General features: G+C 70.5%; 51 protein-coding genes and 1 pseudogene (2 of these 52 cut by a window edge). 31 read left to right on the top strand and 21 right to left on the bottom strand.

Annotated features, from left to right (window positions below; genetic code table 11):
- The 6 genes in view from glgX to ACWD0F_RS32200 are tightly spaced (at most 55 nt apart) and all read left to right on the top strand, a layout consistent with a single transcriptional unit that may run on beyond the window.
- Positions 1-515: the 3' portion of a glycogen debranching protein GlgX gene (gene glgX / locus ACWD0F_RS32175; protein WP_449882110.1), read on the top strand. The gene continues 1,603 nt to the left of window position 1, outside the view; only the last 515 of its 2,118 coding nucleotides appear in the window; its start codon lies beyond the left edge, outside the window; its stop codon occupies positions 513-515.
- A gap of 9 nt (positions 516-524) precedes the next feature.
- Positions 525-836 carry an anti-sigma factor antagonist gene (locus ACWD0F_RS32180; RefSeq protein WP_449882113.1) on the top strand — a complete coding sequence of 104 codons (312 nt, stop codon included), beginning with the start codon at positions 525-527 and terminating at the stop codon, positions 834-836.
- Positions 837-843: 7 nt separating this feature from the next.
- A complete protein-coding gene (locus tag ACWD0F_RS32185; RefSeq protein WP_449882116.1) occupies positions 844-1,260 on the top strand; it encodes an ATP-binding protein in 417 nt (138 codons plus the stop codon).
- Positions 1,257-2,456 carry a PP2C family protein-serine/threonine phosphatase gene (locus ACWD0F_RS32190; RefSeq protein ID WP_449882119.1) on the top strand — a complete coding sequence of 400 codons (1,200 nt, stop codon included), beginning with the start codon at positions 1,257-1,259 and terminating at the stop codon, positions 2,454-2,456. The genes ACWD0F_RS32185 and ACWD0F_RS32190 overlap by 4 nt, the downstream gene beginning before the upstream one ends.
- Entirely contained in the window at positions 2,456-3,190 is a 735-nt protein-coding gene (locus ACWD0F_RS32195) for a MinD/ParA family ATP-binding protein (RefSeq protein WP_449882122.1), read from the top strand. The genes ACWD0F_RS32190 and ACWD0F_RS32195 overlap by 1 nt, the downstream gene beginning before the upstream one ends.
- A gap of 55 nt (positions 3,191-3,245) precedes the next feature.
- Positions 3,246-4,541 (top strand): sugar phosphate nucleotidyltransferase, encoded by a 1,296-nt coding sequence (locus ACWD0F_RS32200; RefSeq protein ID WP_449882125.1) that lies wholly within the window; start codon positions 3,246-3,248, stop codon positions 4,539-4,541.
- Positions 4,542-4,671: 130 nt separating this feature from the next.
- Here ACWD0F_RS32200 and ACWD0F_RS32205 read toward each other — a convergent pair whose 3' ends face one another.
- The 3 genes from ACWD0F_RS32205 to ACWD0F_RS32215 all read right to left on the bottom strand — a co-directional run bounded on the left by ACWD0F_RS32205 (position 4,672) and on the right by ACWD0F_RS32215 (position 7,846).
- On the bottom strand, positions 4,672-5,598 hold the full coding sequence (locus tag ACWD0F_RS32205) for an aldo/keto reductase (protein WP_449882128.1): 927 nt from the start codon (positions 5,596-5,598) through the stop codon (positions 4,672-4,674).
- A gap of 190 nt (positions 5,599-5,788) precedes the next feature.
- A complete protein-coding gene (locus tag ACWD0F_RS32210) occupies positions 5,789-7,507 on the bottom strand; it encodes an FAD-dependent oxidoreductase (RefSeq protein ID WP_449882130.1) in 1,719 nt (572 codons plus the stop codon).
- Positions 7,508-7,585: 78 nt separating this feature from the next.
- Positions 7,586-7,846: a UBP-type zinc finger domain-containing protein gene (locus ACWD0F_RS32215; RefSeq protein WP_449882133.1), complete on the bottom strand. Its 261-nt coding sequence runs from the start codon at positions 7,844-7,846 to the stop codon at positions 7,586-7,588.
- 511 nt (positions 7,847-8,357) lie between these two features.
- On the opposite strand from ACWD0F_RS32215, the gene ACWD0F_RS32220 reads away from it, so the two are divergent.
- The 3 genes from ACWD0F_RS32220 (at position 8,358) to ACWD0F_RS32230 (ending at position 12,012) form a co-directional block, all read left to right on the top strand.
- Positions 8,358-9,503, top strand: a complete 1,146-nt coding sequence (locus ACWD0F_RS32220) for an IS701 family transposase (RefSeq protein WP_449882136.1) — start codon at positions 8,358-8,360, stop codon at positions 9,501-9,503.
- 494 nt (positions 9,504-9,997) lie between these two features.
- Positions 9,998-11,074: an AI-2E family transporter gene (locus tag ACWD0F_RS32225; RefSeq protein WP_449882139.1), complete on the top strand. Its 1,077-nt coding sequence runs from the start codon at positions 9,998-10,000 to the stop codon at positions 11,072-11,074.
- A gap of 326 nt (positions 11,075-11,400) precedes the next feature.
- Positions 11,401-12,012 (top strand): hypothetical protein, encoded by a 612-nt coding sequence (locus ACWD0F_RS32230; protein ID WP_449882142.1) that lies wholly within the window; start codon positions 11,401-11,403, stop codon positions 12,010-12,012.
- Positions 12,013-12,403: 391 nt separating this feature from the next.
- Here ACWD0F_RS32230 and ACWD0F_RS32235 read toward each other — a convergent pair whose 3' ends face one another.
- Together ACWD0F_RS32235 and ACWD0F_RS32240 are read right to left on the bottom strand one after the other, a co-directional pair.
- The gene (locus tag ACWD0F_RS32235) at positions 12,404-12,634 is read right to left on the bottom strand and encodes an MBL fold metallo-hydrolase (RefSeq protein WP_449882367.1); all 231 of its coding nucleotides are present in this window, start codon (positions 12,632-12,634) and stop codon (positions 12,404-12,406) included.
- Between the two features lie 54 nt (positions 12,635-12,688).
- A complete protein-coding gene (locus ACWD0F_RS32240) occupies positions 12,689-13,150 on the bottom strand; it encodes a MarR family winged helix-turn-helix transcriptional regulator (protein ID WP_449882145.1) in 462 nt (153 codons plus the stop codon).
- Between the two features lie 130 nt (positions 13,151-13,280).
- Here ACWD0F_RS32240 and ACWD0F_RS32245 point away from each other — a divergent pair, with 130 nt between their 5' ends.
- The 6 genes from ACWD0F_RS32245 to ACWD0F_RS32270 all read left to right on the top strand — a co-directional run bounded on the left by ACWD0F_RS32245 (position 13,281) and on the right by ACWD0F_RS32270 (position 20,762).
- On the top strand, positions 13,281-14,084 hold the full coding sequence (locus ACWD0F_RS32245) for an ABC transporter permease (RefSeq protein ID WP_449882148.1): 804 nt from the start codon (positions 13,281-13,283) through the stop codon (positions 14,082-14,084).
- On the top strand, positions 14,081-15,679 hold the full coding sequence (locus ACWD0F_RS32250; protein WP_449882151.1) for an ATP-binding cassette domain-containing protein: 1,599 nt from the start codon (positions 14,081-14,083) through the stop codon (positions 15,677-15,679). Before ACWD0F_RS32245 ends, ACWD0F_RS32250 begins: the two co-directional genes overlap by 4 nt.
- A gap of 32 nt (positions 15,680-15,711) precedes the next feature.
- Positions 15,712-17,316, top strand: a complete 1,605-nt coding sequence (locus ACWD0F_RS32255) for an ABC transporter substrate-binding protein (RefSeq protein WP_449882153.1) — start codon at positions 15,712-15,714, stop codon at positions 17,314-17,316.
- A gap of 9 nt (positions 17,317-17,325) precedes the next feature.
- Positions 17,326-18,354, top strand: coding sequence for an LLM class flavin-dependent oxidoreductase (locus ACWD0F_RS32260; RefSeq protein ID WP_449882156.1), 1,029 nt, complete (start codon positions 17,326-17,328; stop codon positions 18,352-18,354).
- The gene (locus ACWD0F_RS32265) at positions 18,348-19,286 is read left to right on the top strand and encodes an ABC transporter permease (protein WP_449882158.1); all 939 of its coding nucleotides are present in this window, start codon (positions 18,348-18,350) and stop codon (positions 19,284-19,286) included. The genes ACWD0F_RS32260 and ACWD0F_RS32265 overlap by 7 nt, the downstream gene beginning before the upstream one ends.
- A 165-nt stretch (positions 19,287-19,451) precedes the next feature.
- Positions 19,452-20,762: a hypothetical protein gene (locus ACWD0F_RS32270; protein ID WP_449882160.1), complete on the top strand. Its 1,311-nt coding sequence runs from the start codon at positions 19,452-19,454 to the stop codon at positions 20,760-20,762.
- Positions 20,763-20,917: 155 nt separating this feature from the next.
- Here the strand turns inward: ACWD0F_RS32270 and ACWD0F_RS32275 are convergent, their stop codons facing one another.
- Positions 20,918-21,379 carry a DoxX family protein gene (locus ACWD0F_RS32275; RefSeq protein WP_449882163.1) on the bottom strand — a complete coding sequence of 154 codons (462 nt, stop codon included), beginning with the start codon at positions 21,377-21,379 and terminating at the stop codon, positions 20,918-20,920.
- 46 nt (positions 21,380-21,425) lie between these two features.
- Here ACWD0F_RS32275 and ACWD0F_RS32280 point away from each other — a divergent pair, with 46 nt between their 5' ends.
- From ACWD0F_RS32280 to ACWD0F_RS32295, 4 genes are all read left to right on the top strand, one after another.
- Entirely contained in the window at positions 21,426-22,088 is a 663-nt protein-coding gene (locus ACWD0F_RS32280) for a TetR/AcrR family transcriptional regulator (RefSeq protein WP_449882166.1), read from the top strand.
- A gap of 171 nt (positions 22,089-22,259) precedes the next feature.
- Complete coding sequence (locus tag ACWD0F_RS32285) at positions 22,260-27,764, top strand: ATP-binding protein (protein WP_449882169.1); 5,505 nt, start codon at positions 22,260-22,262, stop codon at positions 27,762-27,764.
- A 159-nt stretch (positions 27,765-27,923) separates the two neighbouring features.
- Positions 27,924-29,237, top strand: coding sequence for a hypothetical protein (locus ACWD0F_RS32290; protein WP_449882172.1), 1,314 nt, complete (start codon positions 27,924-27,926; stop codon positions 29,235-29,237).
- 226 nt (positions 29,238-29,463) lie between these two features.
- Positions 29,464-32,376 (top strand): DUF11 domain-containing protein, encoded by a 2,913-nt coding sequence (locus ACWD0F_RS32295; protein ID WP_449882175.1) that lies wholly within the window; start codon positions 29,464-29,466, stop codon positions 32,374-32,376.
- Between the two features lie 28 nt (positions 32,377-32,404).
- Here the strand turns inward: ACWD0F_RS32295 and ACWD0F_RS32300 are convergent, their stop codons facing one another.
- Positions 32,405-33,349 (bottom strand): hypothetical protein, encoded by a 945-nt coding sequence (locus tag ACWD0F_RS32300; protein ID WP_449882177.1) that lies wholly within the window; start codon positions 33,347-33,349, stop codon positions 32,405-32,407.
- Positions 33,339-33,689 (bottom strand): PadR family transcriptional regulator, encoded by a 351-nt coding sequence (locus tag ACWD0F_RS32305; RefSeq protein ID WP_449882180.1) that lies wholly within the window; start codon positions 33,687-33,689, stop codon positions 33,339-33,341. Before ACWD0F_RS32305 ends, ACWD0F_RS32300 begins: the two co-directional genes overlap by 11 nt.
- 35 nt (positions 33,690-33,724) lie before the next feature.
- Here ACWD0F_RS32305 and ACWD0F_RS32310 point away from each other — a divergent pair, with 35 nt between their 5' ends.
- Complete coding sequence (locus ACWD0F_RS32310) at positions 33,725-34,921, top strand: aminotransferase class I/II-fold pyridoxal phosphate-dependent enzyme (protein WP_449882183.1); 1,197 nt, start codon at positions 33,725-33,727, stop codon at positions 34,919-34,921.
- Complete coding sequence (locus ACWD0F_RS32315; RefSeq protein ID WP_449882186.1) at positions 34,918-35,730, top strand: phosphatidate cytidylyltransferase; 813 nt, start codon at positions 34,918-34,920, stop codon at positions 35,728-35,730. Before ACWD0F_RS32310 ends, ACWD0F_RS32315 begins: the two co-directional genes overlap by 4 nt.
- A gap of 130 nt (positions 35,731-35,860) precedes the next feature.
- Here ACWD0F_RS32315 and ACWD0F_RS32320 read toward each other — a convergent pair whose 3' ends face one another.
- Positions 35,861-36,859, bottom strand: coding sequence for a terpene synthase family protein (locus tag ACWD0F_RS32320; protein ID WP_449882188.1), 999 nt, complete (start codon positions 36,857-36,859; stop codon positions 35,861-35,863).
- A 325-nt stretch (positions 36,860-37,184) separates the two neighbouring features.
- Here ACWD0F_RS32320 and ACWD0F_RS32325 point away from each other — a divergent pair, with 325 nt between their 5' ends.
- On the top strand, positions 37,185-37,835 hold the full coding sequence (locus tag ACWD0F_RS32325; protein ID WP_449882190.1) for a TetR/AcrR family transcriptional regulator: 651 nt from the start codon (positions 37,185-37,187) through the stop codon (positions 37,833-37,835).
- Between the two features lie 262 nt (positions 37,836-38,097).
- Here the strand turns inward: ACWD0F_RS32325 and ACWD0F_RS32330 are convergent.
- The 6 genes and pseudogenes from ACWD0F_RS32330 to ACWD0F_RS32355 form a co-directional block, all read right to left on the bottom strand.
- Positions 38,098-38,289, bottom strand: a pseudogene (locus ACWD0F_RS32330) (IS110 family transposase); the annotation flags it as partial.
- A gap of 411 nt (positions 38,290-38,700) precedes the next feature.
- Entirely contained in the window at positions 38,701-39,606 is a 906-nt protein-coding gene (locus ACWD0F_RS32335; RefSeq protein ID WP_449882193.1) for an NADP-dependent oxidoreductase, read from the bottom strand.
- Positions 39,607-39,721: 115 nt separating this feature from the next.
- Complete coding sequence (locus ACWD0F_RS32340) at positions 39,722-40,558, bottom strand: transposase (protein WP_449882194.1); 837 nt, start codon at positions 40,556-40,558, stop codon at positions 39,722-39,724.
- Positions 40,559-40,828: 270 nt separating this feature from the next.
- Positions 40,829-41,503, bottom strand: coding sequence for a hypothetical protein (locus tag ACWD0F_RS32345; protein ID WP_449882197.1), 675 nt, complete (start codon positions 41,501-41,503; stop codon positions 40,829-40,831).
- 12 nt (positions 41,504-41,515) lie between these two features.
- Entirely contained in the window at positions 41,516-42,424 is a 909-nt protein-coding gene (locus tag ACWD0F_RS32350; protein ID WP_449882200.1) for a PhzF family phenazine biosynthesis protein, read from the bottom strand.
- A gap of 29 nt (positions 42,425-42,453) precedes the next feature.
- The gene (locus ACWD0F_RS32355) at positions 42,454-43,392 is read right to left on the bottom strand and encodes an ornithine cyclodeaminase family protein (protein WP_449882203.1); all 939 of its coding nucleotides are present in this window, start codon (positions 43,390-43,392) and stop codon (positions 42,454-42,456) included.
- Between the two features lie 90 nt (positions 43,393-43,482).
- On the opposite strand from ACWD0F_RS32355, the gene ACWD0F_RS32360 reads away from it, so the two are divergent.
- Both ACWD0F_RS32360 and ACWD0F_RS32365 read left to right on the top strand, forming a co-directional pair.
- Positions 43,483-44,907 (top strand): aminotransferase-like domain-containing protein, encoded by a 1,425-nt coding sequence (locus ACWD0F_RS32360; protein ID WP_449882205.1) that lies wholly within the window; start codon positions 43,483-43,485, stop codon positions 44,905-44,907.
- Positions 44,908-45,198: 291 nt separating this feature from the next.
- A complete protein-coding gene (locus ACWD0F_RS32365) occupies positions 45,199-45,660 on the top strand; it encodes a hypothetical protein (protein ID WP_449882208.1) in 462 nt (153 codons plus the stop codon).
- On the opposite strand, the gene ACWD0F_RS32370 is transcribed toward ACWD0F_RS32365, so the two are convergent.
- A complete protein-coding gene (locus ACWD0F_RS32370) occupies positions 45,657-46,298 on the bottom strand; it encodes a gamma carbonic anhydrase family protein (protein WP_449882211.1) in 642 nt (213 codons plus the stop codon). The genes ACWD0F_RS32365 and ACWD0F_RS32370 overlap by 4 nt on opposite strands.
- A 384-nt stretch (positions 46,299-46,682) precedes the next feature.
- On the opposite strand from ACWD0F_RS32370, the gene ACWD0F_RS32375 reads away from it, so the two are divergent.
- From ACWD0F_RS32375 to ACWD0F_RS32390, 4 genes are all read left to right on the top strand, one after another.
- Complete coding sequence (locus tag ACWD0F_RS32375; protein ID WP_449882213.1) at positions 46,683-47,057, top strand: GntR family transcriptional regulator; 375 nt, start codon at positions 46,683-46,685, stop codon at positions 47,055-47,057.
- Entirely contained in the window at positions 47,054-47,959 is a 906-nt protein-coding gene (locus tag ACWD0F_RS32380; RefSeq protein ID WP_449882215.1) for an ABC transporter ATP-binding protein, read from the top strand. The genes ACWD0F_RS32375 and ACWD0F_RS32380 overlap by 4 nt, the downstream gene beginning before the upstream one ends.
- On the top strand, positions 47,956-48,651 hold the full coding sequence (locus ACWD0F_RS32385) for a hypothetical protein (protein WP_449882217.1): 696 nt from the start codon (positions 47,956-47,958) through the stop codon (positions 48,649-48,651). The genes ACWD0F_RS32380 and ACWD0F_RS32385 overlap by 4 nt, the downstream gene beginning before the upstream one ends.
- A gap of 111 nt (positions 48,652-48,762) precedes the next feature.
- Positions 48,763-48,996 (top strand): hypothetical protein, encoded by a 234-nt coding sequence (locus ACWD0F_RS32390; RefSeq protein ID WP_449882220.1) that lies wholly within the window; start codon positions 48,763-48,765, stop codon positions 48,994-48,996.
- A 376-nt stretch (positions 48,997-49,372) separates the two neighbouring features.
- Here ACWD0F_RS32390 and ACWD0F_RS32395 read toward each other — a convergent pair whose 3' ends face one another.
- The 3 genes from ACWD0F_RS32395 to ACWD0F_RS32405 form a co-directional block, all read right to left on the bottom strand.
- Positions 49,373-49,978: a hypothetical protein gene (locus tag ACWD0F_RS32395; protein WP_449882222.1), complete on the bottom strand. Its 606-nt coding sequence runs from the start codon at positions 49,976-49,978 to the stop codon at positions 49,373-49,375.
- An 84-nt stretch (positions 49,979-50,062) separates the two neighbouring features.
- Positions 50,063-50,653: a hypothetical protein gene (locus tag ACWD0F_RS32400; protein WP_449882225.1), complete on the bottom strand. Its 591-nt coding sequence runs from the start codon at positions 50,651-50,653 to the stop codon at positions 50,063-50,065.
- Positions 50,616-51,824, bottom strand: coding sequence for an MFS transporter (locus ACWD0F_RS32405; protein ID WP_449882228.1), 1,209 nt, complete (start codon positions 51,822-51,824; stop codon positions 50,616-50,618). The genes ACWD0F_RS32400 and ACWD0F_RS32405 overlap by 38 nt, the downstream gene beginning before the upstream one ends.
- A gap of 59 nt (positions 51,825-51,883) precedes the next feature.
- Here ACWD0F_RS32405 and ACWD0F_RS32410 point away from each other — a divergent pair, with 59 nt between their 5' ends.
- Entirely contained in the window at positions 51,884-52,846 is a 963-nt protein-coding gene (locus ACWD0F_RS32410) for an ArsR family transcriptional regulator (RefSeq protein ID WP_449882231.1), read from the top strand.
- Between the two features lie 11 nt (positions 52,847-52,857).
- Here the strand turns inward: ACWD0F_RS32410 and ACWD0F_RS32415 are convergent, their stop codons facing one another.
- Positions 52,858-53,679, bottom strand: a complete 822-nt coding sequence (locus ACWD0F_RS32415) for a class I SAM-dependent methyltransferase (RefSeq protein ID WP_449882234.1) — start codon at positions 53,677-53,679, stop codon at positions 52,858-52,860.
- Between the two features lie 61 nt (positions 53,680-53,740).
- On the opposite strand from ACWD0F_RS32415, the gene ACWD0F_RS32420 reads away from it, so the two are divergent.
- On the top strand, positions 53,741-54,340 hold the full coding sequence (locus tag ACWD0F_RS32420) for a TetR/AcrR family transcriptional regulator (protein WP_449882237.1): 600 nt from the start codon (positions 53,741-53,743) through the stop codon (positions 54,338-54,340).
- 200 nt (positions 54,341-54,540) lie between these two features.
- Complete coding sequence (locus ACWD0F_RS32425; protein ID WP_449882240.1) at positions 54,541-56,886, top strand: hypothetical protein; 2,346 nt, start codon at positions 54,541-54,543, stop codon at positions 56,884-56,886.
- A 58-nt stretch (positions 56,887-56,944) separates the two neighbouring features.
- Here ACWD0F_RS32425 and ACWD0F_RS32430 read toward each other — a convergent pair whose 3' ends face one another.
- Positions 56,945-56,969, bottom strand: the 3' end of a protein-coding gene (locus ACWD0F_RS32430) for a phospholipase D-like domain-containing protein (protein WP_449882243.1). Its footprint extends 1,130 nt past the window's final position; only the last 25 of its 1,155 coding nucleotides appear in the window; the start codon falls outside the window, past its right edge — the gene reads right to left on this strand; the stop codon is at positions 56,945-56,947.

A 56,969-nucleotide genomic window follows, 5' to 3' on the forward strand; every position in this document is an offset into this window, starting at 1 on the left:
GCGACGAGGCCGGTCGCACGCAGCGTGGCAACAACAACACCTACTGCCAGGACACCGAGCTGTCCTGGTTCGACTGGTCGCTGGTCGACACCAACGCCGAGCTGCTGCGTTTCGTCAGCGCGATGATCGCCTTCCGGCACGCCCATCCGATGGTGCGCTCGGGGGCGCATCCGCTCGGCGTGGATCCCACCGGACGCGGCGGCCTGCCGGACATCAGCTGGCACGGCGCCCGCGCGTGGGTCCCCGACTGGTCGCCGGAGCGCCGGCTGATCGCCGCCCTGCGCAGCGGGACGGGCCTCGACGGCCAGGCCGAGCTCATCTACGTGGCGGCCAACGCCCACTGGGAGGCCCAGGAGCTCGAACTGCCCGGGTACGGCTGGCGCGTCTTCGCGGACACGGGGAAGGCGCAGCCGTACGACGTCTATGCGCCCGGCACCGGACCGGCCGTGACGGACCGCTACCTCCTGGGACCCCGATCCGTCCTGATCCTCGTGGCCACGACAACTGACGCATAGGAGATCACCATGGCTTTCACCGCGACTCTGACCACCGAGGCGGATACCGCGACCATCAAGCTGAGCGGGGAACTCGACGCCCACACCGCGCCGCAGTTGCTCGCCAAGCTGGACGAGGCGGCCGCCGCCTCGGCGCGAACGCTGATCCTGCGGGCGGAGGAGCTGACCTACATCGCCAGCGCGGGCCTGCGGGTGCTGGTGTTCTCCCGGCAGAAGCTGGGCGAGGACGCGAGCATCGTGATCACCGGAGCGGTCGACACGGTGGCCAGGACCATCAGAATGGCCGGCCTGGATCGCAGCATCGAAATGACGGTCGCGTGAGCGGGACATGCGCTGCGTACCCGCGTCTCTGGCGTCCCTCGACGAGGTGGCCCGCTATGTGCGCACACTCGCGGACCGCGCCGGCCTGCCCGCCCGTGACGCTCATCGGCTGCGATTGGCGGCGGACGAGTTGGTGACCAACATCGTCCTGCACGGCTACGCGAACCGGGAGGGGTCGCTGACCCTCGACGGCGGCGTGGAACGGGAGCGGGTCTGGCTGCGCATTCAGGACGAGGGCCGCCCGTTCGACCCCAGAGCCGGCTTCCGGCCACCCGAGCACGGTGTCCCGCTGACAGAGCGGCGCATCGGCGGCCTCGGGATCTTCCTTGCCCTGTCGTCCCTGGACGACTTCAGTTACGAGCTGGCGGCCGGGCGGAACACGAGCACGCTCGTGATCCGCCACGGCCCGGATGAGACGACATGAACAAGATCAGAGTCCTCGCGCTCAGCGACCGGCGCGAGCTGCCGGCGGAGCTGGCCGGCACGTTGCGGCGGCTGGAGCTGGCCGTGGAGAACCGCACACCCGGGGAGGTCCTCGCGGCGTCGGACGTGCCCGAGGCCGATGTGGTGCTGACCGCCGGCGAGGTGCCGCCCAACATCGTCCGCGCGGTCAGCCGCCGGCTGGCCGAACACGGACACGAGCCCGTCGTCCTGGCCTATACCGAGGACGACTTCGGGGCGCTGGAACGCCACATCCGAGCCGGGTTCGACTACCTCGTGCCACCCTTCCTGCCGGCCCTGGTGCAGGCGCGGATGCGCAGCTGCGCCGAGCGGGCGGAGGTCAACAAGACCATCCGGGAGAGCGCCGAGCAGGCCGACCTGCTGCGCTACGAGCGGGAGCTGGAGATCGGCAGGGAGATCCAGCTCGGGTTCCTGCCCGAGTCGCTGCCGGGGCCGGACGGCTGGCACCTGTCGGTGCGCTACCGTCCGGCGCGCACGGTGGCGGGGGACTTCTACGACGCCTTCGAGCTGGTCAACAGCCGGCGGCTGGCGTTGATCGTGGCCGACGTGTGCGACAAGGGCGTCGGCGCGGCGCTGTTCATGGCGCTGATCCGCAGCCTGCTCCGGCATTCGGCCGAGCAGAGCGGAAAGCAGGGCATGGTGGCCATCGACCGGCTCACCGACGACCTGCGCGGCGCCCCGATGATCGGCGAGACGCCGCTGCTCAACGCGGTGCTGGGGACGAACGACTACCTCACCCGCAACCACCTGCGCCAGGGCTACTTCGCGACGCTCTTCTTCAGCGTGCTGGACCCGGCGACCGGCAGCGTCGTCTACGTCAACGGCGGGCACAACCCGCCGGTGTTGTTGCGCGCCGACGGCGGTGATCCGGTGGTGCTCGACCCCACGGGACCGGCGGTGGGCGTAGTGCGGGACTCGCCGTTCGCGCTCGGTTACGCGCAGCTCGATCCCGGCGATCAGCTCTTCATCTACACCGACGGCGTGACGGAGGCCAGGGCCGAGTCGGGGGAGTTCTTCGGGGAGGAGCGCATGTTCGACGTCCTCGCGTCGGGGGAGGTCGAGATCCTGCGCAAGATGGACGAGGAGCTCGGCGCCTTCGTGGGCGAGGCCGAGCAGTCGGACGACATCACGATGATGGCCATCTACCGGGCGCCCTGATGCCACAGGTCCTGACGGTGCACTCTTACCGCGGCGGTACCGGGAAATCCACCGTGGCGGCCAACCTGTCGATGTTGCTGGCCAGGGACGGATGCCGGGTGGCGGTGCTCGACGCCGACATCCACGCGCCCTCGATCGACCTGATCTTCGGCATCGAGCCGGGCCGGGGGGCCTGCTCGCTCGTCGACTATCTGATCGGCACGTGCGAGATCGAGGACGCGGTGTACCCGCTCGAACCGCCTGGGCTGTTCGTCGTCGTGGCCAGGACCACCTTGGCGTCGATCAACGCGCTCACGACGTCGGGCTACGACGTCGGACTGCTGAGCGAGGGCTATCGGCGGCTGATCGGCGCGTTCGCTCTCGACCTGCTGATCCTGGACACCCATACCGGGCTCTGTCCCGAGACCGTCACGGCCATGGCGAGCTCCGACCGGCTGATCGTGTTGTCCAGGGCGGACCGGGTGGCTCTGTCGGGGGCCTCGGAGACCGCGGCCCTGGCCAAACGGCTCGGCTGCTCCGAGCGCGCCCTCGTGGTGAACATGGCGCCGGACGGTCAGGTCGGCGACGCGTTCCGGCGCCGCCTGGAGGAGCTGCACGGCTGTGCGGTCGAGGTCGTCCTTCCGTACGAGCCGCAGATGGCCGCACACGACGGCGAGGGGCTGTTCGTGAGCGCCCATCCCGACCATCCGCTGGTCTCCGGCTACCGCCGGATCATTTCCGCAGTGATCGATTGAAGCAGTGACCGATTAAGCAGTGACCGAATCCGCAGTGACCGAAGAAGGGGGAACGGTGTTCGCGATCGCTCTGGCCGGTGGAAGGGGAATCCGCGCGCGGCCCCTGACGCTGACGACGCCCGACTATCTGCGCAGCAAGGCGGCGATGCGGCTGGCAGGACGCAGCCTCATCGAGTGGTCGGTGGATCTGCTGTCGGCGCAGGGGGTGCGGGACTTCTACATCGCGGCGAGCGGCAGTGAGAACCGCGGCCAGATCAAGTCCATCCTCGACCACGGCGACCGCATGGGAGTGTCGGTGCGCTATTCGCGGATGCGCTTCGACCAGCACAACACCGGGTCGGGGGAGGCGACGCTGCGGTGTCTGGAACATTGGGACCTCGACGGGACCGGCCTGGTCTTCCCCACCGACTCGATCTTCGAGTTCGATCTGCCGGCGATGGTGGCGGCGCATCGCGCGAGCGGGGCCACGGTCACGGTGGCCGCGGTGCACCGTCCGGCGGCGCAGGCGGCAGGCAAGTACGGCGTGCTCGACTGCGACCAGGACGGGGTCGTGTCGCGCTTCGTGGAGAAGCCGGACGCCCGCGTCGCCGCCGGCCTGGCGGATCGTAGCGGGCAGGTGCGGACGAACGCCGGGATGTACCTGATCGACGGCGCGCGGCTCCGGCTGGCGGCGCGCGATCCGGAGCTGGCCGCGCTGGCTCGCGCGCGGCTCGACTGGGGCGGCGACCTGCTGCCCCATCTGGTGTCGCGCGGGCATCGCGTGGCCTCGCACGTGATCGACAGGTTCGGCGACCTGGGCAGCCCGCCCGACTATCTGGACACCATGCGCGACGTGCTGCAGGACAGGTATCCCCAGCTCAGTCTCCTCATGGGATCGCGCGTGCACGAGAGCAGCCTCTATCTCAAGGACTCCACGTCCGGCCGGACGCTCGCCGAGAAGATCCGCGACGGGTCCGTCCGGCTGGGCGCCAACGTGCGGATCGGCCGGGACGTGGAGATCGGCCCGGGGGCGGTGCTCATCGACTCCGACATCGGCGACGGCGTGGACGTCGGGCCGGACGCGAAGCTGTACCGGGTCGCCTGCGGCGACCACAGCATCATCGGGCCGGGCGCCCGGCTCTCGGACGCCGTCGTCGGCCCGATGGCCGAGATCAGGTCCGAGCGGGACCGGCCGGTCGTGCTCGAACGGTACTGCGCGCTCGGGGATGAGGTCCGGGTGCACGCGGGGGCGCATCTGCGCGGCGTGCACATCTTTCCCCGGCTGGACGTCTGGGGCGACGCACGCATTCCACCCGGCACCTGCTTGATCGGACCCCGGGACATCGTCAGATGGTCACCCCGCTCAGCCTGACCAGCCCCTCAGCCTGACCGGTCCCTCGGCCTGACCGGTCCCTCGGCCTGGCCAGTCGCTCGCCCTCCCAAGCCTCGCCTGAGCAGTCGCTCGCCCTCCCAAGCGCTCGCCTGAGCAGTCGCTCGCTCTCCTAGGCGCTCGCCTTGTCCAGGAGGGCGAGCTCGTCGGCGGTGAGCGACAACGTCAGGAAGGGGAGCAGGTCGGCGAGCTGGGCGGGCGTGCGCGCCCCGGCGAGCGGGGTCGCGACGGTGGGCTGGGCGGCGAGCCAGGCCAGGGCGACCGCGGCCGGCGTGGTGCGGTGTGCCGCGGCGATCTCGTCCAGGGCCGCCAGCACGGCGGGGCCGTTGCCGCCCAGGTGGGCGCGGGCCCGGCCGGCGCGGGGGCTGTCGACGTCGGGGCCGCCTTGACGGTATTTCCCGGTGAGGAAGCCACGGGCCAGGGCGACGAACGGCAGGCAGGACACTCCGGCGGCGGCCACGGCGGGGGCGAGGTCCCTTTCGTAGTGCGCACGCGCGACCAGGTTGTATTCCGTCTGCAGCGCGACGTACGCCGTGAGCCCTTCCCGCGCCGAGGTCTCCAGTGACGCCGAGAGCCGGTCCGCGGTGAAGTTGGACGCCGCGATGTGCCGCACCTTGCCGGCCCGCACCAGCGCGTCGAACGCGGCGAGGGTCTCGGCGAGCGGGGTGCCGTGGTCGTCGACGTGCGCGTAGTAGAGGTCGATGTGGTCGACCCCGAGCCGCCGCAGCGAGTCCTCCGACCCACGCCGGATCGTGTCCGGCGCCAGATTGTCCAGGCCGGCCAGCGCACCCACCTTGGTCGCGATCACCATCCGGTCCCGATTGCCCCGGGCCTTCAGCCAGCGGCCGATGATGATCTCCGACTCGCCGCCGCGGCCACCGGGGCTCCCGTACATGTCCGCCGTGTCGATGAAGTCGCCCCCGGCCTCGGCGTAGGCGTCCAGCACGGCGAACGACGTCTCCTCGTCCGCGGTCCACCCGAAGGGATTGCCACCCAGGCAGAGCGGGGACACATCCAGATCACTCGTGCCGATTCTCATGCCGCCAGCGCTCCGTCCGTACCGTGAGGGATCTTCGGCATCCGGCGGCGGCCTGTCGCCCGCCGCGTTTCCCGGACCCGTTCGCGAGGATCGTCATGCCGCCTGTCGCTGCTCACACGCTAATGCTGTTCGTGCCGCAGCGAAATGAGGCGGATGGGGGAGATTCGCCGGACGGCGCCCTCAAGCCAGGTCAGCTCGTGGAGCGGTAGAGGTGTACGAGAGCGACGGCCATGGCGCCCTCGCCGACGCCGGAGGCGACCCGCTTGATGGAGCGAGCCCGCACGTCGCCGGCGGCGAAGACCCCTGGCACGCTGGTCTCCAGGTAGAACGGCTCACGGTCCGGCGTCCAGGATTCCGGCAGGGTCCCGCCTCGGGTCAGATCGGGGCCGGTGCGAATGAAGCCGTGCTCGTCGCGCTCGACCGCCCCGTCCAGCCACTGGGTACGCGGGCGGGCGCCGATGAAGGTGAACACGAAGCCGGCCGGCTCCTCGGTCTCGGTCTGGGTGGCGTCGTCCGCGATCCGGATGCGTTCCAGGCGTTCGTCGCCGAGGAACGCCAGGACTCTGGTCCGCAGGCGTACCTCGATGTTGGGGGTCCGGCCGATCTCGTCGACGAGATACTGCGACATCCCGCCCTCCAGGGACGCCGAGCGGACCAGCATGGTGACCCGCGTGGCGTACTTGGAGAAATGCATGGCGGCCTGGCCTGCCGAGTTGGCGCCACCGATGATGAAGACATGCTGGGAGACGCAGGACTGGCTCTCGGTGGTGGCCGCGCCGTAGTAGAGCCCGGCGCCGGCGAAACGATCGGCCCCCTCGACGTCCATCCTGTTGTACGCGACACCCATCGCCAGGAGCACGATCTCGGCGCTGATCTCGGAGCCGTCGGCGAGGGTGACGATCTTGGCCGGGTCGGCCCGGCGCAACCCGACGGCCTCGACCGGATACAGCAGCTCCGCCCCGAATCGGCGGACCTGGGACACCGCTCTTCTGGCGAGGTCTCCACCGGACAGGCCCGACGGGAAGCCGAGGTAGTTCTCGATCAGGCTCGAGGTGCCGGCCTGTCCGCCCGGGACGTTGGCGTCGAGCAGCAGGGACGACAAACCCTCGGAGGCGGCGTAGACGCCCGCGGCCAGACCGGCGGGCCCGGCGCCGATGATGACGATCTCGTAGTGGGGCCGGGAGGCCGTGGTCGACAGGCCGAGCCGGTCGGCGAGCTCGGTGTTGGCCGGAGCGGCCAGGCGGTCTCCGTTGGGAAAGACCACCACGGGCAGGGGGAACGCCCCGTCTCCCGCCAGCTTCTGCGCCTCGGGGCCGAGGTTGACGTCCAGGAACTGGAAGGGCTGCTCGTTGCGCGTCAGGAAGTCGCGGACCGCGTGGGTGGCCGGGGAGACGGGGTTACCGATGATCTTGATGCCTTGGTAGCTCTGCCGGTGGGCGGCCTGCCAGTCGCCCAGGAGATCGTCAAGGATCGGGAAGAGCCGCTCTTCGGGGGGATCCCACGGCTTCATGAGGTAGTGGTCGAGCCGGACCCGGTTGATGGCGGTGATCGCCGCGTCGGTGTCGGCGTAGGCCGTCAGCAGCACGCGCTTGGCGTCGGGGAACCGGCTCACCGCGTCGAGCAGGAACTCCACCCCGGTCATGCCGGGCATACGCTGGTCGACCAGGAGCAGGGCGGCGTCGAGTCCGCGCGTCTCGATGGACTCCAGCACCTCCAGCGCCTCCCGCGCCGATGACGCGCCCAGCACCCGGAACCGGTCCGCGTAGGTGTGGCGCAGATCGCGCCGGACGGCGCGGAGCACCTGAGGGTCGTCGTCGACCGCGAGGATCACCGGCTTGGGTGCTTCGTCGCGGGCCGGGTGCGTGCTCACTCCTGCGCGCGGAGCGCCGGAGCCCATGGGCTCGCTCATTCTGCATTCCTCATGACAGTTGACGGAGCTGCCCAGATCGTCGGGCAACCTTCGGACTGGTGGCCACCGGCGTCACGCTCACGCCGTTTCCAGGACCACCTCGTCGACGTAACACCACGCCCAAGCCTCACCCGGTTCGGCGGAGGCGGCGATCGGGTGGCCTGTCGCCTTGTAGTGCTTGGTGGCGTGTCTGTTGCGCGAGCTGTCGCAGCATCCGACGTGGCCACAACTCAGGCATTGACGCAGGTGCACCCATCTACTACCGATCGCCAAACATTCCTCGCAACCTTCCGAGGCCGCGGCCACATCCTTGATCTGGTCGGTATGCGTGCAATTCATACTGAACCCCCATTCCTGGCACAGAGCTTAAGCAGGGAGTGCGGAGCCGCCCGGGGGAGTTGACTTAATTCCGCGAACTGGGTCCTGACCTGACTTAACCGGCTTCGGCGCAGCGCGCGATTCGCGGGTCGATGGCAGAGAGGAGAGGCGATGCGCGCGGTGTGAACGAGCACACGTCGCTTCGCCGTGGAACGCGTTGGAACGCCCCTGGGTGGAGGCGTCAGTCGTTCGACGACGGCGCCCGGGGGACGAGGAGGGCATTCCTTTTCGGTCAACAGCAGAATCCGCCCCATCGGCGTGGCGAATCGGCGGTCGTACGGGGGCCGGCCCGATCACCAGCCACGTCGGCACGGCGACCTCGCTGTCGCGATCACGGAGGAGACGCCGGGAGAGCGCAGCGACCGTCCAGATCGGGATTATTCGGGGCATACGGGGATTTCTGCATGGGGTTACGGGGGTAACGGTGCGAAAAATCGACGAATCGATCATTCAACGACGACTGTCATCAGAGATGTTCACGGAGTTCTGCGACGCGCTCTTCGCCTCGCTGAAGCGGCGCGATCAGCGGCAGCACGCGCAACGATATCTCCGGGGACTGCTCGCCACGGAGGGCCGCAAGACCATAAGAAGAATAGCCGCCGGATCAGGACCGGCCGTGGAACAGAGCCTTCAGCAGTTCATCAGCCACTCCCCATGGGACTGGACGCCGGTACGACGTTCGCTTGCCGCGTATTTGGAGCAGCACACCAGGTTCGCCGCCCTGGTCGTCGAACAGGTGCTCATTTCGAAGGCCGGTGAGCATTCGGTCGGCGTGGAGCGGCGATTCCATCAGAAGATGGGACGGATGATCTCCTCCCAGGAGGTGCTCGGCGTCTGGCTGGCGACCGAGCATGACGCGTACCCGATCGAGTGGCAGATGGTGTTGTCCGGCAACTGGCTGGCCGACGACGAGCGCCGCCGGCGCACGGGGGTTCCCGAGGACGCCACCGTCGCGACCACGGGCGAGCTCAGCGTTCAGGCCGCCATCGGCGTCCTGCGGGGGTGGGGGCTCCGGGCGCGGCCGGTGGTGATGGACGCCAGATCGCTCGACCTCGGCGGCATCATGTCGGAGTTCTCCCGTCATGGCATTCCGTTCGCCATCCGGGTCGACGGATCGATCCCGCTCAGCCCGGCGGACTCCCGAGTCCCCTTCCTGACGGGCCGTCGCGTGCAGGCCGCCCGGCTCATCCACGCGCTGCGGGAGCTGAGCCAGCCGGTGAGCGGCGGCTCGCCCGGCCACCGCCCCACACTCGCGGTGAGCACGCGGGTGAAGCTGCCCTCCCCGGCCGGCCGGCGACCGGCGGGCGAGCCCGACCTGCTGCTCCTGGGCGTCACCAGCGGCGGCGATCAGGCCCCTGAATACTGGCTGACCAGCAGCACCCACGTGACGCCGGCCACGCTCTTCCGGCTCACCCGGACGCTCGACGGTGTCAGGGAGCAACGGCTGGGCGTCTCCAACAAAGCCGGGCTCCGCGATTTCGAGGGCCGGTCCTATCGGGGCTGGCATCACCACGTGACCCTGGTCTCGGCCGCCCATGCCTTCCGCAAGCTGCTGTCGGAGACCATCGGCGAACATCCCGGCTTCGCAAGCGTGGAACTGCTGCGCAAACGGGCATGACGCCGAGGCGGCCGCGTCACCGGCGATCCATCCCGTGCCGGGGGAGGCGATGCGGCGCAAGGTCGCCGAGACGGATGTGTGCGGCGGCTCGCACGTCTTCGGCGTACCGTGTCAAGGCTCGATGCGTTGTGGTCCGGGAGCGACCTCCCGGACGACGGTGCAGGTCGGTCCTCCGCTCATCCGGGCTTCGGCCTTGCCGGACAGGCTCCTGGCCGGGTCGGCACGTCGGCGGAAGGCGGCCGTGATCGTGTCATAGAAGATGACTCACCGCGCCGACGTGAAGAAGTCGGGTAGGGGAGGACACCCCTTCCTATGAAGCAAGTCTTTTACCTCTTTTCACGTTCCTTGGGTCGAAGTCTCAAATCGTGCCTATTCCCGACCGGTGGGGAAGGTTGCCGTACATGGATTCACCTCAGGAGCGCCTGTTTCGGCTGGTGCCTCCAACCTTGGCGAGGATGGCCGCGTGGTGCGCGTGTCTGATCGTTATCGGCATCGTGGCCAACTATGTGTTCGGCTTCGTGGCGACGATGCGCATCGTCGCCCTGCCGCTGGCGGTCGCCCTGCTGCTGACCGCGCTGCTGTTCCCGCTCACCCGGCAACTGCGCGCCTCGGGACTGCGGGCGATCTACGCCACCTGGGTCACCATGCTCGTCGCCCTCGCCGTGCTGGGCGGGACGGGCTGGATCATCGGCGTGCGGGCCAACGAGGAGTTCCCCGGCCTGGTGACACAGGTCAGGCAGACGGCCAAGACGGTGGAGAGCTGGCTCTACACCGGCCCCCTGGGCCTGGAGCCGATCCAGCTCAGCGGCTGGGTGGACGATATCGCCAAGATGATCACCGAGCGGCAGCAGCAGATCACCTCGACGGTTCTCGCGGGCACCGTGGTGGTGGTTGAGGTGCTGGCCTCGATCGTGCTCCTGCTGTTCGTGACGTTCTTCCTGCTCAAGGACGGTGACCGGATCTGGTCCTGGTTCCTCAAGGGGTTCGGCCGGATGGCGCCGCGGGTCGACCGGGCCGGGCGGACCGCCTGGACCACGCTGTCCCACTATGTGCAGGGCACGGTGGCCGTGGCCGCGGTGCACGGCGTGCTCATGGGTCTGGTGCTGGCCATCATGGGCGTTCCGCTCTGGGCGGCGCTCGCTGTACTGATCTTCCTGGCCAGCTTCATCCCGATCGTCGGCATTCTCTTCGCCGGTGCGGTCGCGACGCTGGTCACGCTCGGCGCGAAGGGTCCGGTCTACGCACTGATCTTCATCGGCATCCTGGTCGTCGAGCAGCAACTGGAGAACCACGTGCTCCAGCCGCTGATCGTCGGCCGGGTACTGCACTTCCACCCGCTGGCGATCATCCTCGTGCTGGCCGTCGGCGGCATCCTGGCCGGGATCGCGGGCGCGGTTGTGGCCGTGCCGATCACCGCCGTCCTCTACCGGGCCGTGCCCGAGCTCTTCAAGGATGATCCGATCCCCCTCCTGGCGGGACCGGGTCCAGAACCACCGGCCCAGGAACCACCAGCCCTGGAACCACCGGCGCAGGCCGTTCCTCCTGAGAAGGAACCCGGGCAGAAGGACTGACGGGCTCGTCGGCGGGCGCAGGCGCGCTCGAGACGGGGAGCCGGCTCGTGCAAGGCGCACACCCCCCGCCGACGACCTGATCATCGATCTCACGCCGGCGTCGCTGACGCCCGCAACGCCATGACGCCGCCAGAGCCCCTCAAGCCGCCCCGGCCAGGGCCCGGGTGTGGGCAGCCCGCCGATGGGGGCGTGAGCTGTGATCGGCTCCCGCGATGAGCTTTGCTGGAAACGCCCGTATCCGGCCCCGGGCAGACGGCGTTGACTGACAGTGTCCGGTTACCTGTCTTCGGGCGGGATGCACCGGCGACAGCGGGGCGGAGGCGGTCATGTCCACCGAGACCGTGATGTGGGTGGCCGTCATCGTCGGGGTGATGGTGGTGGTGCCGGCCTCCGGCTTCTTCTTGCTGCGGAGGCGTCGAGCTCACCTGCGCGAGCGATTCGGTCCCAAGTACGAACGCACGGTCGCCGCAGAGGTCACCCGTAGGGCGGCCGAGCGTGAGACGCGAGCCCGTCGGACGCGATCAGGGCCGCTCGACATACGGCCGCTCGATCCCAACACACGCTGCGGCTATGCCGACAGGTGGGCCGCGGTTCAGGAGCGTTTCGTGAACGAGCCGAGTCCCGCGGTCAGCGAGGCCGATCTGCTGGTGCGGGCCGTCATGGCCAAGCGCGGCTATAGCACTGAGGACTTCGCGCAGCAGGCCTCCGACCTGTCGCTGCGACACAGCCGCACCCTGGAGCACTACCGCCAGGCCCACGAGATCAGCGGGCGCGCCGCAGGCAGTTGGGTGTCGATCCAGGAACTGCGGCAGGCCATGGCGCACTATCACGCCCTGTTCGACGACCTCATCGGCGGCGACCAGCGGCCCCTGCGGGCTCGGGCTGCCGCTCGAGCACCCTCGACACGCCCCGACGGAGCCGCGGGTCCCCGCCGATAAGCCGCAGGCGCAGCAGGCCCGCGAGCCCACGGTCGAACAGGCCTTGGCCGTCGCGATGGAGGCGGCCAAGCTCGCCACCTGAAAACATCCGTCCGGCTGGTCTATGCCTGCCGTGTGGGGCGGGGCCGGGGAATCCCGCCGTGAGCAATCACGACGGGGCGCCCGGTCCGACTCAACACGACAGGCCTACGGGGACGAGTCTCAACCGTGCCTGCTGGTCGAGGGGAACTTCGGACGGCACCGCTAGTGAACGCGGTATAGACGGAGTTCAGCCGGTGCAGCTGGGTACTGCGGGTGCACTGCCCACGCAGTTGTTCAGGGTGTTGGCGCTGATCGGTGAGTTGGTGATCGTCATGGTGCCGCGCACCCGGTAGACACCGTGAGGGCTGTCTCAGCCCTTCCTGACCGCCTCTCCCACCGAGGCGGGTGAGGTGCGCCAGGGGGCACCGTGGCCCGGGAGCACCCAGGACGCCGGCAGTCCGGCGATCCGGTCGAGGGAGGAGAGCGCTTCGGCCGGGTCGTCGGTGAAGGGCGCGGGCTGCGGGCCCTCGCGTCCGGTGAGGACGTGCCGCGTGGTCAGGGCGTCCCCGACGAAGACCGGTACGCCGTGTTCGCTGCGCAGGCGTTCGGCGAAGCCGAGGTCGCCGAGGCCACCATCGACGACCGGCTCGCGGGCTCAGTGGGCGCGCAGGCGTCTGGTCACGCTGCCCGAGATGTCGGCGAGCGTGTCGAGCTGGTCGCGGTCCAGCGGGTCGATGAGCCAGCGGTGGATGTGCCTCGCCCGTGCGGGTAGCGCCTGGTCGATGGCGGTGCGGCCGGCCGCGGTGAGTGTGATGAGCGTGCCGCGCGCGTTGCCGGGGTCCTGCTCGCGGGCGACCAGGTCGCGCGCGGCCATCCGGGTCAGATGATGGTGCAGCCTGCTCTTCTCGAACTCGGTGACTCCGGCCAGCTGGAAGGCGCGCAGCCGGCCGCCGGGGGCCGCGCGCAGCGCGTTGAGGATCGCGAAGTCGGGCTCCGACAGGCCGGTGTCCTGCTGTAGCTGCTGGCTCATCCGCCGCCAGAACAGGACCTGCATCTCGAAGAACGCCTCCCAGACGCGACTGTCGCGCTCGTCGAGCGCCTCGATCTCGTCGGACATGGTGATCATCCTATCCGCGAGCCCTTTGAGTTGACATGTCAGCTCGCGGCAGTCATCATCGCAGATGACACGTCAACTCATGCCAATTCCCTATTTTCTCTATCTGTTTTATCGAAAACTAGAGGCGCTCGTGCCCATCCGCTCCCTCCCGTTCCTCTCGCTGGCCTGGCTCGCGCTCATCCTCACCGCCGCCATCGCCCCTGGCGTGCTCACCCCGCGTGACCCCCTCGCGGTGGACCCGGTCGCGCGGCTGAGCGCGCCGTCCGCCCTGCACCCGCTCGGCACCGACCAGCTCGGCCGCGACCTGCTCGCCCGCCTGGTGCACGGCACCGCACTGTCACTGGGCGCGGCGCTGACCGCCACCCTGGTCGGGCTGGTCCTCGGCACCCTGTTCGGCGTGCTGGCCGGGTTCCTGCGCTCGTGGCCGGACACGGCGATCATGCGCGGCGCCGACATCCTGCTCTCCATCCCCGGCATGCTGCTGGCCCTGGTGCTGCTGGCGGCCCTCGGTCCCGGGGTCGGCAACGTGGCCCTCGCCGTCGGCGTGGGCAGCGTCGCCACCTGTGCCCGGATCGTCCGGGCGCACGTCCTGCAGGTCCGGGAGAGCCCGTACGTGGAGGCCGCCCGCTCGGGCGGAGCCCGCTGGCCCCGGCTGCTGGCCCGCCATGTGCTGCCCAACTCGATGGGCCCCGTCTGGGCGCTGGCCACGCTGGAGCTGGGGGCGGCGATCCTCGCGGTCTCCGCGCTCAGCTTCCTCGGCTACGGCAGCCGGCCGCCGACGCCCGAATGGGGTTCGCTGGTCGCGGAGGGACGCGACGCCTTGCGTACCGCGTGGTGGCTGACCACCTTCCCCGGGCTCGCCGTGGCCGCCACGGTGGTCGCCTGCGGCGGCCTGTCGCGCGCGTTCGGCGGCGAGGCGGTCGTCGCACGATGAGCAGCACCACCGAACCACTGCTCGACATCTCCGGCCTCACCGTCGGCTACCGGCTCGGGCGGCGGACCGTCAGCGCGACACGGTCGTTCAGCCTGGCCATCGAGCCGGGGGAGATCGTGGCCTTGGCCGGGGCGTCCGGGTCCGGCAAGTCCACGATCGCGCACGCCGTGCTCGGGCTGCTGCCCCCGGCCGCCGAGATCACCGCAGGCCGGATCACGTTCGCGGGACAGGACCTGGTCGGGCTGCCGGAGCGGCGGATGCGGGCACTGCGCGGCAGCCAGATCGCGCTGATCCCGCAGGACCCCGGCGCGGCGCTGAACCCCGTGCAACGCGTCGGCGCCCAGGTCGCCGAGACCCTGATCGTCAACGGCCTGGCCGACCGGCGGGCGGCCCTGCTCGCCGCCGTGGGCCTGCTGGAGGAGGCGGGGGTGCCCGAGCCCGCGCGGCGCGCCGGGCAGTATCCGCACGAGCTCTCCGGCGGCCTGCGGCAGCGGGTCCTCATCGCCATCGCCGTCGCCGCGCGGCCCCGGCTCATCGTGGCCGACGAGCCGACCAGCGCCCTGGACGCCATCGTCCGCCGCCAGGTCCTCGACCTCATCGAATCGCTGGCCAGGGCTTCGGGCACGAGCGTGCTCATGGTCACGCACGACCTGGCCACGGCGGCGGAACGCGCCGACCGGATCGCCGTGATCGAGGACGGGACCGTCCCCCCGCGGAAGTCGTCCGTCACGGCGCCCGCGCCGATCGCGGACAGAGCGGACAGAGCGGAGACGCCCGCGCCCTGGCAGGTCACGGACGGGGGAGCGGCGTCCGCCGAGCCTCATGTGCGTGTGGACGGGCTGGTCAAGGAGTATCGGCAACGGGGGCGGCCGGCCTTCCGCGCGGTGGACGACGTGTCGTTCACCATCGCCGCCGGCCGGACCCTGGCCCTGGTCGGCGAGTCGGGGTCGGGCAAGTCGACCGTGGCCCGCATCCTGCTCGGCCTCGCCGAGCCGACCGCCGGGCGGATCACGCTGGGCGGGCGCCAGGTCACGGGCGCGAGCGGCCAGGCGCTGCGCGCGCTGCGCCGGCAGATGCAGATCGTCTACCAGAACCCGTTCACCTCGCTGAATCCGCGCATGACGGTCCGGCAACTCATCGCCGACCCGCTGGTGTCGTACCGGATCGGGACCCGCGCCGAGCGCGGGGCACGCGCGGCCGAGCTGCTGGACCGGGTCGGGCTCCCCGGCGAGCTGCTGGGCCGCCGCCCCCGCGAGTTGTCGGGCGGGCAGCGCCAGCGGGTCGCCATCGCCAGGGCCCTGGCGCTGAGCCCGGGGCTGCTGGTCTGCGACGAGCCGACCTCGGCGCTGGACCCCGAGGCCCAGGACCACATCCTCGACCTGCTCGCCCGGCTCCAGGACGACCTGGGCCTGACCTACCTGTTCATCTCCCACGACTTCGCGGCCGTACGGCGGCTCGCCCACGACATCGCGGTCGTCCAGCACGGCCGGCTGATCGAGCTGGGCCCCGCCGCGCGGGTGCTCACCTCACCCCGGAACCCCCACACCCAGGACCTCCTGGCCGCGGCACCGCCTCTGCCGGCCCTGCGGCCCTGACCTGCCTACCGACACCCTTCAGGAGCACACCCATGCGCATCAGACCACGGACGGCCACGGCCGCCGTCGCCCTCACCGCCGCCCTCGCGGCCTGCGGCACCGCGTCGCCCGCGAGCACCACCGGGGCGCCGTCGCCCGCCTCCCCCCAGCGGGGCGGCACGCTCACCCTCGCGCTGCAGTCGGCGCCGCAGAGCGTCAACCCCAGGCAGTTCACCGACACCGCGACCGTCTACATCGCCCGCCAGCTCACCGACTCGCTGGTGGCCCAGGACCCGGCCACCGGGGAGATCGTCCCGTGGCTGGCCGAGTCATGGCAGGTCAGCGCCGACGCGACCCGGTTCACCTTCAATCTGCGGGACGGCGTCACCTTCTCCGACGGCACGCCGCTGACCGCCGAGGTCGTCAAGGCCAACGTGGACGACCTGCTCGCCAACAAGGCGAAGCTCAACCCCGGGCTCACCCCGCTGATCTCCGCCGTCAAGGACGCCACCGTGGCGGACGCCGGCACGGTCACCATCGCCTTCACCAAGCCCAGCGCGCCCTTCCTGCAGGCGGCGACCAGCCCGGCATTGTCGATCCTGGCCCCGAAGACCCTCGCCCTGCCCTTCGAGCAGCGCTTCGACAAGATCGTCGGCTCGGGGCCGTTCGTCCTGGACGCGCTGAGCGGCGACAAGGCCACGCTGAGCCGCCGGGCCGGCTACGCCTGGGCGGCCAAGGGCGCCCGGCAGGGGGAGGCGTACCTGGACAAGGTCGTGTTCACCGCCGTCCCCGAATCCGGCGTCCGCTCGGGCAGCCTGGAGTCGGGGCAGGTGCAGGCCATCGGCGACGTGCCGCCCGCGGACGTCCAGGCGCTGCGCGGGGGGAACTTCCAGCTCGTCACGCACCCCAATCCGGGGCTGGTCTGGGGACTGGTCCCCATCTCGGCCCGCGCGCCCCTCGACGACGTACGGGTACGCCGCGCGGTCGCGCTGGCCGTCAACGGGACCGAGGTCCGCGACACCGTGCTCAGCCCCGACTTCGCGCCGGCCACCAGCGTCCTGGCGGCCTCCACCCCCGGCTACGCCGACCTCTCCGCCACGGTCGCGTTCCGGCCGCAGGAGGCGGCCGAGCTGCTCGACGAGGCCGGCTGGCCGGCCGGCGCCGACGGCGTACGCGTCAAGGACGGCAAGCGGCTGTCCCTGGTGGTCGGCTGGTTCCGCAACTACAGCGCCAACCAGCGCATCCTGGAGCTGCTCAAGGCCCAGCTCGGCAAGGTGGGCATCGACCTGCAACTGCTGGAGCAGACCGGCGCCCAGCTGCTCGACGGGCTGGCCAAGGCCCAGTACGACTTCTTCTGGACCAACGGCACCCAGGCCGACGGCGACATCCTGCGCTCCAGCTTCTCCGGCGCCCCGCCGAACTACTACCGGATCAACGACCCCGAGCTGGAGAAGTTGTTGCTCCAGCAGGTCGCCATCGGCGAGCGGAAGGCCCGCGACGCCGTGCTCGGCACGATCCAGAAGCACCTCGTGGACCAGGCCGTGTTCCTCCCGGTCGTCGAGCAGACCACCGTGCTCGCCGCCGCCCCGTCGGTCCACGGCCTCACCCTCGGCGCGGCCTCGGAGCTCACGCAGCTCTCGTCCGCCTGGCTGTCCTAGGAGACACCGATGAAATTCCTGTTGCTGCCCCACCTGCCGAACGCCGGCAAACCGGACTCCGTCCAGGTCCATGAGCTCGTCGAGAACGCCGTCCTGGCCGAGGAATGGGGCTTCGACGGCTACGCCATCGGCGAGCGGCACGACCGCCCGGCCGTCTCCTCCTCCCCGCCGGTGCTGCTGTCCCACATCGCGGCGCGTACGTCAAAGATCAAGCTGTTCACCGCCGTCACCACGCTCGGCCACCTCGACCCGCTGCGGGCCTTCGAGGACTACTCGACGCTGGACATCCTGTCCGGCGGCCGGCTGGAGCTCATCATCGGCAAGGGCGCCTACCCGCGCTCCTCGCAGTTGTTCGGCGTCACCCCCGACAAGCAGTGGGACCTGCTGCGGGAGAACTACGCGCTGTTCCGGCGGTTGTGGAACGACGACAACGTGACCTGGCAGGGCACGCTGGGCCGCTCACTGGAGGAGGCCGAGGCCCTGCCCCGGCCCCAGCGCACCGACCTGCGCGTCTGGCACGGCAGCGCCACCAGCCTGGCCTCGGCCGACTTCGCCGCCCAGCACGGCGACCCGCTGTTCTCCTCCAACGGCACCGGGCCGCCCGGCCCGTTCGCGGCGCTGATCGACCACTACCGCGAGCAGTTCGCCGCCTACGGCCACGACCCCGCCAAGGCGCTGGTGGGCGCCGGCACCGCGGGCTACTTCGGGGCGCGCGACTCCCGCGCGGCCGTGGAGAAGTACCGGCCGGTGTTCGAGGCCCGGCTGCAGGTCAACAAGAGGTACGACCGGGGCTCCATCAGGTACGACACCGTCGAGGACTGGATCGCCGGCAGCTCGGTGCTGGTCGGCAGCCCGCAGCAGATCATCGAGAAGGTCGCCGAGCAGCACCGGCTCTTCGGCCACGAGGTCATGCACATCCACGTGGACGGCGAGGTGCTCGCCCGCGAGGACTACCTGGCGACGCTGGAGTTGTTCTTCACCGAGATCGCGCCGGTGCTGCGCAAGGAGCTGCCCAGCCGGTCCCTGGACGAATGGTGAGCGGCTACCTGCTGAGACGGATCGGGCAGGCGGTCTTCGTGTTGTGGGCCGCGTACACGGTGTCCTTCGTCGTGCTCTTCGCGCTGCCGGCCGACCCGGTGAGCGTGATGATCGGGCCCGGCGCCCGGCTCAGCCCCGCCGAGCTGGCCGCGATCAGGGCCGACCTGGGGCTGGACCGGTCGCTCGCCGCCCAGTACGCGGTCAGGCTCGGCGGCGTCCTGCGCGGTGACCTGGGGGAGTCGATCCAGTTCCGGCAGCCGGTCACCCGGCTGATCGGGCAGGCGCTGCCGAGGACGGCCGAGATCGCGGGGGCGGGGCTGGCGCTCGGCCTGCTGCTCGGCCTGGCCCTCGCGCTGGCCACGGGGCTGGCCCGCGGCCGGTGGCGGGTGCTGTCCGTGCTGCCGCCGCTGGGCGTCGCGGTGCCGTCGTTCTGGGTCGGCCTGCTGCTGTTGCAGCAGTTCTCGTTCCACTGGCGGTGGTTTCCCGCCGTGGGCGGCGAAGGGCCGGCCGGGGTCGTGCTGCCCGCCGTCACCCTGGCCGTCCCGGCGGCGGCCGTGATCGCGCACGTGCTGGGGCAGCGCCTGCGCGAGACCCTGAGCGAGGGCTACATCGACACCGCCAGGGCCAAGGGCGCCTCGGCGCTGCGGGTCGTGGCGGGACACGCCCTGCGCAACGCCGCGCCGCCCGCGCTGGCCATGGCCGGGCTGCTCGTCGGCGGCCTGCTGACCGGCTCGGTCGTGGTGGAGACGGTCTTCTCCCGCCAGGGGCTCGGCCGGCTCTCCGCGCAGGCGGTCACCAGCCAGGACCTGCCGCTGGTCCAGGGGCTGGTGCTGTTCGGGGCGGCCGTCTTCGCCGTCGTCAACCTGCTGGTCGACCTCGTGCATCCGCTGCTCGACCCGAGAGTCTCCGCCCGCGGCACCGTCCACGCGTAACCAGGCCCCTTCGGTCAGGGACGGTTCAGGACGATGGAGTTGAAGGGGGGTCAGATCCCGCCCGTTCAGCCGGACTGCGCGTTCCAAGAGGACGGCAAGCCGGTCACAAGATCACGTAGTTACCTTCGGCCGTTGGAAGTCCAGCATCCGAGGGGGACGAACAACGTGCCGTTAACGTCGAAGATCGCGAGCATCATCCTGGCGGCGGTGACCGTGACCGCCGTGACCGCACCGGCCGTCGCGGCGGAGGGTCCGGCGCCGGGCCAGGCGGCTCCGGCCGCCCGGCCGGGCCCGCCGGAGTACCTGACGCCCGAGCTCCAAGCCACCGTCAAGCGGCAGGTTCCCCTGGTCAAGGCCGCCGACGAGATCAGAAAGGCGGTGGAGAGCGGCGACCCGCCCGCCGGGTACGCGGGCATCGAGCTGACCGGCGACCGGGTGGTCGTCTGGTGGAAGGACAAGGTCCCCGGGCCGGTCAAGGCGGCGATCCGCCGGGCCGGGAAGGGCGCCACCGTGGAGGTGCGCGCCGCCGCTTACTCGCAACGCGAGCTGTCGCAGGCGGCGGACCGGCTCTGGGCCGCCTCGGGCGCCGAGCACGGCGGCCGCGTGCACGCCGTCAAGATGCCCCTCGACGGCAGCGGGCTCACCGCGTCCGTCAAGGAGCAGGACGCCGGCCTCGCCCGGCAGACGCTGCCGGAGGTGGGCGTTCCGGTCGAGGTGATCGCGCGGGAGCCGATGAAGCTGACGACCAGCCGCTGCGACGACGACGCCCCGTGGTACGGCGGGGTGGCGATCCGCAACAACAGCCTCGGCGCAGGCGGCGGCTGCGGCGGGAACGGCAGCCTCGGCTACCACTGCACCGGGGCCTTCGCCGTGCACATCAACCTCGTCCGCTACCTGCTGACCGCCGGCCACTGCGGGGCGCCCGGCGACACGTTCTCCGACGGCGCGGGCCAGACCATCGGCACCGCCGAGGCCGAGCACGTGGGACACGACCTGCTCCTCATCAGGGTGACCGGCGTCGTCTCGGTGACCAACGCCACCGGCTGGATCTGGGACGGCAAGCCAGGGGTGAACGACTTCGTCAAGCCGGTGGCCGGATGGGGCTGGACCCACAAGGGGCAGTCGTTGTGCGTCTCCGGCGCGACCAGCGGCGCGACGTGCGGGCACGTGGTGGACGGCAAGTACACCGACATCTGCGGCATCGACGTCTACGGGAACAGCGAGTGCTACGACGACATGATCTCCGCCAAGCGGCCGAACGGCAGCACGACGGGCGGTGACAGCGGCGCGCCGGTCTTCGAGCTGACCGGCGACTCCAGCATGGTGCGGGCGATGGGCTCGCACACCGGCACCGTCACGACGGACGGGATCTTCTCCGGCAAGACCCAGTGGACGATCTTCCAGGACTTCGGCACGGCCACCAGGGACTTCCCGGGACTGGTGCCGTACCTCGGCTTCGAAGGGGACCCCGCCTAGCCCGCACGAGGCGCGGCGGCGCGGACGGCAGCAGGTCCGCGCCGCGCACGCGGCGGGCATGAGCGTCAGTTCTGTGCGAAGGCGAGCGGCACACCGCAGGCGTCTTCGGAGCTGACGTAGAAGCCGTCGGGGGTGGTACAGGTGGCGATGCCGGTTCAGGCGGCTGCCGCGATGGCGGCGGCGACGAAGAGCACTTGCAGAGCCGTCCGGGCGGGCAGCGGGGTCACCGGCTTTCCGGCCAGGGTGAGGCCGCGGCGGGCTCCCGAGACGTTGGCCGGGAACATGGCGATCATGAGCAGCGCCAGTCCGATCGCGGCGTACGGCGCCACCGGAGGGACCAGCAGTCCGGCGGCGCCCGCCAGTTCGAGGACGCCGGTGAGGGTGACCAGCAGGGCCGGTCGCGGGAACGCCGGCGGGATCATCGCGACGAAGTCACGGCGCCATGAGGGCAGGAAATGCGGTACGCCGGTGAAGACGAACATCAGGGCGAGAGCGCCGCGCAGCGCGGGTTGCCACGCGTCCAGGGTGTCGATGCCGGCCAGGCCGATGAGTCGCAGAACGGCGAAGCCGCCGATGAGGGCGATGAACGGAACCATCCCGTCCTCCAATCTTGTCATCGGCAAGATTGGAGGGTATTCGCCGTCTTGTCAATGTCAAGATAGAGTGAGGCCGCCACACGACAAGCACCGGAACGCGGAGGCGAGGCAGATCAACCAGCCGACCTACCACCACGGGAATCTGCGGCGGGCCATCCTCGACGCCGCCCTTGAGGCCATCAGCGAGTTCGGCGCCACCGGCTGGAGCCTGCGCGAGCTCGCCCGCCGCGCGGGCGTCTCGCACGCCGCCCCGGCCCACCACTTCGGCGACAAGCAGGGCCTGCTGACAGCCGTGGCCGCCGAGGGTTTCGCGATGTTCGCCGACACCCTGGAGCGAGCCTCAGGACAGGTGTGGGAGATCGGCGTGGCCTACGTCCGCTTCGCCATCGACCACCGGCCCTACTTCGAGGTGATGTTCCGGCCCGAGCTGTACCGCGCGGGCGATCCCAGCATCCAGTCCGCGCACGAACGCGCCGCCGACGTGCTCATCACCAGCTCCGGCCGGTTGTCGCCCAGCCCGGAGCAGGACCGGATCACCACGATCGCCGCCTGGTCGCTGGTGCACGGCTTCTCCGCTCTGTGGCTGAGCGGCGCCCTGCCGGAAAGCGCGCACGGCGATCCGGAGAGCCTCGCCCGCTCGATGGTCCGGCTCGTCTTCGGCGCTCTGCCCGCACCTGCCCCGGGCCCGCACGACGGGCTCAGCGCTGAGCCGCGGCCCCGCACTGGGTAAGCTGGACCTGGCCGACCGAACGACCGACGGGGCAGGTTTGTGTGATCCCCACAACTCCGGCCGTGCAGCACGCTTAGTCCCCGCCATTCCGGTATCCGGGGACAGCCGAGAGTATGTACTCCGGTTGGGGCGGGACGGCCGCCGTGTTCCCGGTTTCGAAAGGTCCGCTCAGTGTTCAGTCGTGTCGCCATCGTCAACCGCGGTGAAGCCGCCATGCGGCTCATCCACGCCGTTCGGGACCTAGCCGCGGAGACGGGGACCCGGATCGAGACCGTGGCCCTTTACACCGACTCCGAGCGCACGGCCACGTTCGTCCGGGAGGCGGACCTCGCCTACGACCTGGGGCTCGCCGCCGACCGGCCCTATCTGGATCACGCGGTCCTGCGCAAAGCCCTGGTCGAGACGGGTGCGGACGCGGCCTGGGTCGGTTGGGGCTTCGTGGCCGAGGACCCGGCGTTCGCCGACCTGTGCGCCGAGATCGGCGTGACGTTCGTCGGCCCGAGCGCCGAGGCGATGCGCAAACTGGGCGACAAGATCGGCTCGAAGCTGATCGCCGAAGAGGTCGGCGTGCCCGTCGCACCGTGGAGCCGCGGCCCGGTGGAGACGCTGGCGGAGGCGAAGGCGGCGGCCGGCCGGATCGGCTACCCGTTGATGCTGAAGGCGACCGCGGGCGGCGGTGGCCGTGGCATCCGGATGGTCTCCGACGCCGACGAGCTGAGCCAGGCCTATGAGCTGACGCGCCAGGAGGCCGCGCGCGCGTTCGGCAGCGGCGTGGTGTTCCTGGAGCGGCTGGTGACGGGCGCCCGGCACGTCGAGGTGCAGGTCATCGCGGACGGGCAGGGCACCGCGTGGGCGCTGGGCGTACGCGACTGCTCCGTGCAGCGGCGCAACCAGAAGATCATCGAGGAGTCCGCCTCCCCGGTACTCAACGCCGAGCAGGTCGCCGAGCTGAAGGCGTCGGCCGAGCGGCTCGTGCTCGCGGTGGACTACCAGGGCGCGGGCACCGTGGAGTTCCTCTACCACCCCGGCGAGCGGCTGTTCGCCTTCCTGGAGGTCAACACCCGCCTGCAGGTCGAGCATCCGATCACCGAGATCACCACCGGCGTCGACCTGGTGAAGGCCCAGTTGCACGTCGCGGCGGGCGGCAAGCTCGACGGCGACGCGCCGGGGGAGTGGGGTCACGCCGTCGAGGCGCGCCTCAACGCCGAGGACCCCGACCGCGACTTCGCGCCCGCACCCGGCCGGATCACCCGGCTGGCGCTGCCCAGCGGCCCCGGCATCCGGGTGGACACCGGGTTCAGCGAGGGCGACACGATCCCCGCCGACTTCGACTCGATGATCGCCAAGATCATCGCGCACGGCCGGGACCGCACGGAGGCTCTGGCCCGGCTGCGCCGCGCGATGACGCAGACGACCGTCATCATCGACGGCGGCGTGACGAACAAGGGCTTCGTCCGCATGCTGCTCGACGAGCCCGCGGTGATCGACGGGTCCGCCGACACCCGCTGGATCGACCGCGTACGCGCGCAGGGCGCCCTCGTGTCCCATCGGCACTCCGCGATCGCGTTGATCACCGCCGCCATCGAGGCCTACGAGGACGAGGAGGCCGTCACCCGGCAGCGCTTCCTGTCCACCGCGCACGGCGGCCGTCCGCAGTCGCAACACGAGAGCGGCCGCCCGCTGGAGGTCAAGCTCCGCGACGTCGGTTACCGCGTCCGGGTCGCCCGCACCGGCGGCCACCGGTTCCGCGTCGCCATCTCGTCGGGCGGCCCCGAGCACGCCGCCGACGTCGACATCGAGCGCTTCGACGAGCACAGCGGCCAGATCACGGTCAACGGCGTGCGCTTCAAGGTCGTCACGAGCACGCACGGCCCGATCCACCTGGTCGAGGTCGACGGCATCACGCACCGGATCAGCCGCGACGAGGGCGGCATCGTGCGCTCGCCCGTGCCCGCGCTCGTGGTGGCCACACCGCTGCGGGCCGGCGACGAGGTCGAGGCCGGCGCGCCGCTGCTCGTGGTCGAGAGCATGAAGATGGAGACCGTGCTGCGCGCGCCGTTCCGCGGCCGCGTGCGGGAGCTCGCGGTGTCGGTCGGCAGCCAGGTGGAGGCGGGCGCCCGCCTGCTCCGCCTGGAGCCGGTGGGCGATGGCGACGAGGCGGCCGGTCCCGCCGGCGCGGTGGCCGAAGCCGAGCTGGACCTGCCGTCCGAGCCCGTGGACGTGCCCGCGGCCGAGCGGGCCGCGCGTGGTCTGCAGGACCTGCGCGGCCTCCTGCTGGGCTTCGACATCGACGCGCAGGACGACAAGCGCCTGCTCGCCCGCTACCTGGCCGCCCGCGCCGAGCTCGTCGCGGAGGGCGAGCACGAGCTGGCCGGTGAGGTCGAGCTGCTGCGCCTGTTCGCCGACCTGAGCGAGCTCAGCCGTAACCGGCCCGCGGGCGAGGAGTCGGGGTCCGACACCGCGGTACGCACCCCCCGCGAGTACTTCCACACCTACCTGCAGTACCTCGACCCGGACCGGTCCGGGTTGTCGGAGAGCTTCCAGCAGCGGCTCACGCACGTGTTGTCCCGCTACGGCGTCGAGGGCCTGGACCGCACGCCGGAGCTGGAGGACGCCGTCTTCCGGATCTTCCTGGCCCAGCAGCGCGCGTCCGCCGACGTCGCCGTGGTGACGACCCTGCTGCGTCAGTGGGCGGACGAGGCCCCGCCCGCCGAGACCGAGCGCGTCACCGTCGGCCTGGCGCTGGAGCACCTGGTGGCCGCCACCCAGGTCCGGTTCCCGGCCGTCGCGGACCTGGCGCGCGGTGTCGTGTTCGCCTGGTTCGCCCAGCCGGTGCTGCGCCGCGCCCGCGCCAAGGTCTACACGGCCGTACGCGCGCACCTGCGCCACCTCGACGAGCACCCGGACGCGCCCGACCGCGCCGAGCGGATCTCCGCGATGGTCGCCAGCGCCGAGCCGCTCGTCCGGCTGGTCGGCCGGCGGATCGGCCGCGAAGGCGCGGACCCCGTGCCGCTGCTGGAGGTGCTGAGCCGCCGCTACTACGGCAACCGCGCGCTGAGCGACATCCGGGCGAGCCGGGTGGCGGGCTGCACGTTCGTCGTCGCCGACCACCGCACCGCGACCGCCCACGGCCGCGTCGTGACCACCGCCGTCGACTTCGCGGAGCTGGCCCAGGCGGTCAAGGCGCTCGACGAGTTCGCCCGGGACGGCGAGCTGGTGGCGGACGTCTACCTGGCCTGGTCGGACGCGCCGGGCGACCCCGACGAGATGGCGGCGCGCCTGCGCGAGGTCCTGGTCGCGCAGCAGCCGTCGAGCCGGGTGGCCCGCATCACCACGACCGTCGCGGGCAACAGCGGCGCCGTGATACACCACCACTTCACCTTCCGCCCGTCCGCGTCCGGCGGCCCCGCGGCCGGTTTCGCGGAGGAGCGGCTGCTGCGCGGCCTGCACCCGCGCATCGCCGAGCGCATGCAGCTGGAACGGTTGCGCGACTTCGACCTCACCCGGCTGCCCTCGCCCGACGAGGAGGTCTACCTGTTCCGGGCCACGGCACGGCAGAACCCGTCCGACGAGCGTCTCGTCGCCCTGCGTCAGGTCCGCGACCTGACGCCGCTGCGCGACGACGACGGCAGGCTCGTCGCGCTGCCCGCGGCCGAGGACATCCTGACCACGTGCCTCGACGCGATCCGCCGGGCCAGGAAGCCCGGCGCGAAGACGTCCGCGACGAACCGGATCGTCATCTACGTGTGGCCGCCCACCGACATCTCGCCGGACGAGCTGAACACCGTGGCCAAGCGCGTGTTGCCGGCGACCGCCGGGGCGGGGCTGGAGGAGGTGCTGTTCCTCGGCAGGCGCCGCGACAGCGCCACCGGCGAGCTCGTCGACATCGCCGTCCGGATCGGCTACGACGTGGGCTCCGGCATGCGGCTGTCCGTCATCGCGCCGCCGACCGAGGCGATCGAGCCGCTGGACGACTACCGCCAGGAGGTGCTGCGCGCGCACAGCCGCGGCACGCACTACCCGTACGAGCTGACCGGCATGCTCGCCGGGGAGTTCGGCTCGTTCACCGAATACGACCTGGACGAGCACGCGAAGCTGGTTCCGGTGAACCGGCCCAAGGGCCGCAACACCGCCGCGCTCGTCGCGGGTGTCGTCAGCACGCCCACGGCGCGTCATCCGGAGGGCATGACCCGCGTCGTGTTGCTGGGCGACCCGACGAAGGCGCTCGGCGCGCTGTCCGAGCCCGAGTGCGCGCGGGTGATCGCCGCGCTCGACCTGGCCGAGGAGATGCGGGTGCCGCTGGAGTGGTTCGCGCTCTCCGCGGGCGCCCGGATCTCCATGTCCTCCGGCACCGAGAACATGGACTGGGTGGCGGCCGCGCTCAAGCGCATCGTGACCTTCACCCAGGACGGCGGCGAGATCAACATCGTGGTCGCGGGCATCAACGTCGGCGCCCAGCCCTACTGGAACGCCGAGGCCACGATGCTCATGCACACCAAGGGCATCCTGGTGATGACGCCGGACTCGGCGATGGTGCTGACGGGCAAGCAGTCGCTCGACTTCTCCGGCGGCGTGTCGGCCGAGGACAACCACGGCATCGGCGGATATGACCGCATCATGGGCCCCAACGGCCAGGCGCAATACTGGGCGCCGGACATCCGGGGCGCACGGGACGTGCTGATGTCGCACTACGACCACAGTTACGTCGCGCCGGGGGAGAGCGGGCCGCGCAAGACGGTCACCAGCGACCCGGTGGACCGCGACGTGTCGGCGTTCCCGCACGCCGTGCCGGACAGCGACTTCACGACCGTGGGCCAGATCTTCTCCAGCGCCTCCAACCCGGACCGCAAGAAGCCGTTCGACATCCGCACGGTCATGCGCGCGCTGTCCGATCAGGACCACCCGGTGCTGGAGCGGTGGGCGGGCATGGCCGACGCGGACACCGCCGCGGTCCAGGACGTGCACCTCGGCGGCCGGCCGGTGTGCCTGCTGGGCATCGAGTCCCGGCCGGTGCCGCGGCGCGGCTTCCCGCCCACCGACGGCCCGGACACCTACACCGCCGGCACCCTGTTCCCGCGATCGTCGAAGAAGGCGGCCCGGGCCATCAACGCCGCCAGCGGGAACCGTCCGCTGGTCGTGCTGGCCAACCTGTCGGGGTTCGACGGGTCACCCGAGTCGATGCGCAGGCTGCAGTTGGAGTACGGCGCGGAGATCGGCCGCGCGGTGGTGAACTTCAAGGGCCCCATCGTGTTCTGCGTGATCTCGCGCTACCACGGCGGCGCGTTCGTGGTGTTCTCCAAGGCGCTCAACCCGAACATGACCGTGCTCGCGGTGGAGGGCTCGTTCGCCTCGGTGCTCGGCGGCGCTCCGGCCGCCGCGGTGGTCTTCGCGCGCGACGTCGACAAGCGGACGGGCAACGACCCTCGCGTGCAGGCGCTGGCCGCCCGGGTCGCGGCGGCGCCGGCGGCCACGCGGGCCGCGCTGACCGCCGAGCTGGGCGAGCTGCGGGCGTCCGTACGCGCGGAGAAGCTCACCGAGGTGGCCACCGAGTTCGATCGCGTGCACAGCATCCAGCGGGCGGTCGACGTCGGCTCGGTGGACGCGATCATCCGGTGCGCGGAGTTGCGGCCCCGGATCATCGAAGCCGTCGAGCAGGGCCTCTCCCGGCAGAGCTGACCCGGCCTGAAACCGAAGCCCGGGCACGGTCTGATTTTCTCAGGCCAGAGCCCGGGCCGGTCAGGAGCGCGCCCGTCCGGAGCCGAGCGCATCGAGATGTATCAGGACGCGTCCGGCTCTCTCTGATGGCATCGATGTCTCTTGTCACAAGGAGGTGCCGTGCCCAAGATCGGGTTTGAGTGGCAGTTTCACCGCAGCAACGTGAGGTTCCTGGCGGAGGCCGGGAACACGTGGCAGATCCAGGAGTACGTGCCGTCCAAGGGTCGCCTCTGCTATTGGCCCGACCCTGGGGTGGCGATCGAGTCCGACACCAGCGAGGTCGAGATCATCACCGACGCGGTGACCACGTGGGCGGCCCTGCACCGCCAGCTCGTCTTCATCGGCGATCTGCTGACCCTGCTGACGACTCGTTCGGCCGAGGACGCCAAGCTCCCCAAGGTGTTCCTGCAGGCCGCTGGCGAGCAGCAGGAGGCGACCGGCCCCAGGCGGTCGTCCAGGGTCAAGCCCGCCGGCACGCCGCAGGCCCTGCGGGTGGCCGAGGGGCGCCTGGTGGCGAACGACGACATCCAGGCCACCGACGACGTGGTGCTCGTGCCGGACACCAACGTCGGCAGAATCATCGCCTTCCGGCTGGCAGCCGACATCAAGGTGTGCACCTTCGAAGGCGACCGGCCGGTGATGGTGGTCGCCTACCCCGCGCGTAAGTCCACACTCGCGCTGGGTGCCAGCGGCGACACGGTGCATGGAACGATCCAGGCCACCATGGACGTGCCGCTGGACGAGATCCCCGCGAGACTGCGGCGGTTCGGGTTCGACTCGAGCGCGCGGGTGCAGACCTGGCTGACGGGGCGGCATCAGTCGCCGAAGCTGATCGGGTTCATCACGCTGATCCACTACATCCTGTGGGTCTTCGAGAACCAGCCCCTCAAGGCCGACGACGGGCCGAAGGCGGCCTTCGCGATGTTGCCGCGGACGAACCTGCGGTCGGTCTACATGAACGCGCTGTCGGAGCTGGAGCGGACCGCCTTCGACGCCATGGTCAACGCCCTGCCCCAAGCGGAGCAGGATGGCCTGGTATGCCCCTATCCGTACAGCGTGGGAGGTCACGACACCTGCACCAACAAGCTCACGCTCTTCTGGTGGCTGCGATCGATACAGGCCGGCGACCCGGGGGACGGGAAGGATGAGTCGCTGGCTGAGCACATGAGCGGCCAGGGACCGCGTGGCATCGGCCACGACGCGATGTCCCCGCCTCTCGGCTACCCCGCGCACGAGGCGCACCCTGCCCGGCCGGCCGAATGGTTCACCTACTCCATGGGGCAGAAGTCGACGCCGAACGGAGCCTCGCACGTGGTCGTGGAATACCGGCAGACCGATCTCTTCGGCCTGCGCGGAGGTCTGGGCACCTACGAGCAGTTCGTCACGGCCGCCGTGGCCGCGGCCCGCGACGCGGGCCTGACCCTGCCGAGCTGACGGTCCAGGGACGTCTCGGGCCTGCGCCGTGCGTGCACAGGGCCCGGGCGCGGTACGGGCCGGACTCGCCGTCCGGCCCCGTACCTCCCGCGCTCGTGCCCCAGTCCCCGGCGGCGGTGATCTCCTCGTAGTAGATCTGCGCCGCCTGAGTAGGCCCTACTCAGGCGAGATCTGCCGGGCCGCCGTGACAATGAGCCTCCACATCGAGGCGTCAGGGGAGCGGATCATGAACGTGCCGAGGGGAGCAGGGCGGCTGCTGGCCGCCTTACTCGTGGTGCTGGCCTGGGGGACGGTGGCCGCCGGACCGGCCCAGGCCGCCACCGCGGAGGTCACGGTGCACCTGTATCGGGTGGTGGAGCTGTCGTGTGACGAGGAGTTCGGGGAGGAGTGCGGGAACGACTACTACCCGAAGTTCGAGATCGACCACCAGGGCCTGTACGACGGCAGAGACGACTACTGCTGCGCCCACGGATCAGACATCCGGACCAACTGGGTGCACCGCGTCACGGTGGACACCAGCCACAACCCGGTCGCCATCCACATGCAGCTCTGGGACCAGGACGACCTGAGCCTGGACGACGTCGTCCACTGGGTCAAGGGCAAGGACTACCTGGACCTCAGCTTCGACCTGAACAGTTGTGTCTTCACCAGCCCCGAGCTCACCGCGCGGCAGGGCGCCGGGCTGCCGGCCCTGATGGGGGAGAGCGAGACCACCGGCGCGGACTCCGCCCGCGGGTTCTTCAGCGTCACCACCCCGTCCTGCCTCGACCGGACGATCGGCATCGACAGCGACGGGGACAGCATCACCAACGCCTGGGAGACTCCCGGCCGGGGCATGGACGTCAACGACGACGGCACGATCGACCTGGCTCTGGCGGAGGCGCCCTACCATGCCGTGCCGTACCGCAAGGATCTGTTCGTGGAGGTCGACTCCATGCGGGGGACCGGACCCCAGGCGGGCGTGCTCGACGACGTGAAGAGGGCCTTCACCAACGCGCCCGTCGATCCCTATCCGGACCCCGCCGACGCGTCGAAGTCGAAATACCGGGGGATCGAGCTGCACGCGGCGCAGGACGACGAGACGCCGCAGATACCGGTCGTGAAGTTCAGGACGCGGGGCGGCACCTTCCTGGACGACTTCTACGACCTGAAGAGCGACTACTCGATGGGCAGGCCACCCGGCCAGTGCCCCGGATTCTTCGGCACCGCCGCCGACCGGTCCAGTCCGAACTGCGTGCACATCCTGGAGGCCAAACGCCTGGTCTACCGCTACATGATCTTCGGTCTCGTGCACGCGACCGACATCCACTCCTCCGGCGAAGCGGAATGGGATGAGACCACCGGAAACGGTGGCAACGACTTCATCGTCACCATCCCCGCGTTGAGCGCCGGCGCCCTGACCAACGTGGGCGGCCGGCGGAACGCCGAAACCTCGACCTTCATGCACGAACTCGGGCACACGCTCGGGCTGGGCCACGGCGGCGGCGACTTCGTCAACTGCAAGCCCAACTACCTCAGCGTGATGAACTACACCCTCCAGTTCGTCAACTTCGACCGTAACCGGCCCCTGGACTACTCCAGCGCGGTCAGAGGCACGGCCTTCGCCACCCCGCTGAACGAGAACAGCCTCGACGAGAGCCGCGGCCTGTACACCACCCCCACCCCCAACCGCGACACCGTGTACGGAGTCGGCGGCAGGCACCAGGTGGACCCGGCCGTGAACGGCTCCATCGACTGGAACGGCGTCAACGGCGGGAACGAGACCGGCATCCCCGCCGACATCAACCGCATCGACTCCATCGAGCCGGCGGACAAGTACGGCTGCAAGGGCCCTAGGGCCGGCGAGACGCTGCACGGGTACGACGACTGGGCCAACCTCCAGTACAGCCCACGGCTCGACACCACGTTCTTCGCCGACGGCGCGCACGCGAACCTGCCGGCGGAGCTGACCGACGAGACGATCCTGGCCATGTCCCAGAAGGCCGACCTGAAGGTCACCAAGACGGCAGACCGGGCGGAGGCCACGGGCGGCGACACCATCGCCTACACGGTGAACGTGACCAATGCCGGCCCCGGCCAGGCCAAGGACATCGAGGTCACCGACACCCGGCCGGACGGCTCCGTCCAGCGGCGCACGCTGCCCGAGCTGGACGTGAACGAGGTGGACACGCAGCAGTGGACCCACCAGGTGCCCTGCGACACCGCCGACGGAACGGTGCTGGCCAACAGCGTCGCCATCTCGGGGACCGACGCCGACGGCGTGCCCGACCCGTACACGAGTGACAACACCGCCCGCGTCACCACCACGGTCCGCGCCCCCGCGCTCACGGTGAACACGACCGCGACGGCCACCGTCAACGCGGGTGAGGCGATCACGTACACGCTCACATACGCCAATACCGGCGGAGGCGGCGCGTCCGGCGTCGCCGTCACCGGCACACTTCCGGCGGGCGTCTACTACAGCGCCGCCCTCGACCAGGGAGCGGGGCCCAGACCGGATGCGGTGACGCTGAACGCCGACGGGACCAGGACGCTGGTCTGGAACGCCGGCGACGTGCCCGCCCGCTCCGGTGAGCGCACGATCGTCTTCACCGCGCGGCCGACGTTGCTGGCCACGGCCGGCACGGCGTACGAGGGCGTCTTCTCCGTCGCCTACCGCAACGCCGGCGCGGCGTGCACGTTCGATCCGGTCACCGGCTCGGCGCGCACGTCGGTCACCGAGGTCGCGCCCAGCAGGCAGCCGCTGCTCCCGGCGGTGTGGGCGCTCCGGCACGACCTGCGCCCGGCCGAGGCGCTGGCCCGCGTCCAGGCCACCGACACGCGCTTCGACGATGACGCCGACGGCGCGCTCGCGCCACGCGAGTCCACGGACGTGCTGACCCTGCGCGTGACCCAGCCGCGCGTGTTGCGCGGCGAGGTCCTGGCCACCACGCTCAACCTGGCCACCCGCCGGATCAACGCCGCCACCCGCGTCGACACGCTGCTCACCCGCGCGCTCGGCGTGGCGACGGTGGGGGACGCCGTCCGCCACGCCCAGGCCACGCTGGCCGAGCCGCCGACCCTGGCGAACCTCGTCCGCTACACCAACGCCACGCTGCTGCTCACTCAGATCAACTCCGGCCTGGCGGAACGTTACTGACGAGACGCGACGTCTCAGCGGCGGGCGATCAGGTCGAGGGGAGGTAGGTGGCCCGCCGCCGGGCGCGGCGTAGTTTGAGGCCCGCGTCGAGCAGGGCGCCGGCGAGGATCAGCACGATCACGCCTTTCACGATCTGGTCGGTCGGCTCGGCCGCGTAGATGCGGCCTCCGGTCAGGGACCAGATGAGCAGGGCGCAGATGACGAGGCCCAGGGTGAGGTCGATCCGCCGGGTCAGCGCCTGCCAGCGCCCCCGCACGATCAGGACCGCGTAGAGCACGAGGTGCAGGATCATGATTGCCAGCAGCCAGGGTGCCCGGTAGCGCAGGAAGTCCTCGTCGAGGGCGAACACATGGTAGGCGTTGGCGGCCGCGCGGCCGTCGTAGAAGTAGTCGAGCAGCCTTCCGGCGTTGACGAGCACGAGCAGGCCGCAGACGGCGGCGGCGATGCCGGCGAGGTAGCCGAAGCGGTTGACCGCGTCGCGGTCCGTGCGCCGGGGTTTCCACACCGGCTCCGGGCGGTGCCTGCGGAACCAGGCGCCCGCGGCGAAGCAGAGCACGAGCAGGCCCGGCCACCACAGGGCCGGCAGGCCGGCGCCGAGCCACCAGCGTTGCAGCACGCCGAGCAGGTCGGCAGGTGAGCCGACCGGGTGCGAACGCACGGCCTCCACCAGCCCGAGCAGCCAGATGACGGCCAGGCCGAGCACGGTCAGGCGGAGGAACCTGGGGGAGTCGGCCGGATCGATGAGGGTCGGGAAGGAGTGGTAGCGGGCCGCGACCTCGGCCGGGCGGCCGAAGGCGAGCACCAGCTCACGCGCCATGTCCTCGTCGGCGGGCCGGCCGGTCTCCGCGACCTTGGCCGCGAGCTCCTCCGACAGGAGGGTGCGCAGCTCGGCCGCGACATCGCGGCGCTGCCCGCGCGGCAGGAGGCGGGCCACGTCGTCCACGTAGCTCTGGATGAGATCGTCAGGGCGCATGGCGCTCTCCGTCCTTCAGGAGACGATCCATGGTGTCGTTGAGGCCGCGCCAGGCGACCGTCAGCCGCTGGTACAGCTCGCGGCCCTCGGTGCTGAGCACGTAGTAGCGGCGCGGGGCGCCGCCGTCGGTGCGCCATTCACTGGTCAGCACGCCCTGGGACTCCAGCCGCCGGAGCAGGGGGTAGAGGGTCCCCTCCTCGATGGTCATGCCGCTTTCGGCCAGCGATTGGCGCAGCTCGTAGCCGTAGCGCGCAGTGTGCAACTGGGAGAGGGCGGCGAGGACGACGACGCCACGCCGCAGCTCGAGTTCGAGCTTGTCGTACGCGTCGCCCTTCACCATGCGGCACACAGTACTATGCGGCGCACAGCTCGGCAATGCCTCGGCTCGCCTTCTACCACCCGGCCGCTCCGGCGGGTCCGGGAAACCGGCGCGTGGCGGCGCACGTCGAAGAGATCGTGACCATGCTGGAAATACGCCCGGGGACGGCGGACGACCGCGAGTGGATCTATCGGCTGCGGCACGAGGTCTACGCGCGCGAGCTCGGCCAGCACGCCCCCAACCAGGCCGGACGCCTGACCGACGAACTCGACGGCGACAACGTCTACCTCGTCGCCGCGAGTGGCGCCGAGCCCGTCGGGTTCGTCAGTGTGACGCCGCCCTGGGCGGGCCGCTACTCGATCGACAAGTACCTTCCCCGGGACGGCCACCCGTCGCCGCCCGGCCAGGACGCCCTGTTCGAGATCCGCATCCTGACCGTTGCGCCGCGCTGGCGGGGGAGCACGGCGGCGGTGCTGCTCATGCACGCGGCGCTGCGCTGGGTGGCCGCGCACGGCGGCAGGACCGTCGTGGCGCTGGGGCGGGCCGACGGATGGCGGCTCGACCTCAACCGGCTGCGCGACACCCTGCGCGAGCGCTATGACCTGGTGGTCATCGTCAACCCCAACAACCCGACGGGCGTGTACACCGACGCGGACGAGCTGCGCCGGGTGATCGAGGACGCGCCGGGCGGCACGCGGTTCTGGCTCGACGAGGCGTACGCCGAGTACGTGGCGGGCGCGCGGTCGCTGGAACCGTACGCCGCCGCGTCCGGAAATGTCGTGGTGTGCAAATCGATGTCCAAGATGTACGCCCTGTCGGGGCTACGCGTGGCCTACCTCGCCGGTCCAGCGGAGATCGTGGCCGGGATCCGGCGCTGGGCACCGCCGTGGGGGGTGAGCCTGCCCGCCCAGATCGCCGCCGTGCACGCGCTGCGCGACCCCGGCCACTACGCCGCACGCTGGGCCGAGACGCGTACCCTGCGCGCCGGCGTGGCGAGAGGACTGGCCGCGATCGGCGGCGACCTGCGTGTTGACGAGTCGGTGGCCAACTTCGTGCTGCTCACGCTGCCCCGGGGCGGTCCCGGCGCAGGCCGGCTGGTGGCGGCGTGCCGGCGGCGCGGGGTGTTCCTGCGCGACCTGTCGCCCATGTCGCCCGCCTTCGAAGGCAGGACCGTCCGCGTCTCGGTCCGCGACGCGGCGGCCAACGAACGCGTGGCCGCCACGGTCGCCACCGCGCTCCGGGACCGCGCGTGATCACGCCCGCCACGGCGCTGCCGTACGTGGCCGGGGCGCTCGCCGTCGGCGGGGTGGCCGTCGTCCTGTCGCGCAGGCGTGCGTACATCCTGCGCTGGTGCGCCTGGGCGGTGGCCGTGCCCGTGGTGGTCGCCGCCCTGTACGCCGGTCGCGGCGGGGCCGCCGCCCTGGCGGTGGCGGCGGGAGTCGTGTGCGCCCTGGAGTACGGCGGGTTGCTGAAGTCGCCCGTGCCCGACCGTGTGGCGCTCGTGGCGGTGGTGACCGCGTCGCCCCTGGTGGCCTGGCTGGCGCCGGCGTACCTGGGGCAGGCGCTGATCGCCGGGGTGCTGGCGGTGGTCCTCGTCCCGCTGCTGGCCGGGGACACGGAGGGCGGGCTCGGGCGCGCGTCGCTGGGCGTGTTCGGGGTGTTGTGGTTCCTGCCGCTGACCGGGGTGGTGCTGCTCGGGGACGCCGTGCTGGCGGTGTTCATCGCGGTGTCGGTCGCGGACATCGCGGCCTCGTTCGGCGGGCGACTGCTGGGCGGGCCGGCGTTGTCGCCGTTGTCGCCGGCCAAGCGGTGGAGCGGGGCGCTGGCAGGGGCCGCCGCCGGGCTGGGGGCGCTCACGGCGCTGGGCGCGCTCACGCTCCCGCTGGTGGTGGCCGTCACGGTGGGCGCGCCGCTGGGCGATCTGCTGGAGTCGATGGTCAAGCGAGGGGCGGGCGCCAAGGATTCGGCGTCGTGGCTGGCGGGGGCGGGCGGGCTACTGGACCGGCTGGACTCCCTGCTGCTCACCCTCGCCCTCGCTCTCCTGCTCACCTCCCAGCTCTGAGGCCGGCGCGTACGGGAGGCCACCCGGCGAGTACCGGAGGCACGCCCACGGGGAGGCCGGGTAACCCTCCCGGTGGCGGACCGCCCGCACGGGCGGTCCGCATCCGAGAACGTCCGGCTGGGCGCCGCCCCTACGATGCGCCGCTCCGCACCGGCCGGTAGCGGCCCGCTTCGCCGATCCACTCCAGGTTGGCGTGGGGAAGGGTGAGATAGGCGCAGACGACCTTGCCGGCCGCCCTGGCCGTGCCGTGGGACAGGCCGAGCCGGCGGTAGCAGGCCGGCAGCGCGCGTGCGCTCTCAGCCAGCTCGCTCATCCGGACGGCGATCCGGTCGATCACCCAGGAGACGGCCTCGGCCTCGGGCAGGCCGAGATGTTGCCGGGCGGCCAGCACGTAGTTGGTGAGATCGGCCGCGCGCCGGTCCTTGTCCAGCGTGAGCACATCGTTGCACCAGACGGCCACGTCGTTGGCGGCGTCGGCGACGTCGGCCCAGGCCGGCTCGGTCACCAGGGCCTCGGGCAGTTCGGTGCCGAGGACCGCCTCGCCGGCGTCGAAGATGAACGTGGCGAAGGTCGCGCGGCGGTGGGCCGGATAGTCGGCCATCGCCAGGAGCCGCCCGCTGCGCCGGGTGTGGATCTCCCATCGGGTGGCCTGGTGGTTCGCCGACAGGTGGGCGCCGAACCGCTCACGCCAGGCGGGGCTCATGTCGGAGGCCGTCACCTGCCACAACCGGGCGAAGGCGCCTTCCAGCGGTGTGGCGTCCGCGGGCTCACGGCCGTGCTCGACCACCTGGAGCAGCCGGGTGTAGGTGTGGTCGACCTCTTTGAGCGTGGCGGGGCGGGATCGTTCGTCCCAGTGGTCGTCGAGCAGCGCGACCCAGGTGAGCCAGCGGGCGAACAACACCAGCTTGTCGTCGCCGGCGTCGGCGAGAATCCGTCCGGCCAGGCGGTGACCGCCGATGGCCCGCAGGCGCCGCAGCGCGGCGGGGTCGGTGACCAGCCCGGCCTCCTGGGCCCAGCGCAGCACCTCCTGCCCGGCCTTGAGGGTGCGCGGATGCATGCGGCACCGGCCGGCCAGGGAGGGGATCCGCTGGAGCAGGAGGTACGGCCGAGGGCCGGCCTGGACGGTCATGACGCGGGCAGCCTGCCGGACAACAGGGTGCCGGGGTCGGCGGAGGCGTGGCAGCCGACGCCGATGCAGGACCTGTCTATCGCGAGGACTCGCCGATCAGTGGCCATGTGCCGCCCTTCTCCTGGGACCCGTGAGAGTGCGGGGCCCACGGGTGAGAGCCGGAGAACTCCCTGAAGTCACCGTACGCACACCGGAAACCACTCTCCGTACCCATAGGGTGACAGGCTTGTTGCTAGCGGCGGATGATCACGGCCTCATCGCAACTTCGGGTCGCTATAAGGTGAGCCAGGCAGACAGCGGACCCGTACGGCAACCTGGAGTAGCGATGATGACACCGGTGGGGCGCGGTCCCAAGGTTCGCTCCGCCGTTCTGGCGGCCACGCTCGACGAGCTGGCCGAGACCGGCTACGCCGGCCTCACCGTCGAGAACGTCGCGCGCCGGGCCGGGGTGCACAAGACGACCGTCTACCGGCGCTGGCCGGACCGCGAAGCGCTGGTCACCGAGGCGCTCACCGAGCACGTCGCCGCCGACGTGCCCATCCCGGACACCGCGTCGATCGAGACGGACCTGCGGGAGCTGGCCCGCCTGGTGGCCAGGCTGCTCACCACCGCCACCGACCAGGCCATCACCGCGGCCCTGATCTCCGACGCCGCCCGGCTGCCCGAGGTCGGCCAGGTGAGACGGCGCTTCTTCGTCGACCGCTTCCGCCGTGGCGAACCCGTCATCACCCGCGCCGTCGAACGCGGCCAGCTCCCCGAGGGAACGGACCCCGTCGCCCTGCTCAAATCCCTGATCGCCCCCCTCTACCTGCGCCTGCTGGTCACCGCCGAGCCGATCGACGACACCACGGCCGACCAGGCGGCGGCCATCACCCTGGCCGCCGCCCGCGCCGGACTCTTCGCGGCCCCGCGGCCCGTGCCGGAAGGCCACTCCGATGGCGTTCACCCGGCCCGGTTGGCGGGCGGCGCGCAGTAGACGGGGTGCCGGTAAGAAACGTGTCAGTACTGAGCCCCAAACGGCGTTGATCTTGCTGTGACTTGCCTGGTCAATGCTGGGCGGTCATGAAACACCCCCCGATGCACATCGACGAGTTGGTCGAGCACTGGACGATCCTGGATGAAGAGCGCGACCTGATCGCCGGCAAGCGCGATGCCACGCGACTCGGCTTCGCGATCTTGCTGAAGTTCTCCTTGCGGTACTCGCTGGCCTGCAGTGGGTTAACCGCATACACCCGGTATCCGGCGGCCACAAGGGCCTGCACCCACGGGCCTCGGTCGGTCTCAATCCCGATCAGCACCTGATCGGCCTGCTCCTCCGCGTCCTCGCCGAGCTGCTCGGCGATCATGGCGTGCAGCCGCGCGATGCCCGCCACACCCTCCGGCAGCCGCGCCTTGGCCAGCCTCTTGCCCGTCTGGTCCGTCAACTCCACATCGTGGTGGTCCTCAGCCTAGTTGGCCCCGACGAACAGCAACATCTCTTCCGTCTTCGAGCTCCTCCGGCAGCCGGTCGGGAGAACCATCTGCGACCTAATGAACTCAGTGCTCACGCCACAGACGGCGGGGCACGACATCCCATCAGCGATCAACTCACCCGGTTACCGGCAGGGGCACGGTCTTTCATCAGGACTCAAGTCCAGGAAACCCGAGTGCTCACCTGCCAGTGGCTACCAATCCGAAGTCTGCCCCGATGACGTGGGCAGATCCGTTAACTCTCATCAGGAACACTCAAGCGTGGGCCTGTGGGTCGGTGTCTGCGCCACGCGCTGCTTGAGACTGGTCCGATTCCTCACTGGTGCTGCTGCGTGTGGACGTGCCAGGCCTCGGTTCCTGGCCGGGCGCTTTCAGAGAATGAGGGCGATCTTTCCTGTCAACTGGCCCCGGAGGTAGTGCTCGTGCGCTTCTTGCACGTCTTGCAGGCTGTATTCGGAGTCAACTCGTACCTTGACCTGGCCCGCATCTACAATCTTGGCCAGTTCGGCAAGCCCTGCGCCGTCCTCGCGCACCTGGTTGACCGTGGTGCGGACCGCTCGGTGGGACAGATCCGGCACGGGTCCGGCTTGGGTGGCGATGGAGGCGTAGCGGCCTTCATCGGCCACGGCTTTGGTGACAAAGGCGCCAAAGGTGTCGAAGACGGCGTCATAGGCGGCTACGGGGAGCGTGGCGCGCTCCGTTGTGGCCCATTCGGCCCCCAACTCCTTGGCTACCTCGACCTGGGCTGGTCTGGAAACCAGCGCGTCTACCCGGGCGCCGCGCGCTCGGGCCAGTTGTACGGCCAGGCCTCCTACCGCGCCGACCGCACCTGCCACCAAAAGGCGTTCTCCTGCGCGGATGTCCAGCCAGTCCAGCGTCTGCAAGGCGGTGAGCCCAGGCAACGGCAGTGTCGCCGCCTCCACCAGGCTGATCCTCGAGGGGGCGGCGGCAAGCGAGCCGACCGGCATGGCCACGAGATCGGCCCAGGTTCCTCGTCCGGTTCCAAGCTGGTGAGACATCCCGAAGACCCGTTCACCCACGGGCAGTCCACTGGTCGGGCTGTCGACGACGATGCCCGCCAGTTCCCAGCCCAAGGTCATCGGCAGGGGTGGCGTTCCCTCTCCGATGGCCCCCTGACGGGTCTTGTCATCAACGGGATTGATGGCGGAGGCAACAACGCGTACCAGCACCTCGCCCTCGAACAGGCGAGGTGCTGGCGCCTCAGCAATGGTTAGGACGTCAGGGTCGCCAAAGCGGTCGATCCGCACAGTGCGCATGTTCAACTCCCTTAAATTTCGATCGGCATCTAACAATAGGAGAGACTCTTCAACGCGCTCCTCAGAGGTGGGCTTTCGCGCTCCCTGAAGATCGTTAGGGAATGGATACACCCCCTCAGGCCGCGGGCCGCAGGGCGGCGAAGTGCGATGTTCGGGTCGGGGCCAGTGGCGTTCCGAGCAGCCAAGCATCGAGCCTGGTGACGTTCATCGCGGCGGCGATGAGGAGGTGCTGAAGGTGAGTCTTGGCCGTCCCCCGGTAGCAGGATCGCCGCAGGCCGGAGACCTTGACCCCCTGGGCGATGGTGCCTTCGATGCCCTGTCGGGCCTGGTAGCGGCTCTTCCACTGGTCAGTGTGCTGCTCGGCCCGTGCCCAGGCGAGAACCTCGTGTTCAGCCTGGGGGCGTAACGTGAGCCGTCGACGCCGGCTTCGGGTGCACTCGGCTTTGACGGGCAGCGTCTCGCCGGCCAACTCCAGCCGGTTGAGGTCACGGATAGCCGCCAGCACGTGGGTGGAATCGGTCCGGGCACGCCCTGCGGTCTTGAGCAGTCCGGCCTCAGCCGCCCGCTCCAGCACGGTGTCCAGGATCTGCTGTTCGCAGTTCCCGGCCACCAGCCGGGTCCGGAACTCGCTCAGCACGGAGAAGTCGAAGCCCGGATCGGCCAAGTCGAGGCCGAGAGCGTACTTCCAATCGATGCGCGCCCGTACCGCCTCAGCGGCCTGCCGGTCAGGCAAGCCCTCGCTGAACTGCATAACCAACACCATTGCCAGGCGCCCCGGCGACAGCGCGGGCTGCCCCTGCGATGAGAACAGGTCCTCGAACTGCTCGTCTTCGTAGATGACTCCGAGGGCGTCGCGGATCCGGATGGCCGGACTTCCGCCCGGGAGAGCCGCTCGCGCTACCCGAGCGGTTTCCTCAGGCACCTGACAGTAGGAGCGGGGCCGCAGAGACATGGGAAGACTCCGATCTCGCGGCCCCAGGTAGCACGGTAGGGCCATATCGGTCGCGATCAACTCATAGTGATTGACACGTTACAAGTGAGGATGTTTCAGCCGTGAGTGCGTCTTGATCCTTCTCAGCGCCAACGGTTGTCCGCCGGTTCCTCGACCCCGTTGCCCTTGCGTGCCAGCGCTTGCCCCAGCGGGGTGGGCCGTCCCTCGCGACCGAACATCCGCAGCAGGCCGTCCGCCCTCGTCTGGCCGGTGGCCAGGGAGCCGACCTGATCATTTCCCGCCGTGAGAATCCCGTGGCGCACACTCGCCGGGATGTGGAATCGGCAAGCTCATGCAAACAGCTTCTGCAAAGGCGCGGAACCTGAACGCATCAAACTTGTGCATGTGCGGGCCCTTTTGAGTCGACACTCGGGCGGCGATCCAGCCGTCTGCCTTCGGCCCGAAAACGATCTCGAGCATGATCGGCGCCGGGGCGTCGTGGAGGTCGAAACCGGCCGGGTTCAACCGGAGCGGATTCACATCCACGAGCGGGAGATCGAACTTGATGTGGCCCAGGCTCTGCCAACGATCGAGGACCCCTAATTCTGCGTGATCGGCCTTGACGTGTGCGAAACGTGTCGCAGCGAGCCGGTCGACCATGCTCATGACCCCGCCGGCAGTCCGAGGAACACCCGCTGGTTGAGTGAGAAGAGTTGTCACCAGCTCCTTCGCCTGGCTGCGCTCGGCAGGGCGCAGCCGCAGACCGACAAAGGCGTCGGTGTCGAAACCGACTTCGATCGCGACGTCCTCGCCGGCACGGTCCAGCCGATGCCGCACCGCTTCCACGCCTGACGCGTCTCCGACGTGAAACCTGTCGGCCTTTTCCCACACGCCGTTATCGGCGATCATCAGGGCCACCGCAGTGCCGAAGAACCGATGTAGTGGGTCAGTCGTCTCGCCCCGCATGAATCGAATCTCCTAACGGAGTGCCGGAGGGCCATCCATGGTGCCCGTCCCGGTGAGGCACACATGACCGCTCAGCCTGACTCCATCGATCCTGTCCGCCTCGCCCGCCAGGTCGACACGCATGATGCTGGGCCGGTTCAGGAAACGGCCTTGGGCCAGCTCGATCGTCTTGTTCATGTCGGCCAGCCGGTAACGGGCGATATAGGAGGCCGCAGGTCCGGACGCGCTTCCGGTGGCGATGTCCTCGACGCTCCCGTCATTGACCCAGTTGCGACCCTCCCGGTTTTCCGGATCCAGGACGTAGCAGAGCAGGGCGCCTGCTTCGGCGAGCACTTCACCGAAGATGGCCGTGCCTATTCGCGCCCGCGCCAACGCGTCGGGGCGGACGGGAACGATGAGATACCGCAGGCCCGTACTGACCCATCGCACAGGAAGCTCGGGAACCAGGTCATCCGGCTCCAGACTCAGGGCCTGCGCCACCCGCGATCGATAATGGTCGTCCATCACGGGGCCGAATGCGGGAGTGCCCTGCTCCATGGAGACGTCGTACCCGCCCCTCCCGTCCGGGAGGCTGCGTACGGATACGGCCCGCGTGCCCAGGCGCAACGTCCATTGTTGTTCGTGGGCGGCGGCGCCATGCCGTTCATGAAGGACGGCAGCCGCTCCGAGAACCGGATGGCCGGCGAACTCGAGCTCCCTGTCCACCACGAAGATCCTGGTCTCGAAGGTGGTTGGATCCGGTGTCGGCCACAGGTAGGCCGACTCGAACTGCCGCACCTCGGTGGTGACCCGCATCAGTTGCGACTGCGACAGCCGTGGCGGGTCAACGAAAACCGCGACGCCATTGCCCTCATATCGGCGCTCGGCGAAGACGTCCGCGAGACGGTAGCCGAAGGACTCAGCACTCACCGCAATATCCATCCAATCTGGCAGTGTGACGTGAACAGGTTCTACGGGACGCGCTCGAGTACGACCTCCGCAGCGGCGAGGTCCTGAACTCCGATGCCCGTCAATTTGGCGATCGTGATCTCGTCCGGCTTCCTGCGGACCGGATTCATCCACAACGTGCCGAGCTCGACCAGGCTCGCCGCGTCCAGGGCCCCGGCGCCGACGGCACCGCGAAGCTCCCCGACCTCCAAGTTCTGGGCAATCGAGTCGACGTAGACTCTGTCCGCCCGGGCGAACGCGGTGGCGTCCAGCTCCCGCTTGGCCAGGTCGTCGGCGCCGAGGGCAGTCACATGGTGGCCCGGACGCAGCCATTCACCCCTCAGAAACGGTTCGGTGCTCGCCGTCGCCGTGATCACCGATTGCGCCTCGGCCACGGCCCGCGCCAAGTCGGACACGGCCACGACGTTGACTCGCGGCAGCATCATGCGGAGTTCCGCAGCCATACGGCCGACTCGCTCCGTCCTGCGCCCCCAGATCAGCAATCTCGAGAACTCCTGGACCGAGGCGAACGCCTGCACCTGCAGCCGCGCCTGCTGCCCGGTCCCCGCGACCAGCAAAGTGCGTGTGGGCGGTGCCAGCAGCTGCGCTGAGATGGCCCCGACTGCTGCGGTACGCCAGCCGGTCAGCCTGCCACCGTCGTCCTGAATGAGCACGACAGGCTGTCCGGAGTCCACATCGAACAACGTGACGGTGGCGTGCGCGGCAGGAAGACCGCGAGCGGCGTTGGCAGGGACGTTGGTGACGACTTTGACGGACCAGCGCCTCCCGCCTCGCAGCACGGCGGCCTTGATGTGCGTTTCCCCGCCGGGCACCTCGAACAGCGACATCGGTGCGGCGAGCACGTCTCCCCGGCTGTAGGCGGCCAGGGCACGGCCCATCGGCTCCACGAAGTCCACCAGCTCCAGGGCGGCCTTGACCTGTTCCGACGTGATGACCCGCACCGCTGTCTCCTCTGCTGTCTGTGACGTCCTCACCTTGTCACCGCTCAGCCGCCGCTGGACATGCCACTTGCGAGATAGTGGACTGGTCGGGTGCGAATCTCCTCATCAAACCTCGTCACGCTGCTGGGTTCGTGGCGCTCGCCGGCCGGGCTCGCCGAAGGTTTGGCCGACCGCCTGGCGGGCCTCATCCTCGACGGGCGTCTGCCTACCGGCACCCGGCTGCCCGCCGAGCGGCCGCTGGCGCACGACCTGCAGATCAGCCGCGCAACTGTCGTCTGCGCACTGGCCCATCTGCGAGATCGCGGGTTCCTGACCACACGCCATGGCTCCGGCACCGTCGTGAGGCTCCCTCCGGACGCCGCGCTTGAGTCCATGGCGCCCTGGACGGCTCCCATCACGTCAGAACGATCCCGGCAGGAGATCGATTGGTCCGCGGCGGCTCCCTCAGCGCCCCCGCCAGAAGTGCACGCTGCCTTTCATGCCGCACTCGACCGGCTGGCGTTCACCGGAACGGGCTACAGTGCCGCGGGGTTGGCAGAGCTCCGCGTCGCGATCGCCCATCTCTACTCCAGCCGGGGCCTGGACACGGATGCCGACCAGATATGCGTCACCACAGGCGCACAACAAGCCATGAACCTGGTGATCCGAACGAGTCTCAATGCGCTCGACAGGGTGCTGATCGAGTCTCCGACCTACCCCGGCGCTCTTGATGCGTTCCGTGCCCACAACGCACGGTTCGAGGCGGTCGCGGTCGACGGCGAATGGTCCCTCCCGGCGTTGCTCGCAGGGTTGCGGAACCCCAGGGTGAGCCTCGCCTACCTCATGCCCGGGCTGCACAATCCGACCGGGCTCTCGATGGATGCGACGCAGCGTGAAGCGCTTCGCCAGGCGACCCGGACAACACGGGCGCTGATCTTGGTGGACGACACCCTCACCGATCTCGCGCCGCCCTCGGACGGGGCGATCCTCCGGTTTCACCGGTCCGCCCAGATCGTACGCATCGGCTCCCTCAGCAAGACCGTCTGGGGAGGTCTGCGAGTGGGCTGGGCGCGCACGGACCGGGCAACGGCACATCGACTCGCGTCCGAGAAGAGCAGATCCGACCTGGGAACACCGACGCTCGAGCAGATCGCCGCAACCCTCCTCCTCAAGGACTATCCCGCTCTTCTCAAGGTGCGCCGCCGACACCTCTCCGAGGCCACCGACACGCTCACGGCGTCCCTGGCCGCGGCCGCTCCTTCACTGCAGGTGTCGCCGGACGCCAGCGGTCCCAGTCTGTGGTGCCGCCTGCCCCCGGACGTGACGAGCTCGGATCTCGTCGCGACCGCGAGCCGCCACGGTCTGCGACTCGTCGATGCGGCGCGCTTCAGCCCCGACCGCCTGGTGCACCGCCGTCTGCGCCTCCCGCTGGACATTCCACCCAGTATGCGTCCAGAGGCAGTCCGCAGGCTGAGCCGGGCGCTTGAGGAAGTGACGACCGAGAAGGCACCCCGGAGATCGGCCACTCGCCCCTGAGCTCACGATTCTGAGAGAAGATCACTAATACGCGGGTTGAGCAATGGCGAGATTGCCTGTCTCAGTTTCGAAGGGAGTCGTTTCTCGGTGAACGGGCGGGATGCCTCCGGGAGGGAGGGACCCGGGCCGACCGCCTGGAAGGGAATGGCGAGCAAGGCCACACCTACGGCCGCGGCGGTGCCCTGGCCTGCCTCGCCGCCTACGACGTCCACCGCGCCCGGGCAGCAGATGTGGATCTTACCGGCTGGGCCTACCGCACCGCTGTCGCGGGCGACCAGGCAGGATGGCCCCATGCCCACCGTGCCGAAGTCGACCAAGACCTCCCTCGCCCAGAGGCTGACCGCGCGAGCCCGCACCGCCTGGCCGCAGTTCTCCGGCCTGGACGTCCGATACCGCGGCCAGTTCGCCTACGTCAACGGCGAACTGCCCGACGGTGAGAGCACCAAGCTCATGCGCCTGCGCTACGGCGGATCCGCCAGGCCCCGGTCCGCGCTGGTGAATGTCACCTCGGCGATCTTCGCCACGGGCATGCTCTGCGCGGATAACAGCACCATCTGCGCCCGGCGCCAGGTCACCACCGACCCGGTGCCCCTACGGATGATCCGCAGCAGCCGCCTGCCCTCGTCGTCATCGATCTCACGGACCCGCACGCGCTCTGCCACACCGGCACAGCTTGCCGGACGCGCGCGCCGGAGGGGAATCCGGACGGCGCGTCACCTCACCACAGCACAAGGGTCGCTGATGCGGCGCTAGCCGAGATTCAGAACCTCATCGTCCGCGTGCGTGCCGAACTCGGCGACGCGCACCTCCGCGATGTGCTCGTACCGGCTGATCCGGTCGGTCCACTCCGCGTCGACGCCGAACGCCACCTGCGCGAAGCCCACCCGCCTGACGGCCTCGGCCAGGCCCGGATCGCCAGGGGCCAGCAGCCGCACCGGCGCGTCAAGCGCCACGGTGTGCGGCGGCACGAAGTACTCGTCCGGCAGAACGGTGCGCGCATGGACGAGCGCGCCGACAGCGACAACCGAGCCGGCCCCCAACCGTGCGCACTGCAGGACCGTCGCCGCGGTCGCCACATAGGCGCACCTGCCGACCTCGCAGCCCAGCAGCGTGGCATGCGGCCCCACGAAGACGTGGTCGTCGACAAGCACCGGCTGATCGCCGGCGACCGCAGACCCGCGCAACACTGCGTTCTCGCAGATCACCGCCGCCTCCCCGACCTCGATCCGAGATCCCTCGGCATCGAGCACCGCACCGTACATCACCCGCGCCCTCGGCCCCACGCGGACATCACCGACGAGCGTGGCCGTCGGGGCAACGTAGGCGGTGGGATGGACCTGCGGTTCATGCCCGCGGTGCCGGATGCGGATTCCCTGCGCTTCAGCGATCACGAGCGGATTCTCGCCCGACCGACCGCGAGCATGCTGGCGGATTTCGGACGTCGCGTTAGCCGAGACATGTGCCATCCGCGATCTGAGGCACTACAGGGCGAACGTTGGTTGATACGGCACTAGCGGTCGTTGCTGGTGGGGCTCAGGCGGTGGAGCTCATCGGGCAGGTCGAGTCCTACCTCAGGACGGTCGGTGGGCTCGGACCGCAGCTGCGTCGAGACGACGCCGCCCACGCATCCCCGGCTGCCTTTTCCTGAGCGGGAAACGGGTCCCGGCGCTGCCGCCGGCTGAGGTCGCGGGACGCCCGGGCGGCTTGACAGCCGCGGCGCAAGGTTGCATGGTTAGCTACACATGTAGCTAACCAGTTGGGCGGCTAAGCCGACGATGGACGACGACCGACCGATCTTCCTTCAGATCGCCGAGCTGATCGAGAACTCGATCATCGACGGGTCGCTGGCGGAGGAGGCCCAGGTCCCGTCCACCAACGAGCTTGTCGCCTTTCACCGGATCAACCCGGCCACCGCGGCCAAGGGCGTCAACCAACTCGTGTCGGAGGGAACGCTCTACAAGCGACGCGGCATCGGCATGTTCGTCGCCGGTGGCGCCCGGGCCAGGCTGCGCGAGCGGCGACGGGAACGGTTCACCGAACAGTACGTGGGACCCCTGCTCGCCGAGGCGCGCAAGCTCGGCATCGGCCACGACGAGCTGATGAAGATGATCGATTCATTCGGTGCGGTTGTCGGGAGGGATCTGGGATGACGGCGGTGGTAACCGCACACGGGGTGACCAAGCGCTTTGGTGACGTCACGGCGCTCGATGACGTGAGCTTCGCGCTGGCCGAGCACACGATCTACGGCCTGCTCGGGCGCAACGGGGCGGGCAAGACCACCCTGATGCAGATCCTCACCGGGCAGGCGTTCGCGTCGTCGGGGAACGTGTCGGTCTTCGACGCGCCACCGGTGGAGAACCCGGCCGTCCTGTCGAAGGTCTGTTTCGTCCGGGAGAGCCAGCGCTACCCCCACGTCTACACCGTGCGCCACGTCTTTCGCACCGCACGCCGGCTGTTTGCGAACTGGGACGACACGTTCGCGCACGGCCTCGCCGCGGACTTCCAGTTACCGGCCGGGCGGCTGGTCCGCAGGCTCTCGCGGGGCATGCTGTCGGCCCTCGGCGTGACCGTCGGGCTGGCCGCGCGGGCGCCCCTGACGTTCTTCGACGAGCCGTACCTCGGGCTCGACCCGGCCGCCCGGCAGCTTTTCTACGACCGCCTGCTCGCCGACTACGCCGGGCATCCCCGCACCGTGGTGCTGTCCACCCACCTCATCGACGAGGTGAGCGATCTGGTCGAGCGGGTGCTGCTCATCGACCGTGGCCGGCTGCTGCTCGATGAGGACGCCGACGACCTGCGCGGGCGGGCGGTGGCGGCCACCGGACGGGCGGAGGCCGTGGACGGGTTCGCCGCCGGACGCACCGAGTTGCACCGCGAGCGGATGAGCGGCCTGGTCCGGTCGACCGTCCTCGGTGGGCTCGGACCGCACGCGAAGGCGCTCGCGCAGGCGCTGAACGTCGAGCTGGAGCCGCTGTCGTTGCAGCAACTCGTGGTCCGCCTGACCGTACCGCCGACGACAACGGCGCCGGCGGACCGGGAGGCCGCCCGATGAACCGCATCCGTCAGGTGGCCCGTCTCCAGATGCCGGCCTGGCCGCAGATCCTGGGCTGGACGTGGAGCATGATGGCCGTCACGTTCGGCATCAACCTGTTGACCTTCATGGCGAACTACGACCCGGGCGACGGCGTGACGAACACCGGCGGCCTGGTCAGCCTGTGCGGCGTCGCGATCGGGATGGCCACCGTCTCGGTCACCCAGATCTTCCCGTACGCGCTGGGCATGAGCGTGACCCGCCGGGAGTTCTACCTGGCCTGGTCGCTGCTCGCGGTCGTCCAGTCGGTGGTCTACGCGCTGGTGCTCTGCCTGCTGCGCGCCGTGGAACAGGCCACCGGCTACTGGGGGATGGGGATGCGCTTCTTCGGCCTGCCGTTCATGGATGACGCCAACCCGGTGCTGCTCCTGCTCGGGTACGCGGTACCCATGCTGGTCGTGACCCACCTCGGGATCCTGCTCGGCACGTTGTACCTGCGCTGGGGCACCACCGGCGTCCTCGCCAGCCTCACCCTGGCGTTCACAGCGCTCGGGCTGGCCGCCGCGCTGATCACGTGGACCCGGCAATGGCACGCGATCGGCCGCTGGTTGCTCGACCAGTCCCCCACGGCGCTGCTCGCCGGCTGGCCGGTCCTGGTGGCCGCCGCGTTCGCGGTCGGCGGGTACAGGCTCATCCGCCGTGCCACGGCGTAGGCGCGGCGGGCACTCGGCCGCTCCGGACGCCGGACAACGCGAACGCCAACTCCGCCGTGATGGGCCGCCAGATTGTCAGCCCTGTCCGCCCCCGTCCTTGGGAGAGATGCAATGACGAGCAACAACACGCCCCCGCCCGCCGCAGGTCTCGGAATCTGGGCAAATCTCGGGATCTGGATCGCATTTGGCGCTGCCTTCGGCCTCCTCGTCGGCGTCGTCGTCGGGGGTTTTTTCGACAACGTCACTTACGGTGTCGGGCTAGGTTCGTCCTTCGGTCCGGGCCTGGGTGTGGCCGCCTGGGCCGTCTTCATCGCGCCGCGAAGGAATGCCCGCCGCGACTCCTGAGCGTCGCGCCCGAGTATCGGCTACGGGGTCGTAGGCGCCACCGGGAAGTCCAGGAAGCAACGCAACGGCGCTGGCGATGGTGGTCGCGTCAGATGATCGCGCCCCGGCGGGCCGAGATCTGGTGGCGGTTGAGTTGGATCAGCAGCCGGCGCGGAGCGCGGCACCACCATGGCGATGTGGTATCGGTACAGCTTGGTCGAACCGACGCCAGGCCAAGCGGTGTTCCATACTCGGCTCAGACTCAGCGTCATCGACGCAGCCGGCGGTCCAGGCGCTCCCGGCGTCGCGGCTGCCGTCATAGCACTCGCCGACCGGATCGTCGACTGGGCGGATGGCTACGCTGCCCGTCGTGTTGAGGTGTGACCAGGTCTCGCGGTCATAGGTCTTCGACGTAGTCGGCGGCGATGTCGTCGGGTGGGTTGGTGTACAGGCGCAGGTAGCGGTCGTTGGCGTGGCCGAGGCGGCGCTCGAGTTCGGCGCGGTTGTGGCCGGAGGCCTGCGACAGGCCGAGCGCCTGGCGGGCGTCGCGGCCCAGGAACACGGTGCGGCTGGTGCGGCCCTTGCCGCGCAGGCCGACAAGGCGCGCCTTCTTGGCCTGGCGCAGCCGCTCGGGGGCGGCCGGCTCCAGCTGGTCCAGGTCCAGGCCGACCAGCTCCGCGCGGCGCAGCCCGGTGCCGAACAGCAGGTAGATGATGGCCCGGTCGCGCAGCGGGCGAGCGTGGGCGTGCACCCGGGGCGTGGCGGCGCCGCGGTGACGGCGGCCCTTGAGCTCGTGGAAGGTCTCGATCCGGTCCACGACGTTCTTGACGGTGCGCACCTGGGCGGCGGCCAGCGCTCGCGGCTGCGGGGCAGGCAGTGGTAGCGGGGGGACTTTCTTGGTCGGGTCGCCGTGGCGCAGCAGCCCTTCGGGGGCGTGCGCGGTGATCCAGGTGAACAGCGCTGACAGGTGCGCGAGGTGGTTGTTGACGGTCGCTGGCGCCATCGGCGCGGGCATGTTGTCGCGGCCGCGGTTGCCGGCGGCGGAGCAGCCGGGCGGGCGGAGCAGGGTCGCGCGGGCGATCGGCGGTCAGGCGTCAGACCGGTCGAGGACGATGACGGGTGCGTCCACCACGTCCACCTCGTCGCTCTCGACACCCATCCCGGTGGCCGCCTCGATGAAGGCGAAGGCCGCACTGCGCTTGCCGCGGTAGTCCTCACCGCCGAGGTCGTCGAGCATGGCACGGAACCCGGCCAGGACGCTCGGGTCGCCGTCCTCGATGGCGAAATCGACGAACACGAAGTCGCGCATGCTCGCCCTGATCTCCCCGTCCTCGGCGTACAGGATCGTCCAGCCGCCGTTGAAGTGCCAGGTCGTCATCCACAGGCGGGCGTTCGCGCTGAGCTCGGTGAGGATGTGGCCGGGGGTGGGATACCCGTAACAGAACTCCAGGAAGCCCCAGACGCCTTCGCCTTCGAAGACGAGGAGCACCGGGCGGTCCTCCATCGAGGCCTCCTCCCTGGGGTCCTCCATGACGCGCCGCTCGGGATCACGGCCGCCGTTCAGGCGCCGCAGGAGATCGTCCGTCGTGGGCTCGCCGAGAGGCCGCACGACGATCCAGGACAACGCGGTCTCCAGCCACTCATTCGCCGCGAAGAGGCTGCGGTAATGGTCGATCACGTGACTCCTCCCGCCGAACCCACCGTAACCCGCCCGCCAGCGCCAGGGTGACGGCCGTGGACAGCGCCGCCATCACCGCCATGGCCGTCGCCGCCGAGGTGACCTGCGCGACCGTCCCCGCGAGCGCGGCGCCCACGCCCTGCATGGTGAGCATGCCCGAGGAGTGCAGGCCAAGGGCGTGCCCGCTCATCTCCTCCGGCGTCAGCGCCATCAACCGCTCCTGCAGCAGCAGGCTCGCCGCGTACCCGACCGACGCCAGCGTGACGGCCGCCACCGCGACGGGCAGCGCGGGCTCCAGCGCGAAGATCAGGTACGGTACGGCCAGCAGCAGGCGCAACGGCGCGCCGAGCCGTCCCCGCCACCCGGCCGGGACGATCCGGCCCACCAGCACGTCACCCGCCAGCATGCCGGCCGCCGCCACGGCGAACAGCACCCCCGCGTGCTCCGGCGCGTAGGGGACGAAGAGCGACTCGCAACCCACGATCAGGCCGTTGGGCACCCAGAGCGCGAGGTAGACGTAACGGCGGGGCACCGATGACCACAACCGCGTGTTCGTCCGCCAGGTCGCGGCGATCGACGGCCGGCCCTCGGTCCGCGGTGGCCTGGCGCTGAGCCCGTACCGGGTCAGGACCGCCTCGGCTAGGTAGAGCGCGGCGCTGACGAGCAGCGTGCCGCGCGGGGACAGCGCGGTCACCAGCACGCCCCCCGCCGCGAACCCGCAGACCTGCAGCAGGCCGACCGTCATGTTCATCGCCGATCGGCCCAGCAGGTAACCCTGTCGCGGCAGGATCTCGTTGAGCAGTCCCCAGCGCACCCCGCCGCCCAGCGAGGCGACCAGCCCCAGCCCCAGCACGATCGCGAAGACCGCCCACACCGGCAGGCCGGGCACGGCCAGCACGGCGGTGCCCGCGCCGAAGGTCACGGCGATGCCGGTCAGCGTGGTCCTGGGCGGCAGCCGGTCGGCGGCCGACAACAACGCGGTCGCCCCGGCCACCTGCGCCAAGGAGGGGCCGAACATGCTCAACGCGGCGAGCAGCGGCGAACGCGTCGCCCCGTAAACGAGCACGCCGAGCGCCAGACCGCTCACCGTCGAGGCCGCCACCTGCGCGGACGTCGCCGCGAAGAGCGGGGTGAACTCGGGTGTGCGCAGCAGTTGTCCGTAGGTTCGCATGCCGAGATCATCATGATCCCGGCCGTCCTGCCGTTACAGTTTCGCGGGGAGGCGAAACCATGGGGTGGTGGCAGCTCAACGCCGACACGCTGGCGGGCAGCAGGTTCGTGCTCTCACCGCTGGCCGAGGCCACCGCGAGCCTGCTCGCCCTGATGTCGGGCAGGGCGGCCCACCCGGCGGAGCAGGCGTGGCTGGCCGCCCATCTGCCCGCCTACCGCGAGCAGCTCGACCCCATCACCGCGCGGCTCGTGGGGGCCGCGCTGGGGCGTGAGTGGATCGCGGACTTCTGCGTGCCCGCGCCCGCCGAGGACGAGCGGAGCTTCGCCGAGGAGCTGGATCGGATCCGCCGGACACCGCCGGAGGTCGCCCTCGCGGACGTGACCGTGTCGATGCGCGGCTCGCTGCCCGCCGAGCTCAACCGCCGCGACCTCCCCGGACGCGTCGCCGGCCTGCTGGAGTGGGTGTGGACACAGACCGTCCTGCCCGACTGGCCGCGCCGCCGCCGCGTCATGGAGGCCGACGTCGTCGCCCGCACGGCCCAGCTCGGCCAGGGCGGCTGGGCCGCGGCACTGCGGGACCTGCGCCCCGGGATGCGCTGGCTGGGCGGCGACCGCCTGCAGATCAACGCCCGCGACTATCCGCCACGGGAGATCTCCGGCGCCCGGCTGCTGTTCGTCCCTGTCACCCCGGCCCAGGCCTGGGTCACCTGGGATGAGCCGCACCTGTACACCGTGATCTACCCGTGCTCGGGTGTGCTGGCCGAGCCCGGCCGGGCGCCGGTGCCCGGCGCGCTGGGCAGGCTGCTCGGTCCCGCCCGGGCCGGAGTTCTCGTTCTCCTTGACAGCCCGAAGAGCACCACCCAGCTCGTGGCGCTGACCGGGCAGGGCCTGGGATCGGTGGGCCGCCACCTGAAGGTGCTGCTCGACGCTCGCCTGGTGCGGCGCCGCCGGGCCGGGCGAGCGGTGCTGTACTACCGGACGGAGGCCGGTGAGCTGCTGGTGCGGGCGCAGGGCCAGGGGTGAGGGCCTGCGAGCTATGCGGTGCGTGCCGCCGTGACCGCCACCGTGGCGTAGGACATCGTGAAGCCGCCGCCCATGGCGTCGATCGCGGCGCCGGTGTCCTCCAGGACGCGTGCCAGCTTGCCGGGCGGGAGCTGGGTGAGCAGGCCCTGGGTGGGCAACAGGTCCAGCCACGCGTCCCGGGTGTAGGACCGCTCCCAGTCGAAGCGCCACTGCTCCGGGTCGCCGAACCCGGTCGCCGCGCGGATGCCGTCGGCGGCCTTGGTGAACAGCACCTGGTAGCCGTCCACGGCGTTCTTGGCGGGCTGGAGATCGACCGGCGAGTCGGGCACGACCTGCCGGTAGACCGCGGCGAAGGCCGCGCCGACGTCGAGCGGCAGCTGGAACACGTGCCAGAACACCGCCAGCCGGCCACCTGGCCGCAGCACCTGCGCCGCCTTGGCGGCTCCGGCGACCGGGTCCACCCAGTGCCAGGCCGTTCCGGAGACGACCGCGTCGAACGTCCGGCCGGCGGGGTCCCAGGCTTCGAACGTGGCCACTTCGACCTCGACGCCGCTGCGGCGGGCGAAGCCGGCCATCCGCGCGTCGGGTTCGACGCCGAGGACCTTGCCGCCGGCCGCTTGGAACTGCCGGGCTTCGATGCCGGTGCCGCACCCGACGTCGAGGACGTCGGGCCCGGGACTGGCGGCGACGATCCGCGCCACCAGGGCGTCGGGGTAGTGCGGGCGGGTCCGGTCGTAACGTTCGGTGTCCACGCCGAACGACTCCGCCATCTGCCGGTGTCGATGAGGTTCGGGATGGGAGGGGCCGGAGTGCCCCTGAGATAGAGTGGGCATGCGCCCACCATAGTGGGCAGGCGCCCACTCGGTCAACGGCGAGGGAAGGCTGGGACGTACGATGCCCACAGGGGTGGCTCTCCGCGACGCGCGCGAGCAACTGTTCGACGCCGCCGAGCGCATCCTGCTCAGGGACGGGCCGAACGCGCTCACCAGCCGGGCGGTCACCACGGAGGCGGGCTGCGCCAAGGGCGTCCTGCACCGGCACTTCGCCGACTTCGACGCCTTCCTCGCCGAGCTCGTGCTGGACCGCATCACCCGCATCGACCACCAGGCCGCCGCCCTGCGCGCGGCCGCGGGCACCGGCACCGTCGCCGGCAACCTCACCGGCGCGCTGACGGAGCTGTTCGGCACCGTGGCCGTGGCGATCGTCGCCCTCATCATCTTCCGCGACGACCTGCGTGTCCGGCTGCGTCAGATCAGGCCGGGCGGCGTCCCCGTGCTGACGGAGGCCGCCGCCATGATCGCCTCGTACCTCGCCGAGGAGTGCGAGCTGGGCCGCATCGCGGCGGACGCGGACGTCGACACGCTCGCGCTCGCGCTGATCGGAGGCGGGCACCTGCTGTTCGCCGGCCGGGAAGGCGCCCCGCCGGAGGCCGGAGCCGTCGACAAGGTCGTGACCACGGTCATCGCCGACGTCGTGCAGAGACGGCTGCTCTGACCGAGCCGGCGAGCCCGGGCCGGCGCGGGATCCGGCGCGCCGGCCGCTCGACCAGGACCCGGACTCCGCCTCGGAAGGCCCTGGTGCGATGTCACAGCGCCGCTATACATTGATGCGGCATTTCGCGCGCGATCTCATCCACCACTTTTCACGTCCACCGGGGACGTCTGCCTTGGCGTGCCCTGAGAAGAGGAAAATCGATGGGAAAGACGGGGAAGAACGGCTTACCCCAGATCGTCGTCGCGTTCACGGCGCTGCTCGGCACGCTGTTCGTGAGCGCGGAACCGGCCTGGGCGGGGGAGTTCGACCGCAAGCCCGAGGTGACGTGCACGTCCGAGAGCTATCCGCAGTTCGCCGACCAGATGGCCGACTTCGTCCGCATCGCGGTGAACGTGGGGACCGTCGTCAGGTTGGAAGGACTGCGTGAGCCCGGCGTCGCCTTCTACGATCACGTGACCGGCACCGAGTGCTACAGCACGACCGAGAAGTTCTTCGAGACCGGCAGCCTGGTCAAGGCGTCCATCCTGGGCGCGCTGCTGCGCCGGCCGCAGGACATCAGCGACGCCGAGCGCCCGCTGGTCGAGAAGATGATCCTGGAGTCGGACAACGACACGTCCCTCCGCCTGTGGCGCGAGGCGCTCAACTGCGGCAAGGACGACGCCGGCAACGTCCGGCCGTGCACCCTCTTCCGCGACTTCCTGGCCGCGGCGGGCATGGACAACACCTACCCCGACGACGGCGGGGCCTTCGGTGACACCCACACCACGGCGCGGGACCAGGTCAGGCTGTTCCGGCTGTTCAGCTCCGCCAACCCGGTCATCAGCGAGTCGCGCCGGGCGTACGCGCTGGACCTGCTGCGCCGCGCCGAGCCCCGCTACGGCGTGCCGACGTTCGCCCCGCCCGGCACGACGCACGCGCTCAAGGTCGGTTTCAGCAAGCTCGGCGGCGACAACCACGAATGGCGCACGAACGTGGCCGGATCCGTCACCGGCGGCAGCCAGAACTACGACTACGTCACCGCCTTCCTCAGCGACCGCAACGAGGAGATCGAGTTCCCCGGCCCCTGGGACTGGCCGTTCAACGGCATCTCCCGCGTCAACTCGCTGGCCGAGCAGATCAACTGCGGCGTCCGCGAGCTGAACGGCGACAACGGCTGCTGGGACTTCGAGGACGAGGGCTGCCAGATCTCCTCGCCCGACATGGACTGCCGGACCGACCATCCGCTGCGCTCCCACCGCAGCCAGCACTGGGTGCGGGTGGACCTCGGCGCCAAGCTCGGCTCGACCGTGCACTGGAAGCTCGTGGACGCCGCCAACGGCATCGTCGTCGACGAGGGCGACGCCGTCGGCGGGCCCAACTGCGTCTGTGACAAGACCGTCTACGGCCTGTACGGCAGCTACATCCTCAAGGTGAGCACCAACGTGGCCAACGGCGGCGACCGGGGCGCCATCTTCAACCACACGGGCGGCCCCCAGGATCCCGATCCCGACCAGCCGCCGGTCGTGTCCGCCGGACCGGACCGGACGGGCGCCGAGGGCGAGGCCATCGAGCTGACCGGCTTCGCCAACGACGACAAGGGCACGCCGGGGGTCCACTGGAGCGCCGTGCCGGGCGAGGGCGTGGACGCCGGCGCGTCCTGTGCCTTCTCGAACGCGACGGGGACGCGTACCACGGTCACCTGCGACGACGACGGGACGTTCATCCTCAAGCTGTCCGCCTACGACGGCGTCAACGCGGCGGTCGGCGACGAGGCGAAGCTGGAGCTCACGAACGTGGCCCCGGCCATCCCCACCCCCGGGATCGCGCGGGCCGCGACGGCCGCCGCGCGCACCCCGCAACCCTGGCAGGTGTTCCGCGCGGGCACGACGGTGTCGGTCAACCTGCCCTTCACCGATCCCGGCGCCAACGACACCCACACCTGCCGCACCGACTGGGACGACGGCACCACCTCCACCCGTGACGCGAGCGCCCTGACCTGCCAGGACAGCCACGTCTACACCCGTCCCGGCATGTTCACGATCAAGACGGAGGTCGCCGACGACGACACCGGCTCCGGCGACTCCGAGGTCCTGGTGATCGTCTACGATCCCGACGCGGGCTTCGGCACCCAGGGAGGCTGGCTGAACTCGCCCGCGGGTGCCGTCACCGCGGAGCCGTCCGCCGCCGGCAAGGGGCACTTCCAGTCGAACGTGAAGTACCTGCCGCACGACGAGGGCCCCGTGCCGAGCAACGGCAAGGTCTCCTTCCGGGTGGACGGCTCCGCCTTCGACCTCGACTCCGCCACCCTCGAATGGCTGGTCGTCACCCCGGACGACAAGATCGCCGTCAAGGGCACGGGGAGCGTCGGCGGGCAGCCGGGGTACGGGTTCGTCCAGTACTCCTATGACGCCGCTCCCGACGGGGTGCGGCTGGTGGTCTGGCCGCTGTCGGCGGGCGCCTATCCGGCGGACGTGCGCACGTACGACAACGTGCGCGACGCCGGGTTCGACCTGGATGTGGCCCGGCCACAGCAGATCGCCCACGGCTCCGTCCAGGCGCACAACTAGCCGGACGCCGCCCGGGCCGCCTTCTCGAATCACAGGGGACGGCGGCCCGGCCGGCGGTTCAGGAGGCGACCGGGGCCACCGAC

Source organism: Nonomuraea sp. NPDC002799 (genome assembly GCF_053592075.1).

Excerpts from the sequence above, each read along its gene's own strand:
- ACWD0F_RS32180 (WP_449882113.1), top strand. The coding sequence starts at position 525 with ATGGCTTTCACCGCGACTCTGACCACCGAGGCGGATACCGCGACCATC.
- ACWD0F_RS32185 (WP_449882116.1), top strand. The coding sequence starts at position 844 with ATGCGCTGCGTACCCGCGTCTCTGGCGTCCCTCGACGAGGTGGCCCGC.
- ACWD0F_RS32190 (WP_449882119.1), top strand. The coding sequence starts at position 1,257 with ATGAACAAGATCAGAGTCCTCGCGCTCAGCGACCGGCGCGAGCTGCCG.
- ACWD0F_RS32195 (WP_449882122.1), top strand. The coding sequence starts at position 2,456 with ATGCCACAGGTCCTGACGGTGCACTCTTACCGCGGCGGTACCGGGAAA.
- ACWD0F_RS32205 (WP_449882128.1), bottom strand. The coding sequence starts at position 5,598 with ATGAGAATCGGCACGAGTGATCTGGATGTGTCCCCGCTCTGCCTGGGT.
- ACWD0F_RS32210 (WP_449882130.1), bottom strand. The coding sequence starts at position 7,507 with ATGAGCGAGCCCATGGGCTCCGGCGCTCCGCGCGCAGGAGTGAGCACG.
- ACWD0F_RS32215 (WP_449882133.1), bottom strand. The coding sequence starts at position 7,846 with ATGAATTGCACGCATACCGACCAGATCAAGGATGTGGCCGCGGCCTCG.
- ACWD0F_RS32220 (WP_449882136.1), top strand. The coding sequence starts at position 8,358 with ATGTTCACGGAGTTCTGCGACGCGCTCTTCGCCTCGCTGAAGCGGCGC.
- ACWD0F_RS32230 (WP_449882142.1), top strand. The coding sequence starts at position 11,401 with ATGTCCACCGAGACCGTGATGTGGGTGGCCGTCATCGTCGGGGTGATG.
- ACWD0F_RS32240 (WP_449882145.1), bottom strand. The coding sequence starts at position 13,150 with ATGTCCGACGAGATCGAGGCGCTCGACGAGCGCGACAGTCGCGTCTGG.
- ACWD0F_RS32250 (WP_449882151.1), top strand. The coding sequence starts at position 14,081 with ATGAGCAGCACCACCGAACCACTGCTCGACATCTCCGGCCTCACCGTC.
- ACWD0F_RS32255 (WP_449882153.1), top strand. The coding sequence starts at position 15,712 with ATGCGCATCAGACCACGGACGGCCACGGCCGCCGTCGCCCTCACCGCC.
- ACWD0F_RS32260 (WP_449882156.1), top strand. The coding sequence starts at position 17,326 with ATGAAATTCCTGTTGCTGCCCCACCTGCCGAACGCCGGCAAACCGGAC.
- ACWD0F_RS32265 (WP_449882158.1), top strand. The coding sequence starts at position 18,348 with ATGGTGAGCGGCTACCTGCTGAGACGGATCGGGCAGGCGGTCTTCGTG.
- ACWD0F_RS32275 (WP_449882163.1), bottom strand. The coding sequence starts at position 21,379 with ATGACAAGATTGGAGGACGGGATGGTTCCGTTCATCGCCCTCATCGGC.
- ACWD0F_RS32295 (WP_449882175.1), top strand. The coding sequence starts at position 29,464 with ATGAACGTGCCGAGGGGAGCAGGGCGGCTGCTGGCCGCCTTACTCGTG.
- ACWD0F_RS32300 (WP_449882177.1), bottom strand. The coding sequence starts at position 33,349 with ATGCGCCCTGACGATCTCATCCAGAGCTACGTGGACGACGTGGCCCGC.
- ACWD0F_RS32305 (WP_449882180.1), bottom strand. The coding sequence starts at position 33,689 with ATGGTGAAGGGCGACGCGTACGACAAGCTCGAACTCGAGCTGCGGCGT.
- ACWD0F_RS32310 (WP_449882183.1), top strand. The coding sequence starts at position 33,725 with ATGCCTCGGCTCGCCTTCTACCACCCGGCCGCTCCGGCGGGTCCGGGA.
- ACWD0F_RS32320 (WP_449882188.1), bottom strand. The coding sequence starts at position 36,859 with ATGACCGTCCAGGCCGGCCCTCGGCCGTACCTCCTGCTCCAGCGGATC.
- ACWD0F_RS32325 (WP_449882190.1), top strand. The coding sequence starts at position 37,185 with ATGATGACACCGGTGGGGCGCGGTCCCAAGGTTCGCTCCGCCGTTCTG.
- ACWD0F_RS32335 (WP_449882193.1), bottom strand. The coding sequence starts at position 39,606 with ATGCGCACTGTGCGGATCGACCGCTTTGGCGACCCTGACGTCCTAACC.
- ACWD0F_RS32340 (WP_449882194.1), bottom strand. The coding sequence starts at position 40,558 with ATGTCTCTGCGGCCCCGCTCCTACTGTCAGGTGCCTGAGGAAACCGCT.
- ACWD0F_RS32345 (WP_449882197.1), bottom strand. The coding sequence starts at position 41,503 with ATGCGGGGCGAGACGACTGACCCACTACATCGGTTCTTCGGCACTGCG.
- ACWD0F_RS32350 (WP_449882200.1), bottom strand. The coding sequence starts at position 42,424 with ATGGATATTGCGGTGAGTGCTGAGTCCTTCGGCTACCGTCTCGCGGAC.
- ACWD0F_RS32365 (WP_449882208.1), top strand. The coding sequence starts at position 45,199 with ATGCCCACCGTGCCGAAGTCGACCAAGACCTCCCTCGCCCAGAGGCTG.
- ACWD0F_RS32375 (WP_449882213.1), top strand. The coding sequence starts at position 46,683 with ATGGACGACGACCGACCGATCTTCCTTCAGATCGCCGAGCTGATCGAG.
- ACWD0F_RS32380 (WP_449882215.1), top strand. The coding sequence starts at position 47,054 with ATGACGGCGGTGGTAACCGCACACGGGGTGACCAAGCGCTTTGGTGAC.
- ACWD0F_RS32385 (WP_449882217.1), top strand. The coding sequence starts at position 47,956 with ATGAACCGCATCCGTCAGGTGGCCCGTCTCCAGATGCCGGCCTGGCCG.
- ACWD0F_RS32390 (WP_449882220.1), top strand. The coding sequence starts at position 48,763 with ATGACGAGCAACAACACGCCCCCGCCCGCCGCAGGTCTCGGAATCTGG.
- ACWD0F_RS32395 (WP_449882222.1), bottom strand. The coding sequence starts at position 49,978 with ATGGCGCCAGCGACCGTCAACAACCACCTCGCGCACCTGTCAGCGCTG.
- ACWD0F_RS32405 (WP_449882228.1), bottom strand. The coding sequence starts at position 51,824 with ATGCGAACCTACGGACAACTGCTGCGCACACCCGAGTTCACCCCGCTC.
- ACWD0F_RS32410 (WP_449882231.1), top strand. The coding sequence starts at position 51,884 with ATGGGGTGGTGGCAGCTCAACGCCGACACGCTGGCGGGCAGCAGGTTC.
- ACWD0F_RS32415 (WP_449882234.1), bottom strand. The coding sequence starts at position 53,679 with ATGCCCACTCTATCTCAGGGGCACTCCGGCCCCTCCCATCCCGAACCT.
- ACWD0F_RS32420 (WP_449882237.1), top strand. The coding sequence starts at position 53,741 with ATGCCCACAGGGGTGGCTCTCCGCGACGCGCGCGAGCAACTGTTCGAC.
- ACWD0F_RS32425 (WP_449882240.1), top strand. The coding sequence starts at position 54,541 with ATGGGAAAGACGGGGAAGAACGGCTTACCCCAGATCGTCGTCGCGTTC.